The organism is Pseudooceanicola nanhaiensis DSM 18065, assembly GCF_000688295.1.
Classification (GTDB): domain Bacteria; phylum Pseudomonadota; class Alphaproteobacteria; order Rhodobacterales; family Rhodobacteraceae; genus Pseudooceanicola; species Pseudooceanicola nanhaiensis.
Map to the genome: position 1 here is coordinate 1010416 of NZ_JHZF01000013.1, position 55017 is coordinate 1065432.

The 55017-nt window shown below is 69.5% G+C and carries 52 protein-coding genes (2 of these 52 cut by a window edge); 34 read left to right on the forward strand and 18 right to left on the reverse strand.

The features are described from left to right. The 3 genes in view from Q344_RS0114975 to Q344_RS0114985 are tightly spaced (at most 58 nt apart) and all read left to right on the forward strand, a layout consistent with a single transcriptional unit that may run on beyond the window. Positions 1 to 694, forward strand: the 3' portion of a protein-coding gene (locus Q344_RS0114975) for an SDR family NAD(P)-dependent oxidoreductase (protein WP_028287456.1). It extends 38 nt beyond the left edge of the window; the window shows 694 of its 732 coding nt (coding positions 39-732); its start codon lies beyond the left edge, outside the window; the stop codon is at positions 692 to 694. Between the two features lie 58 nt (positions 695 to 752). Beyond that, positions 753 to 1079 carry a DUF3775 domain-containing protein gene (locus Q344_RS0114980; RefSeq protein ID WP_028287457.1) on the forward strand — a complete coding sequence of 109 codons (327 nt, stop codon included), beginning with the start codon at positions 753 to 755 and terminating at the stop codon, positions 1077 to 1079. 58 nt (positions 1080 to 1137) lie between these two features. Then, on the forward strand, positions 1138 to 1458 hold the full coding sequence (locus Q344_RS0114985; protein WP_028287458.1) for a GNAT family N-acetyltransferase: 321 nt from the start codon (positions 1138 to 1140) through the stop codon (positions 1456 to 1458). Between the two features lie 185 nt (positions 1459 to 1643). Here the strand turns inward: Q344_RS0114985 and Q344_RS0114990 are convergent, their stop codons facing one another. Next, positions 1644 to 3611 carry a bifunctional 2',3'-cyclic-nucleotide 2'-phosphodiesterase/3'-nucleotidase gene (locus Q344_RS0114990; RefSeq protein WP_028287459.1) on the reverse strand — a complete coding sequence of 656 codons (1968 nt, stop codon included), beginning with the start codon at positions 3609 to 3611 and terminating at the stop codon, positions 1644 to 1646. Positions 3612 to 3840: 229 nt separating this feature from the next. On the opposite strand from Q344_RS0114990, the gene nudC reads away from it, so the two are divergent. Together nudC and Q344_RS0115000 are read left to right on the forward strand one after the other, a co-directional pair. Continuing rightward, complete coding sequence (gene nudC / locus Q344_RS0114995) at positions 3841 to 4815, forward strand: NAD(+) diphosphatase (RefSeq protein ID WP_028287460.1); 975 nt, start codon at positions 3841 to 3843, stop codon at positions 4813 to 4815. Between the two features lie 51 nt (positions 4816 to 4866). Then, a complete protein-coding gene (locus Q344_RS0115000) occupies positions 4867 to 5334 on the forward strand; it encodes an SRPBCC family protein (RefSeq protein WP_028287461.1) in 468 nt (155 codons plus the stop codon). Position 5335: 1 nt separating this feature from the next. Here the strand turns inward: Q344_RS0115000 and Q344_RS0115005 are convergent, their stop codons facing one another. Beyond that, the gene (locus Q344_RS0115005) at positions 5336 to 6169 is read right to left on the reverse strand and encodes a prephenate dehydratase (RefSeq protein ID WP_028287462.1); all 834 of its coding nucleotides are present in this window, start codon (positions 6167 to 6169) and stop codon (positions 5336 to 5338) included. A 130-nt stretch (positions 6170 to 6299) separates the two neighbouring features. Between Q344_RS0115005 and Q344_RS0115010 the strand changes: the two genes are divergently transcribed. Beyond that, positions 6300 to 6815, forward strand: coding sequence for a c-type cytochrome (locus Q344_RS0115010; RefSeq protein ID WP_028287463.1), 516 nt, complete (start codon positions 6300 to 6302; stop codon positions 6813 to 6815). Between the two features lie 79 nt (positions 6816 to 6894). Here the strand turns inward: Q344_RS0115010 and Q344_RS0115015 are convergent, their stop codons facing one another. Beyond that, complete coding sequence (locus tag Q344_RS0115015; RefSeq protein WP_028287464.1) at positions 6895 to 7911, reverse strand: LLM class flavin-dependent oxidoreductase; 1017 nt, start codon at positions 7909 to 7911, stop codon at positions 6895 to 6897. Between the two features lie 252 nt (positions 7912 to 8163). On the opposite strand from Q344_RS0115015, the gene Q344_RS0115020 reads away from it, so the two are divergent. The 4 genes from Q344_RS0115020 to Q344_RS0115035 are packed head-to-tail and all read left to right on the forward strand — an operon-like array spanning position 8164 to position 13998. Then, positions 8164 to 10092: an extracellular solute-binding protein gene (locus tag Q344_RS0115020; RefSeq protein WP_028287465.1), complete on the forward strand. Its 1929-nt coding sequence runs from the start codon at positions 8164 to 8166 to the stop codon at positions 10090 to 10092. A 9-nt stretch (positions 10093 to 10101) separates the two neighbouring features. After that, positions 10102 to 11208: a microcin C ABC transporter permease YejB gene (locus Q344_RS0115025; RefSeq protein WP_028287466.1), complete on the forward strand. Its 1107-nt coding sequence runs from the start codon at positions 10102 to 10104 to the stop codon at positions 11206 to 11208. A 55-nt stretch (positions 11209 to 11263) separates the two neighbouring features. Then, entirely contained in the window at positions 11264 to 12418 is a 1155-nt protein-coding gene (locus tag Q344_RS0115030; protein ID WP_051630758.1) for an ABC transporter permease, read from the forward strand. Continuing rightward, on the forward strand, positions 12415 to 13998 hold the full coding sequence (locus Q344_RS0115035) for an ABC transporter ATP-binding protein (RefSeq protein ID WP_028287468.1): 1584 nt from the start codon (positions 12415 to 12417) through the stop codon (positions 13996 to 13998). Before Q344_RS0115030 ends, Q344_RS0115035 begins: the two co-directional genes overlap by 4 nt. 69 nt (positions 13999 to 14067) lie before the next feature. Here the strand turns inward: Q344_RS0115035 and Q344_RS0115040 are convergent, their stop codons facing one another. The 6 genes from Q344_RS0115040 to Q344_RS0115065 all read right to left on the reverse strand — a co-directional run bounded on the left by Q344_RS0115040 (position 14068) and on the right by Q344_RS0115065 (position 22183). Next, a complete protein-coding gene (locus tag Q344_RS0115040) occupies positions 14068 to 14826 on the reverse strand; it encodes a PRC-barrel domain-containing protein (RefSeq protein WP_028287469.1) in 759 nt (252 codons plus the stop codon). 444 nt (positions 14827 to 15270) lie between these two features. After that, on the reverse strand, positions 15271 to 16311 hold the full coding sequence (locus Q344_RS0115045) for a serine protease (RefSeq protein ID WP_028287470.1): 1041 nt from the start codon (positions 16309 to 16311) through the stop codon (positions 15271 to 15273). Positions 16312 to 16381: 70 nt separating this feature from the next. Then, on the reverse strand, positions 16382 to 18430 hold the full coding sequence (locus Q344_RS0115050) for a caspase family protein (protein ID WP_084178428.1): 2049 nt from the start codon (positions 18428 to 18430) through the stop codon (positions 16382 to 16384). A gap of 234 nt (positions 18431 to 18664) precedes the next feature. Continuing rightward, the gene (locus Q344_RS24090) at positions 18665 to 20026 is read right to left on the reverse strand and encodes a sensor histidine kinase (RefSeq protein WP_156954715.1); all 1362 of its coding nucleotides are present in this window, start codon (positions 20024 to 20026) and stop codon (positions 18665 to 18667) included. An 82-nt stretch (positions 20027 to 20108) separates the two neighbouring features. Further along, complete coding sequence (locus Q344_RS0115060; protein ID WP_028287472.1) at positions 20109 to 20816, reverse strand: response regulator transcription factor; 708 nt, start codon at positions 20814 to 20816, stop codon at positions 20109 to 20111. 20 nt (positions 20817 to 20836) lie between these two features. Beyond that, the gene (locus Q344_RS0115065) at positions 20837 to 22183 is read right to left on the reverse strand and encodes a trypsin-like peptidase domain-containing protein (RefSeq protein ID WP_028287473.1); all 1347 of its coding nucleotides are present in this window, start codon (positions 22181 to 22183) and stop codon (positions 20837 to 20839) included. Between the two features lie 159 nt (positions 22184 to 22342). Here Q344_RS0115065 and Q344_RS0115070 point away from each other — a divergent pair, with 159 nt between their 5' ends. Together Q344_RS0115070 and Q344_RS0115075 are read left to right on the forward strand one after the other, a co-directional pair. Then, positions 22343 to 23008, forward strand: a complete 666-nt coding sequence (locus tag Q344_RS0115070) for a hypothetical protein (protein ID WP_028287474.1) — start codon at positions 22343 to 22345, stop codon at positions 23006 to 23008. Between the two features lie 16 nt (positions 23009 to 23024). Further along, positions 23025 to 25154 (forward strand): caspase family protein, encoded by a 2130-nt coding sequence (locus Q344_RS0115075; protein ID WP_028287475.1) that lies wholly within the window; start codon positions 23025 to 23027, stop codon positions 25152 to 25154. Positions 25155 to 25169: 15 nt separating this feature from the next. On the opposite strand, the gene Q344_RS0115080 is transcribed toward Q344_RS0115075, so the two are convergent. Continuing rightward, a complete protein-coding gene (locus Q344_RS0115080) occupies positions 25170 to 25784 on the reverse strand; it encodes a TetR/AcrR family transcriptional regulator (protein WP_028287476.1) in 615 nt (204 codons plus the stop codon). A gap of 681 nt (positions 25785 to 26465) precedes the next feature. Between Q344_RS0115080 and dctP the strand changes: the two genes are divergently transcribed. From dctP to Q344_RS0115115, 7 genes are all read left to right on the forward strand, one after another. Then, a complete protein-coding gene (gene dctP / locus Q344_RS0115085; protein WP_028287477.1) occupies positions 26466 to 27506 on the forward strand; it encodes a TRAP transporter substrate-binding protein DctP in 1041 nt (346 codons plus the stop codon). A gap of 131 nt (positions 27507 to 27637) precedes the next feature. Further along, positions 27638 to 28216, forward strand: coding sequence for a TRAP transporter small permease subunit (locus tag Q344_RS0115090; protein ID WP_028287478.1), 579 nt, complete (start codon positions 27638 to 27640; stop codon positions 28214 to 28216). Next, positions 28213 to 29526 (forward strand): TRAP transporter large permease, encoded by a 1314-nt coding sequence (locus tag Q344_RS0115095; RefSeq protein ID WP_028287479.1) that lies wholly within the window; start codon positions 28213 to 28215, stop codon positions 29524 to 29526. The genes Q344_RS0115090 and Q344_RS0115095 overlap by 4 nt, the downstream gene beginning before the upstream one ends. Before the next feature lie 328 nt (positions 29527 to 29854). Continuing rightward, positions 29855 to 30142: an Asp-tRNA(Asn)/Glu-tRNA(Gln) amidotransferase subunit GatC gene (gene gatC / locus Q344_RS0115100; protein ID WP_028287480.1), complete on the forward strand. Its 288-nt coding sequence runs from the start codon at positions 29855 to 29857 to the stop codon at positions 30140 to 30142. Then, the gene (gene gatA / locus Q344_RS0115105; protein WP_028287481.1) at positions 30142 to 31626 is read left to right on the forward strand and encodes an Asp-tRNA(Asn)/Glu-tRNA(Gln) amidotransferase subunit GatA; all 1485 of its coding nucleotides are present in this window, start codon (positions 30142 to 30144) and stop codon (positions 31624 to 31626) included. The genes gatC and gatA overlap by 1 nt, the downstream gene beginning before the upstream one ends. Positions 31627 to 31667: 41 nt before the next feature. Then, a complete protein-coding gene (locus Q344_RS0115110; RefSeq protein ID WP_028287482.1) occupies positions 31668 to 32447 on the forward strand; it encodes a hypothetical protein in 780 nt (259 codons plus the stop codon). Beyond that, positions 32437 to 33135, forward strand: coding sequence for an N-acetylmuramoyl-L-alanine amidase (locus Q344_RS0115115; RefSeq protein ID WP_063131887.1), 699 nt, complete (start codon positions 32437 to 32439; stop codon positions 33133 to 33135). The genes Q344_RS0115110 and Q344_RS0115115 overlap by 11 nt, the downstream gene beginning before the upstream one ends. On the opposite strand, the gene Q344_RS25180 is transcribed toward Q344_RS0115115, so the two are convergent. The 3 genes from Q344_RS25180 to Q344_RS0115130 form a co-directional block, all read right to left on the reverse strand. Next, the gene (locus Q344_RS25180; RefSeq protein WP_051630662.1) at positions 33132 to 34550 is read right to left on the reverse strand and encodes a carboxylesterase/lipase family protein; all 1419 of its coding nucleotides are present in this window, start codon (positions 34548 to 34550) and stop codon (positions 33132 to 33134) included. The two genes, Q344_RS0115115 and Q344_RS25180, sit on opposite strands and share 4 nt — an antisense overlap. A 397-nt stretch (positions 34551 to 34947) precedes the next feature. Then, complete coding sequence (gene hemE, locus Q344_RS0115125) at positions 34948 to 35979, reverse strand: uroporphyrinogen decarboxylase (RefSeq protein WP_028287484.1); 1032 nt, start codon at positions 35977 to 35979, stop codon at positions 34948 to 34950. A gap of 48 nt (positions 35980 to 36027) precedes the next feature. Next, positions 36028 to 36732 (reverse strand): helix-turn-helix transcriptional regulator, encoded by a 705-nt coding sequence (locus Q344_RS0115130; protein WP_028287485.1) that lies wholly within the window; start codon positions 36730 to 36732, stop codon positions 36028 to 36030. Between the two features lie 301 nt (positions 36733 to 37033). On the opposite strand from Q344_RS0115130, the gene hemC reads away from it, so the two are divergent. The 4 genes from hemC (at position 37034) to rpe (ending at position 40664) form a co-directional block, all read left to right on the forward strand. Beyond that, positions 37034 to 37978 (forward strand): hydroxymethylbilane synthase, encoded by a 945-nt coding sequence (gene hemC, locus Q344_RS0115135; RefSeq protein ID WP_028287486.1) that lies wholly within the window; start codon positions 37034 to 37036, stop codon positions 37976 to 37978. Next, positions 37975 to 38820: an aminoglycoside phosphotransferase family protein gene (locus tag Q344_RS24100; RefSeq protein ID WP_051630665.1), complete on the forward strand. Its 846-nt coding sequence runs from the start codon at positions 37975 to 37977 to the stop codon at positions 38818 to 38820. Before hemC ends, Q344_RS24100 begins: the two co-directional genes overlap by 4 nt. Positions 38821 to 38970: 150 nt before the next feature. Further along, the gene (locus Q344_RS0115145) at positions 38971 to 39909 is read left to right on the forward strand and encodes a class 1 fructose-bisphosphatase (protein ID WP_036539294.1); all 939 of its coding nucleotides are present in this window, start codon (positions 38971 to 38973) and stop codon (positions 39907 to 39909) included. 68 nt (positions 39910 to 39977) lie between these two features. Further along, positions 39978 to 40664, forward strand: coding sequence for a ribulose-phosphate 3-epimerase (gene rpe, locus Q344_RS0115150; RefSeq protein ID WP_028287488.1), 687 nt, complete (start codon positions 39978 to 39980; stop codon positions 40662 to 40664). Positions 40665 to 40903: 239 nt separating this feature from the next. Here the strand turns inward: rpe and Q344_RS0115155 are convergent, their stop codons facing one another. Then, positions 40904 to 42274, reverse strand: a complete 1371-nt coding sequence (locus Q344_RS0115155; RefSeq protein ID WP_028287489.1) for an L-serine ammonia-lyase — start codon at positions 42272 to 42274, stop codon at positions 40904 to 40906. Between the two features lie 220 nt (positions 42275 to 42494). Here Q344_RS0115155 and Q344_RS0115160 point away from each other — a divergent pair, with 220 nt between their 5' ends. Both Q344_RS0115160 and Q344_RS0115165 read left to right on the forward strand, forming a co-directional pair. Beyond that, entirely contained in the window at positions 42495 to 43199 is a 705-nt protein-coding gene (locus Q344_RS0115160) for a response regulator (protein WP_028287490.1), read from the forward strand. Between the two features lie 412 nt (positions 43200 to 43611). Next, a complete protein-coding gene (locus tag Q344_RS0115165; protein WP_028287491.1) occupies positions 43612 to 43875 on the forward strand; it encodes a DUF167 domain-containing protein in 264 nt (87 codons plus the stop codon). 20 nt (positions 43876 to 43895) lie between these two features. On the opposite strand, the gene Q344_RS0115170 is transcribed toward Q344_RS0115165, so the two are convergent. Then, the gene (locus Q344_RS0115170; RefSeq protein WP_028287492.1) at positions 43896 to 44156 is read right to left on the reverse strand and encodes a hypothetical protein; all 261 of its coding nucleotides are present in this window, start codon (positions 44154 to 44156) and stop codon (positions 43896 to 43898) included. A gap of 137 nt (positions 44157 to 44293) precedes the next feature. On the opposite strand from Q344_RS0115170, the gene Q344_RS0115175 reads away from it, so the two are divergent. The 3 genes from Q344_RS0115175 (at position 44294) to Q344_RS0115185 (ending at position 45596) form a co-directional block, all read left to right on the forward strand. Beyond that, positions 44294 to 44998 (forward strand): M48 family metallopeptidase, encoded by a 705-nt coding sequence (locus Q344_RS0115175; RefSeq protein ID WP_028287493.1) that lies wholly within the window; start codon positions 44294 to 44296, stop codon positions 44996 to 44998. Positions 44999 to 45079: 81 nt separating this feature from the next. Beyond that, complete coding sequence (locus Q344_RS24105; protein WP_036539299.1) at positions 45080 to 45325, forward strand: DUF6455 family protein; 246 nt, start codon at positions 45080 to 45082, stop codon at positions 45323 to 45325. A 19-nt stretch (positions 45326 to 45344) separates the two neighbouring features. After that, complete coding sequence (locus Q344_RS0115185; protein ID WP_028287494.1) at positions 45345 to 45596, forward strand: DUF6455 family protein; 252 nt, start codon at positions 45345 to 45347, stop codon at positions 45594 to 45596. Positions 45597 to 45721: 125 nt separating this feature from the next. On the opposite strand, the gene rimO is transcribed toward Q344_RS0115185, so the two are convergent. Continuing rightward, complete coding sequence (rimO, locus tag Q344_RS0115190; protein WP_028287495.1) at positions 45722 to 47083, reverse strand: 30S ribosomal protein S12 methylthiotransferase RimO; 1362 nt, start codon at positions 47081 to 47083, stop codon at positions 45722 to 45724. 99 nt (positions 47084 to 47182) lie between these two features. Between rimO and Q344_RS0115195 the strand changes: the two genes are divergently transcribed. After that, positions 47183 to 49111 (forward strand): AsmA family protein, encoded by a 1929-nt coding sequence (locus tag Q344_RS0115195; protein ID WP_028287496.1) that lies wholly within the window; start codon positions 47183 to 47185, stop codon positions 49109 to 49111. 57 nt (positions 49112 to 49168) lie between these two features. Here the strand turns inward: Q344_RS0115195 and Q344_RS0115200 are convergent, their stop codons facing one another. Continuing rightward, on the reverse strand, positions 49169 to 49753 hold the full coding sequence (locus Q344_RS0115200; protein WP_028287497.1) for a GcrA family cell cycle regulator: 585 nt from the start codon (positions 49751 to 49753) through the stop codon (positions 49169 to 49171). 360 nt (positions 49754 to 50113) lie between these two features. Between Q344_RS0115200 and Q344_RS0115205 the strand changes: the two genes are divergently transcribed. The 4 genes from Q344_RS0115205 to Q344_RS24115 all read left to right on the forward strand — a co-directional run bounded on the left by Q344_RS0115205 (position 50114) and on the right by Q344_RS24115 (position 54059). Beyond that, on the forward strand, positions 50114 to 51349 hold the full coding sequence (locus Q344_RS0115205) for an MFS transporter (protein ID WP_028287498.1): 1236 nt from the start codon (positions 50114 to 50116) through the stop codon (positions 51347 to 51349). Beyond that, positions 51327 to 52721, forward strand: coding sequence for an MATE family efflux transporter (locus Q344_RS24110; RefSeq protein WP_051630666.1), 1395 nt, complete (start codon positions 51327 to 51329; stop codon positions 52719 to 52721). Before Q344_RS0115205 ends, Q344_RS24110 begins: the two co-directional genes overlap by 23 nt. Before the next feature lie 29 nt (positions 52722 to 52750). Beyond that, the gene (locus Q344_RS0115215) at positions 52751 to 53620 is read left to right on the forward strand and encodes a 50S ribosomal protein L11 methyltransferase (protein WP_028287499.1); all 870 of its coding nucleotides are present in this window, start codon (positions 52751 to 52753) and stop codon (positions 53618 to 53620) included. A gap of 88 nt (positions 53621 to 53708) precedes the next feature. After that, the gene (locus Q344_RS24115) at positions 53709 to 54059 is read left to right on the forward strand and encodes a hypothetical protein (RefSeq protein ID WP_028287500.1); all 351 of its coding nucleotides are present in this window, start codon (positions 53709 to 53711) and stop codon (positions 54057 to 54059) included. 108 nt (positions 54060 to 54167) lie between these two features. On the opposite strand, the gene Q344_RS0115225 is transcribed toward Q344_RS24115, so the two are convergent. Continuing rightward, positions 54168 to 54371 (reverse strand): DUF1127 domain-containing protein, encoded by a 204-nt coding sequence (locus tag Q344_RS0115225; RefSeq protein ID WP_028287501.1) that lies wholly within the window; start codon positions 54369 to 54371, stop codon positions 54168 to 54170. Between the two features lie 338 nt (positions 54372 to 54709). Here Q344_RS0115225 and ruvC point away from each other — a divergent pair, with 338 nt between their 5' ends. After that, positions 54710 to 55017: the 5' portion of a crossover junction endodeoxyribonuclease RuvC gene (gene ruvC / locus Q344_RS0115230; RefSeq protein WP_028287502.1), read on the forward strand. Its footprint extends 193 nt past the window's final position; only the first 308 of its 501 coding nucleotides appear in the window; it begins with the start codon at positions 54710 to 54712; its stop codon lies off the right edge, out of view.

Below are 55017 nucleotides of genomic sequence, written 5' to 3' on the forward strand. Positions count from 1 at the left end.
GGCAAGCGAGGGATTGGGCGCCGCACTGGCGGCCAAGCTGTCCGGCGTCGGGGCGGAGGTCATCCTGACCTCGCGCAGCGAGGAGAAGCTCAACGCCGTCGCCGCCGACCTTCCCGGCCGGACCCTCGTCGTGCCGGCCGATGTCACCTCCCGCGAGAGCCTCGAGCGGGCCGCCGCGCAGGCGGGCGACGTCGACGGCGTGGTCTGGCTGGCCGGCGCCTACTGGCCCTTCGGGGCGCATGGCTGGAACGCCGAACAGGCCGAGATCATGGCCGACACGAATTTCACCGGCGCGATGCGGCTTGCCGGCGTGGTCCTGCCGACGATGATCTCGCGCGATCGCGGGCACATCGTCTTCACCGGCTCGCTCACCGCCTATGGCGGGCTGCCGCGCTCGGCACCCTACACCGCCTCCAAGGCCGGGATCATGGCGCTGGCCGAAAGCCTCCACGCCGACCTGCGCAAGACCGGCGTGCATGTGCAGCTCGTCAACCCGGGCTTCATCCGCACCCGGCTGACCGACAAGAACGATTTCCGGATGCCCGCGATGATGGAGCCGGAAGAGGCCGCGCAGGAGATCTTCGAGCACATGAACTCGGAGGCCTTCTCGAAGCCCTTCCCGTTCTGGTTCGGCCTCGTCTTCCGGCTGGGCCGCTTCCTGCCGCCGTCGCTCTACTTCCGCCTGTTTGCGTGAGGTCAAATCCGGGGGCATCCTGATCCTGTATCCCCTCGGGGGAATCAGGAGGCATGACATGCTGGACATCTCGGAACGCAAGCTTGCGATCATCGTGCTCATGGCGCACGAGATCGGCCGCGCGGAAGCGGAGCTCAGGGCTTTCATCGAGACCTTGAACGAAGACGAGGCGGCGAGCCTCGTCGCGGTCTACTGGATCGGGCGCGGCACCTTCGAACCCGAGGAGCTGGCCGAGGCGATCCGCACCGCGCAGCAGGAGCGGAAGACGCCGACGGCGGATTACCTGCTGGGCTCGCCCCATTTCGCCGATCACATCGAGGCCGGGGCGGCCGCGCTCGACATTGAACTCTCCGACGACGAGGACGACCTGATGCGCGGCATCTGAGGATTGCCGCCGCCGCGCGCGGGGCTATCCTTGGCCGGCAACGACAGGAGGGCCGGGAATGACCGACAGCATCGACATCACCCTCGAGGAGTCGGAGACCGGCGGCCGCTATGTCCACCGCGGCGCCGACAGCACCGGGCCCGAGGCCGAGATGACCTTCTCGAAGGCCGGGGCGAAGATGATCATCATCGACCACACCGGCGTGCCCGACGCCTACAAGGGGCAGGGCGTGGGCCTCGCGCTGGTCGAACGCGCCGTGGCCGATGCAAGGGCGGAAGGAAAGACCATCGTGCCCCTCTGTCCCTTCGCCGCCGCCATGTTCCGCAAGCATCCGGACTGGTCCGACGTGCTCGAACGGCACGCGAAACCCGAGGCCTGACGGCCCCGCCGCGCGCGCCCCGCTCTTCATCTTTCCGGAAATACTCCCGCCGGAGGCAAGACCGCGATTTGCCCCGCAAATCGCAAAGCATCGCGTGCGCGGGCTTGCCCGCGCGCCGTCAGGTCCCGCCCCCGCCACGAGAAACGGCCGCCGGAGGTTCCTCCGACGGCCGCCAGACGCGATGCTCAAAGCGTGATGCGGAACCGCGCGAAGCCGTCCGGCCCGTCGCCCGCGGGCTCGATCGTCACGCCCTGCACCGCGTCGGTGTAGTCCGCCGCCTTCGGCCCGGTGTCGAAGAGCACCGTGGTCCCCTCCATCGGCGCGAAGCTCCAGTTGGCATCGGCCGAGGGGCTGATCGTGCCCTGGTCCACGATGTAGCGCACGATCACGTCCCGGTTGGTGTCCGGCCCTTCGAAGACGATCGTGTCGCCCATGGCGCCCGGGAAACCGCCGCCGCCCGAGGCGCGGTAGTTGTTGGTGGCGACGATGAATTCCTGCTCGTCCGTCACCGGCGCGCCGTCATGGGACAGGTTCACGATCCGGCTGGCATCGGGATTGATCACCTCGCCCTTCGCGTCGAACCGCGAGGGCTGGCTCAGGTCGATCTGGTAGGTCACCCCGTCGATCACGTCGAAATTGTAGCTCGGGAAATCGGGGTTCAGGAGCGGCGCATCGGTCGCCCCCGGCGCCACCTGGTTGAAGGCGCCCGCCGAGCGTTCCAGCCAGCCCTTGAGCTGCGCGCCGGTCACCTTCACCGCCCGGATCGTGTTCGGGTAGAGATAGAGGTCGGCGACGTTCTTGATCGCCACGTCGCCCGCGGGAACGTCCGTGTAGTAATCCGGCCCGCCCCGCCCCCCGGCCTTGAAGGGCGCGGCGGCCGAGAGGATCGGCAGCCCCTCGTTCTCCGTCCCCTTCATCATCTCGGTGATGTACCAGAGCTGCGCGATCGAGACGATCTGGACCGACGGATCGTCCGCCACCAGCGCGAAGTAGGAATAGAGCGGCGCGTCGGTCTTGCCGACGGGCGTCCGGACATAGGCCAGCGTCGCCTCGTGCTCTTCCTGCACCGCGGCCTCGACCTCGGGCTTGCTCTCGACCAGCGCGGTGATCGACCGGTCCTCGCCGCGTTCATAGATCGGCCGGGTGGTGACCTCGTGGGTGACGACGCGCCACTCGTTGCCGTCCTTCTCGAGCATCAGGTCGATGAGCCCCATGTGCGAGCCCCAGAACCCGCCCATGGTGGCCGGCTTGTCGTGGATCGTGCCCTTGGCGGCATCCACCGCGGCATAGCCCTCATAGGTCGGCGAGGGGAAGACGAGGTGCGAGTGCCCGGTCAGCACCGCGTCGATGCCGTCCACCGCCGCGAGCGGCACGGAGGCGTTCTCCATCCCCTCGGTGTGCTCCGCCGGGCCGATGCCCGAATGGCTGAGCGCGATGACGATGTCGGCGCCCTCTTCCTTCATCTGCGGCAGGTAGGCCCTGGCGGTCTCCACGATGTCGCGGGCGTTTACCTTGCCCTCGAGGTGCTTGCGGTCCCAGTTCATGATCTGCGGCGGCACGAAGCCGATCAGCCCGACCTTGATCCGGTGCTCTTCGCCCGCGCCGTCGGTCACCGTGTGATCGAGGATGACGTAGGGTTTCACGAAGGTCGTGTCCTGCGTCGGGCTGGCGCCCATTTCCTTGACCACGTTGGCCGAGACGATCGGGAAATCCGCACCGGCGACGGCCTTGCCGAGGAAGTCGAGCCCGTAGTTGAATTCGTGGTTCCCGAGCGTGGAGGCATCGAAGCCCAGCGTGTTCATCGCCTTGATGACCGGGTGGACGTCGCCGTCCTTCAGGCCCCGTTCATAGGCCATGTAATCGCCCATCGGGTTGCCCTGCAGGAAATCGCCGTTGTCGATCAGCAGCGCGTTGGTCGCCTCGGCCCGGATCGCGTCGATATGGGCGGCGGTGCGGGCAAGGCCCACCGTGTCGTCCGGCTTGTCGGCGTAGTAATTGTAGGGGAAGACATGCACGTGCAGGTCTGTCGTCTCCATGATCCGGAGATGGGCCTGTCGGGACGCCGCCCGGGCCGAGAATGGGTGCAGCGTGATCAATCCGGCACCGGCTATTGTACCGGAAAGAAACGTCCGGCGTGTCATGGCGTTCTTCATCGTGCGTGTCATCGCGACCTCCTGATTCCGTCTCGTGGAATGGTGCGCTCGATCGTGACAGGCCGGTGAAGCTTTTTGTCGTTGACGCGAATATTCGCAAATATCGGCCGGGCTGTATATGTAAATCGAGACGCAGCCGCAGGTTTCGCCGTCGCCCGCCCGCGGTCAATGTGATTGCCATTCCACTGCCTTCACGTCACCTTGGCGCCGCATGAAAAGGAGGCAGGGCATGCGGATAGCGGAAGAGGTGACCTTCGGGGGATCCGGGCTCGACCGGGCGGCGGAGCTGCGCGGCAACGAGGATGTCCTGCGCTTCGCGCGCGGTGCCGGAACCTCGCGCTGCATCGCGCTCTGGCGCGGCAATCCGCTGCTCGACGGGGCCGAGTCCCCGGCGCTGGCGCGGCTGCCGATGGATCATCCGCTGCTCGCCATCGGGGAGGAGGCGCCGATGCTCCTGGGCCGCGACGGCGAGGGGCTGGTCTTCGCGCAGGACATCTCGGGCTGGCGTCCCGAGGGGGCGCCGATCCACGATGCGGGGCCGGGACGGCGGCACGATGCGCCGATGCCCGTCCACCCCGAACAGGACGAGACGCATGTCTTCGTCGAACTGCGTCAGGTCATGGCCCGGCTCACCCCGCGCGACGCCGAGCTCGCCGGCACCGCCAAGGCGATCTACAACTGGCATGACAGCCACCGGTTCTGCGCCCGCTGCGGCCAGCCCAGCCGGGTGATCATGGCGGGCTGGCAGCGCTGCTGCGACGCCTGCGGCGGTCAGCACTTCCCGCGCACCGACCCGGTGGTGATCATGCTGATCACCCATGGCAACGACGTGCTCATGGGCCGGTCCCCGGGCTGGCCGGGGGGGATGTATTCGCTGCTCGCGGGCTTCGTCGAACCGGGCGAGCCGATCGAGGCCGCGGTGCGCCGCGAGGTGATGGAGGAGACCCGCGTTCCGGTGGGCCGCGTCACCTACCTCTCGTCGCAGCCCTGGGCCTTCCCGACCTCGCTGATGATCGGCTGCCGGGGCGAGGCGACGGGCCGCGAGATCGAGGTCGACCCGGTCGAGCTGGAGCACGCGATCTGGATCCCGCGCGAGGAGATGGCCGAGATCTTCGCCGGGCAGCACCCTGTGATCCGGGCGCCGCGCCGCGGGGCGATTGCGGAGTTCCTGCTGCGCAACTGGCTTGCGGACCGGCTCGATTGACGGGACAGTGACCGCCAAAGCGCACAAGAAACGGAACGGGCAGGCACATTCATGAAATTCGTGGCCAAGGACGACATCGAGGCACCGATCGACTTCGTCTTCGCGGAGGTGTCGGATTTCGACGCCTTCGAGCGCGCGGCGACAAGGCGCGGCGCGCGCGTGCGCCGCGAGGATGACCTGGCCGCTCCGGGCCCCGGCATGTGCTGGTCGGGCGATTTCGAGCTGCGCGGCCGCCGGCGCGAGGTGAAGATCACGCTGGCCGAATACGACCCGCCGAACGGCATGCGGCTCGAGGCGGAGAGCGCCGGGCTCCACAGCGACTGCCGGGTCGAGCTGATCGCGCTCTCGCCGCAGCGCACCCGGCTGAAGCTGCACCTCGAACTGAAGCCGCAGACCCTTTCGGCGCGCCTCTTGGTGCAGTCGCTGAAGCTGGCCAAGGGCAACATGACCAAGCGGATGAACCTGAAGGTGGCCGACTGGGGCGCGGGCGTCGCGCAGAAGGCGCGGCGGCGGGCCTGACTCAGCGCCGCCGGGCGTCGGCCGGATAGACGCCGAGAATTTCCAGGTAGGACGTGAAGTAGCGCAGCTCTTCCAGCGCGCGGGCCACGGGCGGATCCTCGGGGTGGCCCTCGATATCGGCGTAGAACTGGGTCGCCGTGAAGGACCCGTTCGTCATGTAGCTTTCCAGCTTCGTCATGTTCACGCCGTTGGTCGCGAAACCGCCCATGGCCTTGTAGAGCGCCGCCGGGATGTTGCGGACCTCGAACACGAAGGTGGTGATCATGCCGTGCTCGCCGCGCCGGCTCTCGTCGAGCTCGGGCGACATCAGCAGGAAGCGCGTCGTGTTGTGGCCATGGTCCTCGATATCCGAGGCGAGGATGTCCAGCCCGTAGATCTGCGCCGCGAGGCTCGAGGCCAGCACCCCGGTGCTGCGCGGCCCGCCATTGGCCAGCTCCGCCGCGGCGCCCGCGCTGTCGGCAGCGCTCTCGGCGCGGATGCCGTGCTTTTTCAGGAAGGTCTTCGCCTGCGGCAGCAGCACCAGATGCGCACGCACCTTCTCGATCTCGTCGAGCGCCACGCCGGGCAGGGCCATCAGGCTGATCCGCACGCGGACGAAGGCTTCCTCGATGATGTGAAGGCCGGACTTCGGCAGCAGCGAATGGATGTCCGCGACGCGGCCGTAGGTGGAGTTTTCCACCGGCAGCATCGTCAGATCCGCCTCGCCCGAGCGCACCGCCTCGATGCAATCCTCGAAGGTCCGGCAGGGCACCGCCTCGGCGTCGGGACGCGCCGCGACGACCGCCTGGTGGGAATAGGCGCCCAGGTCTCCCTGGAAGGCGATGCGTTGTTTCATTGTCTTCAAACCCTTCTGCCACCGGGGGGCGGTCGATTGGTCGCGGTAACTACACCTTGCGCATGTGAAGGTGAAGCGGATACATACCGGCCAAAATATCCGGGACTCCAGCAAGAGGCGCGCGACTTCCATGTTCGATACGATGACTTTGACCAAGATTGTGGGCGGCTTCTGCGGTGCGCTTCTGGTCTTCCTGCTCGCCGGCTGGGCAGGCGAAATGCTCTATCACGTCGGCGGCGAAGGCCACGGCGAGGAAACGGCCCAGGCCTACATCATCGAGGTCGAGGAAACCGACGACGGCGGCGCGGAAGAGGAAGGCCCGGCCTTCGAGGAGCTCTACGCCTCGGCCGACGCGGATGCCGGCGCCAAGGTCTTCGGCAAGTGCAAGGCCTGCCACAAGATCGACGGCTCGAACGCGACCGGCCCGCATCTCGACGGTGTGGTCGATCGTGCGGTCGATGCGGTGGACGGCTATTCCTACTCCGGCGCGCTCGAAGAGCATTTCGACGTCTGGACCCCCGCGAACCTGAACGTCTTCATCGAGGACCCGAAGGGCGCTGCGCCGGGCACCAAGATGACCTTCGCCGGCATCAAGAAGGCGCAGGACCGCGCGGACCTGATCGCCTACCTCGCCACGCTCAACTGAGCGCTGCGCATCCGGACAGAAAAAGGGCCGCCGACCTTGCCGGGTCGGCGGCCCTTCCGTTTGGCGCGCTGCTTCAGCGTCAGCGCCAGCCGAGGGCCGGGGCCACGTGGGTCAGGATGCTCTCGATGACATGGGCGTTGTAGTCCACGCCCAGCATGTTCGGCACCGTCAGAAGCAGCGTGTCCGCCTCGGCGATCCCCTCGTCCTTCTTCAGCTCCTCGATCAGCCGGTCCGGCTCGTCCGCGTAGCCGCGCCCGAAGATCGAACGCTGCTGTTCGATGAAGCCGACCTGGTCCCGTTCCTTGCCGCGGCCGAAATACATCCGGTCCGTGTCGTTCATCAGCGCAAAGATCGACCGGCTGACCGAGACGCGCGGCGTCCGCTCGTGCCCCATCTCGGCCCACCTGGCCCGGTAGGCGCGGATCTGCTTGGCCTGCTGGATGTGGAACGGCTCGCCCGTCTCGTCGTCCTTGAGCGTCGAGCTCTGCAGGTTCATCCCCATTTCGGCGGCCCATTCCGCCGTCGCGTTCGACCCGGCGCCCCACCAGATGCGGTCCTTCAGCCCCGGCGCGTGCGGCTCCAGCCGCAAAAGGCCCGGCGGGTTCGGGAACATCGGGTTCGGATTCGGCGCGGCGAAACCCTTGCCCTCGAGCTGCTGCAGGAAGATCGCGGCGTGACGGCGGGCCATGTCGGCGGGGCTTTCGCCTTCGGCGGGCGCGTAGCCGAAATGCTTCCAGCCATCGACGACCTGCTCGGGCGAGCCGCGGCTGATGCCGAGTTGCAGGCGCCCCCCTGCGATCAGGTCGGCGGCGCCCGCGTCCTCGACCATGTACATCGGGTTCTCGTAGCGCATGTCGATCACGCCGGTCCCGATCTCGATCTTCGAGGTCCGCGCGCCGACGGCGGCCAGCAGCGGGAAGGGCGAGGCGAGCTGCCGCGCGTAATGGTGGACACGGTAATAGGCCCCGTCGAGGCCGAGCTCCTCGGCCGCCACGGCCAGGTCTATGGATTGCAGCAGCACGTCCGAGGCGCTCCTGACCTGCGAACCGCGTTCGGGCGACCAGTGGCCGAAGGACAGAAAGCCGAGAGACTTCATCGGGGACTCCAGTTCTTTGCGCGCGTCATGCGCCTTTCCGCGGTATCTAGGGATCGCGGCCCCCGCGCGGCAAGCGGGCGGGCGGTGCCCCGGGGCACAGTGGCTGTGCGGCGCCGCGGTTCCCCCTGCGTCGCCCCGCCAATCACGCCCCTCTCACGCAATCTCAACTTGAACGTGGCAGAGGGGCTCCTTTAGCTTATCTGCCAAGGGACAGGGCGGCTCACGCCCGTGCCCCCCCAACCGGAGGACCATATGCAGCCGAAGCCGTCCCGCGCCCGCAGCGCCACCAAAGCCCGCCCCCTGCCCTGGCGCGATCTCGCGCTGGCCGTGGGTGTCGCCGGGGCCCTGATCCTGGGCAGCCAGGTCCGCGCGCAGGAGGGGGAGGGGGACATCATCAAGTCCCACGGCTACAACTACTTCGGCGAGCTGAAGTATCCGGCCGATTACAGCCATTTCGACTACGTGAACCCGGACGCGCCGAAGGGCGGCGAGATCGCCATCGCCGCGCAGGGCACCTTCGACAGCCTCAACCCCTACACCCGCAAGGGCCGGGCGGCGGCGCTCTCCTCGGTGATGTACGAAAGCCTGATGGACGAGAGCGCGCCGGCGGACGAATACGGCTCGCAATATTGCCTGCTGTGCGAGAGCCTCGAATACGACGAGGGCAAGACCTACGTCATCTTCCACATGCGCAAGGACGCCAAATTCTCGGACGGCACGCCCGTCACGGCGCATGACATCGTCTTCACGCACAACCTCTTCCTCGAACAGGGGCTGCCCTCCTACGCCATCGCGGTGAAGAAGCGGATCACCGGGGCCGAGGCGCTGGACGATTACACCGTGCGCTTCGACTTCGCCGACGAGATCTCGCGCCGCTCGCTGATCGACCAGGTGGGGTCCGTCCCCGCCTTCTCGAAGAAATGGTTCGAGGAGACGGGCGCGCGGCTCGACGAGCCGCGGCTGGAAACCTCGCCGGGCTCGGGCCCCTACATGATCGAGGATTTCGAGGTCAATCGCCGCATCGTCTACAAGCGGAACCCGGACTATTGGGGCGAAGAGCTGCCTGTGAACGTCGGGCGGCACAACTTCGACCGCATCCGGATCGAGTATTTCGCGGACGAGACCGCCGCCTTCGAGGCGTTCAAGGCGGGCGAATACACCTTCCGCGAGGAAGGGAACTCCAAGCTCTGGGCCACCTCCTACGACTTCCCCGCCGCGCAGCGCGGGCAGGTGGTCAAGGAAGAGATCCCCGATGGCGCGCCGCCGTCGAACTCGGGCTTCGTCTTCAACCTGGCCCGCGAACCGCTGAAGGACCGCAAGGTGCGCGAGGCGCTGGCGCTGGCCTACAATTTCGAATGGACCAACGAGAGCCTGCAATACGGCCTCTTCAGCCAGCGCAACTCCTTCATCCAGGACACCCCGCTGGAGGCCAAGGGAACGCCGTCGCCCGAGGAGGTCGCCTTCATGGAAGCGCTGCCGGTCGAGGTGCCCGAAGAGGTGATGTCGGGCGAGGTGCGGATGGCGCACAGCTCGAACTCGGACAAGCTGAACGACCGGCGCAACCTGCGCACCGCGATGAAGCTGCTGGACGAGGCCGGCTGGACGGTCGGCAGCGACGGTCTGCGCCGCAACGCGGCCGGCGAGGTGCTGAAGATCGAGATCCCCGTGAACTCGGCCGGCGCGGCCGTGCTCGAGGCGGTGATCGGCTCCTTCGTGCAGAACCTCCAGCTCATGGGGGTCGACGCGAAGATGGAGAAGGTCGATCCCTCGCAATACACCAACCGCCGTCGCGACCGTGACTACGACATCATCTTCGATGCCTACCGGGTCTTCCTTGGCGTCGGCACGGGGCTGAACCAGGTCTTCGGCTCGTCCGAGGCCGAATTCAGCCTCTTCAACCCCGCGGGCCTCGCCTCGCCGCTGGTCGACGCGATCATCGAGGCGGCGCTGCAGACCGGCTCCCAGGCCGAGCAGGACACCGCGCTGCGGGTGCTCGACCGGGCGTTGCGCTACGAATTCTTCATCGTGCCGGCGTATTACAAGGCCGATCACTGGGTCGCCTACTGGGATGTCTACGGCCACCCCGAGACGATCCCGCCCTACGACCTCGGCTACCTCGATTTCTGGTGGTACGACGCCGAGAAGGGCGAGCAGATGCGGGCGTCGGGCGCGCTGAGGTAAGCCCGGACCATGGGAGCATACATTCTCCGCAGGTTGCTGCTGGTGATCCCGACCCTGTTCGGGATCATGGTCATCAACTTCACCCTCACGCAGTTCGTCCCCGGCGGCCCGATCGAGCAGATCATCGCGCAGGTCCAGGGCGAGGGCGACGTGTTCCAGGGCATCTCGGGCTCGGGCAACGACGCCGGGGCCATCGGCCCGGGCGAGGGCATCGGCGCGCTCGGGTCGGACAGCAAATACGAGGGCGCGCGGGGTCTGCCGCCCGAGTTCATCGAACAGCTCGAGAAGGAATTCGGCTTCGACAAGCCGCCGCTCGAACGCTTCCTCAACATGATGTGGAACTACATGCGGCTCGACTTCGGCGAGAGCTACTTCTCGAAACAGGGCGTGATGGAGCTGGTGATCGACAAGCTTCCGGTCTCGATCTCGCTCGGCCTCTGGTCGACGCTGATCGCCTATCTCGTCTCGATTCCCCTCGGGATCCGCAAGGCGGTGCGCGACGGCACCCGCTTCGACACCTGGACGAGCGGGATCATCATCGCGGCCTACGCGATCCCGGGCTTCCTGTTCGCGATCCTGCTGCTCGTCCTCTTCGCGGGCGGCAGCTACTGGCAGATCTTCCCGCTGCGCGGCCTGACCTCGGACAATTGGGCCGAGCTGCCGTGGTACGGCAAGATCCTCGACTACTTCTGGCACATCACCCTGCCGGTGATCGCCACCACCATCGCCAGTTTCGCGACGCTGACGCTGCTGACGAAGAACTCCTTCCTCGACGAGATCAAGAAGCACTACGTCATCACCGCCCGCGCCAAGGGCCTGTCGGAGAGCCGGGTGCTCTACGGCCACGTCTTCCGCAACGCGATGCTGATCGTGATCGCGGGCTTCCCGGCGGTGTTCGTCTCTGTCTTCTTCGGCGCCTCCATCATCATCGAGACGCTGTTCTCGCTCGACGGTCTCGGCCGGCTCGGCTTCGAGGCCACGGTCGCGCGCGACTACCCGGTGATCTTCGGGACGCTCTTCGTCTTCTCGCTGCTGGGCCTCGTCGTGGGGATCCTGTCGGACCTGATGTACGTCTTCGTCGATCCCCGTATCGACTTCGAGAAGCGGGAGGGCTGATCCGATGGCGCAGCCGCACACCCCGCTCACCGACGAGAAGCTCCAGCCCCAGCCGATGGGCTATGACGCGCCGCCGCCCGAGGCGCCCAAGCCCAAGCGGCAGCGCCTGTCGCCGCTGAACCAGCGCCGCTGGCGCAACTTCCGCCGCAACGGGCGGGCGTTCTGGTCGCTGATCGTCTTCTCGATCCTGTTCGGCCTGTCGCTGTTCGCCGAGTTCATCGCGAACGACAAGCCGATCCTGGTGAATTACCGCGGCGACTTCTACATGCCGATCTTCCGGTTCTACCCCGAGACGGCCTTCGGCGGCGATTTCCAGACCGAGGCGATCTATACCGACCCCGAGGTCCAGTGCCTGATCGCCACCGGCGGGCTCGACACCTGTTTCGACGATCCCGAGGGGGTCATCGTCGACGCCGCGGCCGACGGGATCGTGGACGGTGAAGAGCTCGAGACCGGGTGGTCGATCTGGCCGATCATCCCCTATTCCTTCAACACGCCCGTCGACCGCGCCGGGGCGGCGCCGCTGCCGCCCAACCGGCAGAACTGGCTGGGCACCGACGACCGCAAGCGCGACGTGCTGGCGCGGGTGATCTACGGCTTCCGCCTGTCGATCATGTTCACCATCATCGTGACGCTCTTCGCCTCGATCGTCGGCATTGTCGCAGGGGCTGTGCAGGGCTTCTTCGGCGGCTGGCTCGACCTGACGTTCCAGAGGGTCATCGAGATATGGCAGGGCATCCCGATGCTCTACATCATCATCATCCTCTTCGCGATCCTCGGCCGAAGTTTCTGGCTGCTGGTCTTCCTGATGATCCTGTTCGGCTGGCCCGCCCTTGTCGGCGTGGTCCGGGCCGAGTTCCTGCGGGCGCGGAACCTCGAATACGTGCGCGCGGCCCGGGCGCTCGGCGTGTCGAACTGGACGATCATGTTCCGCCACATGCTCCCGAACGCCATGGTCGCGACGCTGACCATGCTGCCCTTCATCGTGACCGGCACCATCGGCTCGCTCGCCACGCTCGACTTCCTCGGCTACGGGCTGCCGTCCTCGGCCCCGTCGCTGGGCGAGATGACCCTTCAGGCCAAGCAGAACCTGCAGGCGCCGTGGCTGGGCTTCACCGCCTTCTTCACCTTCGCGATCATGCTGTCCCTCCTCGTCTTCATCTTCGAGGGTGTGCGTGACGCCTTCGACCCGAGAAAGACCTTCCAATGAGCCTGCTCGAGGTCAAGGACCTGCGCGTCGCCTTCCGGCAGGACGGGCAGCTGATCGAGGCGGTCCGTGGCGTCTCGTTCGACGTGAACAAGGGCGAGACGGTGGCCATCGTGGGGGAATCGGGCTCGGGCAAGTCCGTCTCGGCGCTCTCCACCGTGTCGCTTCTGGGCGACAACGCGGTGACGAGCGGGTCGGTCACCTTCGAGGGCAAGCAGATGGTCGGCGCCTCGGACGACCTGCTGAGAGAGGTGCGCGGCAACGACATCTCCTTCATCTTCCAGGAGCCGATGACCTCGCTCAACCCGCTGCACACGATCGAGAAGCAGATGGCGGAATCGCTGGCGCTCCACCAGGGGCTGTCCGGCGACAAGGCACGCGAGCGGATCCTCTACCTTCTGGACCGCGTCGGGATCCGGGACGCCGAAAGCCGTCTGGGCGCCTATCCGCACCAGCTCTCCGGCGGGCAGCGGCAGCGGGTGATGATCGCTATGGCGCTGGCCAACAAGCCGCTGCTGCTGGTGGCGGACGAACCGACCACCGCGCTCGACGTGACGATCCAGGCGCAGATCCTCGAACTCCTGGCCGAGCTGAAGGCGGACGAGGGGATGGGCCTGCTGTTCATCACCCACGACCTGTCGATCGTGCGGCGGATCGCGGACCGGGTCTTCGTCATGAAGAACGGCGAAGTGGTCGAGAGCGGGCCGACCGAGGCGCTGTTTGCGGACCCGCAGCACCCCTACACCCGGATGCTGCTGGCGGCCGAGGCCACCGGTTCGCCGCTTCCGGTGCCGGAGGGCACCGAGGAGCTGGTCGCGACCGACAATCTGCGCGTCTGGTTCCCGATCCAGCGCGGGCTCTTCCGCAAGACGGTCGGGCATGTGAAGGCGGTGAACGAGGCCTCGATCCACGTCCGCGCGGGCGAGACGCTGGGCATCGTGGGCGAAAGCGGTTCGGGAAAGACGACGCTGGCGCTGGCCGTCATGCGCCTGATCTCCTCCGAGGGGCGCATCACCTTCGACGGACAGGACGTGCGCGGCTGGTCCACGCAGGACCTGCGCCGGGCGCGGGCCGACATGCAGATCGTCTTCCAGGATCCGTTCGGCAGCCTTTCGCCCCGGATGACCGCCGAGCAGATCATCGCGGAGGGGCTGACCGTCCACAAGATCGCCAGCGACAGGCCGCGCCGCGAACTGGTGGCCGAGGTCATGGTCGAAGTCGGGCTCGACCCGGCCACCATGGACCGCTACCCGCATGAATTCTCGGGCGGGCAGCGCCAGCGGATCGCCATCGCGCGGGCGATGATCCTGCGGCCGAAGCTCGTGGTGCTGGACGAGCCGACCTCGGCGCTCGACATGACGGTGCAGGTGCAGATCGTGGAACTGCTGCGAAACCTGCAGCAGAAATACGGGCTGGCCTACCTCTTCATCTCGCATGACCTGAAGGTGGTGCGCGCGATGTCGCACCGGGTGATGGTGATGAAGCAGGGGGATATCGTGGAAAGCGGCTCGGCCGAGGCGATCTTCGACGCCCCGCGCGAGCCCTATACGCAGCAGCTTCTCGCCGCGGCGCTGGCCCGCTGAACCGGCGCCGGATCGGCAAACGGCGCCGCTCGGAAGCGGCGCCGTCCGACTGAACCCGGGGAGGTCGGGTCAGTTGAGCTGGGTCGTACCCGAGCCCATGCCGGTGCCCGTGGAGGTGCCCATGCCGGTCCCGGTGTCCATCGCGGGTGCGGGCGGCTGCTCCTGGTCACGGAAGGCGTATTCCGGCGCCGCCTCGGCTTCTTCCCGCGTCAGGTTCGAGGTCAGGGTATTGGCGTCGTTGTCGATCGTGATCTGATCCCAGTCCACGGCGATCTGCTTGGAGCCGATGCCGAGGAACCCGCCGACGGACAGGATGGCGGCCGTCAACTCGCCCGTCTCGCCGTCGAAGATCACGTCGTTCACGTCGCCGATGGTCTCACCGTCCGGCGACACGACCGTCGCGCCGTTGATCCAGTCAAGCCGCAGTTCGTTCTGCGACTGTTCCCGGACCACACCTTCGGCAGAGGCGACCTCCTCGGTGCCTTCTTCGTCCATGGCTTCGCCCGCGGCGGCGGTGTCGGTGGTCATCTCCTCCGTTGCCGTGTCGCTCTCGGCGGTGTCGGTCGCGGTCATGTCGCCCGTCGCCGCGTCGTCCGTGGCTGCCGTCTCGGTGTCGGCATCCGGGTTCAGATCGTCCGAGGACTCGTCCGACGCTGCGGTGTCGGTGCTCTCCATCTGGTCGGTGGAGGTGGCGTCTTCGCTGGCCGCCGGAGCGGTTTGCTGCAGGGTCGGATCAGCGCTCGTGTCGGTCTGCGGCGCATCCTGTGCGAGGACGCCGCCTGCGGCGAGAGAGCAGATGATGGTGGTACTTGCGAGCAGATTACGCATGACATTTTCTCCTTTTCAACGAGCCGGGGGCGGCCCGTTCCGGTGATGTTGACGGGAGGGCAACGGCGCCGGGGGGCGGCAGTTCCGGCCGGCTGGCGCCGATCGGCGGCAGGCCGCGCGAATCCGCCGCCGTCGGCAAGGGCTGGCTCATTGCATTCTGATTTCGTTGACCTATTCCGCCTCGGAGGGACGCGCCTGCGCGTCTTCCCGGCCGATGGTCGATGCCCATCCGGCGCGATTGCGAAGGTCGATGGCGCCCGGGGCGGGCGAGGGCGAGGTTGTCCCGAAGCCGCTGGACCATGCCGTCGGCCGTCAGCTCCGGCGCGCGGACCCCGGGGGCGGTCTCCTGCCTGGGGCCGCCGCCCGGACAGGAGCGCCGCGCTCAGGCACCGCGCGGCAAGGGTGCGACGGGGCCGGAGGGCCCCGCCGGGTGACGGAGGCCCGTCAGTTCCGGGCGATCACCTGCTCCATCCACGGCACGAAGTTCGAGACTTTCGTGTAGGCCGAGAACAGCGCCGTCTCGACGCAGGTCATCGTCTGGCTGTCCGCGAAGCCCCAGGACACGACGCCCGCCTGGATGTAGGAGCCGTCCGCCAGCGGCACGACCAGCGGGCCGCCCGAGTCGCCCTGGCACGAGGTCTTGCCGCCCTCGTAGGTGCCCGAACACAGCATGTTGTCGGTCAGCGGCGCCTTGGCGCGCGAGATCAGCGCGGTCCATGCGGCCTGCGCGTCATCGCCCTTCACGTCGAGGATCTCGAGCGCCGCGATGAACGGATCGGCCGCGGCCTGGGCGCGGGCGTCCATGATGGCGCCGTTGCACTGGTCGCGGCCGAGGATCTGGATCTCGGCCTGGTACATGTCCGCGGGGTGCCGGCCGCCGTTGATCAGGCCCCAGCCGGTCACCACGGTCGGCACGCCGGTCACGTCGATCTGTTCGCCGAAGGTCCGGTCGGGCACGGTGATCGTCCTGTAGGGGACGTTCGGTTTCCGGGCGAGCTTGATCAGGGCGATGTCGCTGTCGAAGCCGTCGGGATTGTAGTTCTGGTTGCGGAAGATCCCTGCGACCGGAACCATGTCGCCCATGCCGGGCGCGATCCTGTTGGTGCCGACGAGGATGTTGATCTGCTCGGGCTGCAGGTCGAAATAGCCCTGCTGGTCCTGCATGTAGACGCAATGCGCCGCGGTCAGGACCCATTGGTCGAGGATCAGAGAGCCGCCGCAGAAATGGTTGTCGGGGCTGACCGGACGCCCGGCGATCATCAGGCCGACCTGCCAGGGCCATGCGCCGTTCCGCGCGACCTGGCCGCCGATCACCTTGGAGCCCGAGGCCTCGGCCTCCTTGCGCGCGGTCTCGGCCTGCTCGGCCATCCTGCCGCTTTCGGCGAAGGCGAAGGGAGAGGAGACCTGCGGGTCCGTCTCGGGCTTCACGTCAAGGTTTTGGGACAATGCGGCGGTGGCCATCGCCATGGCGGCGACGGTGGGCAAGGCCAGTCTCTTCAGAAAAGTCATTTGGGTCTATCTCTCTCTCGCGCTTCGCTGGTGAGGTGGTGGGTGGTTATCGGGTGCCGGTCGGGACCAGCGTGATGCGGAAGCGCGTGACCTCGAGAGCGGGCAGCGCGCCGCGGAAACTGAAGTTGCGCATGCGGATTTCCGGATCGGCCGCGGCGAAGAGCCATTGCTCCAGTGCGGGCATGTCCGGTGCGCCCTCGCGCAGGTCGCGCATCTGCACCGGATCGGCGAGCGCGGTCAGCACGGTCCGGGGCGCGCCCTGCGCGGCGGGGGCCGAGAGGACGACGAGCTCCTCCTGACCCGGCACCTCGGCACGGTTGGTGATGAGCACGCCGATCTCCTCGGTCTCGCCGAAGGTCAGCCGGTTGGAGAGCGCGGCATCCGGGTAGATCGCCGTCACCCCGAAATCCCGGTCGATATAGAGCACGGTGATGTCGCGGGCTGTCTTCGAATTGTTGGCGACGCTCAGCCAGAGCTGATCGCAGGCGCTGGCCCGGGCCTCTCCGGCGACCGTCGTTTCGGCGCCCGGGGTGCCGCAGGCCGCGTCGCCGCCCGGCACGTCGACATGGGTCAGCCCGACCTTCAGCGCGGTGCCGGGCAGGGCGAAGGCGGCCTGTCCGCCGCCCTCGGCCGCGGCCAGCGCCCGGCGCAGGCGGTGCGTGCGGACCGCGCGGTCGAGGAAGGCCGCCATCTCGGGCCGTCCGGCGTCGGGTGCGAGCCGCGGGGAACTGCCCGCGCCCAGCCCGTCGAGCACGCCGTCCCGCCCGGCAAGCGCCAGGGTGGTTCCGGTGAAGACCGGCACGAGGTCCGGCGCGCCGTCGCCCGCGGGGGTGATGCCGTCAAGCCCGGCGGTCAGCTCTTCCAGGAGCGCGGGCAGGTCGCCCGGCCGTGCGCCCTCCGCCATCGCCGGCGCGCCAAGGCGCAGGGGCGCGGGCAGCGCCGGGCGGTGGAGCTTCGCGTAGCCGCTGGCGGGCAGGCCGGGCGTGCGGGCGAGCGTGGCGCTGGCCGCCTTCGCCTCGGTCACCTCGGCCAGCACGGGGTCGCCCTTGGCCGCGGCATCGGCATGGACCGCGACCTCCGCGCCCGCCGCGATCCCGTTCAGCAGGCCCGCCCGCAGCGTCGCGCCCTCGGTCGGCCAGACGGGGGCCGGGGGCGCGGCCGCGCCGAAGACCGCCTCTTCCAGCAGCGGGCCCTCGGCGTCGGGTGTCTGTGCCGCGGGTCCGTCCTTTGCCATGCCGTCCACCGCGGCCATCAGCGCCTGCGACCAGCTCAGCCCCGGGGCGCCGCCGAGCACCGGCATCAGCGCCCGGGTGAAATCGCCGTACCAGCTGTGCGGATCGGCCGGGTCGCCCAGGGGGTATTCGAAGCTGCGCTGGTCGCTCTGGGACGAATAGAGAAAGACGAAGCGCCCCTCGAGCGGCGGGGCGATCCGGCCCGGCTCGCTGTCGCCCGCGACCGCCCCCGGCACGCCGAGCGCCGCCGGGTCGATGTAGCGCGCGGCCGAGACCGCGGGATCGTTCAGCGCCCGGAATCCGGTCGCCGAATGGCAGGCGTCGAGGATCGCGACCAGCTCGGCCCCGGTGTCGAGGATCGCCTGCATCTTCAGGGCCAGCTCGTCGTCGATCAGCGCATTCTCGACCCCGCCGATCGCGCCTTTCCAGTTCTTCGCGTCAGACGGCAGGAGGATCTCGTCATAGCCGCCCGCCTCGTCGCCGCTGGCATCGGGCATCTGGGACCCGTGGCCCGAGAAGTAGAACACCACGGTGTCTTCGGCCGTCACTTCTGCCGCCAGCCGGTCGAGCGCGGCCAGGATCGCGGCCCGGCGCGGCGCCTCGGCAACCGTCAGGCCTTCGGCCAGGCGCACGTCCGGCGCGGCGAGGATCGTCAGGGAGGCAGGCGTCGCGCCGCGGGCCAGCAGCATGGAAGAGACCAGTCCGACGTCATTGGCGGGCCCGCGCAGATCCGCGTCGAGGTATTCGTAATCCGAGACGCCGATCACCAGGCCGCGCACCTCGGCCGGGGCGGCGAGGGCGGTGAGGCAAAGGCATGCGGCCGCGGACAGACGCCGGGCCAGAATGGGCAGCAGCAATGACATCGGGGCTCCAGGGCTCCTTCTTGCGGCAAGAGTTGCAGGGGATTGGACGGTCGATCAAGAAAAACGAGAATGTGACTTGAATTGTCATGAAGGCGCTCCAAAGCGCGCGCCCGGTGCGGGCCGTCGCATGGACGCGTCTGCACGCACCACCTGTGCGCGACACGGCTCTGGCGCGGCTCCCCCTCGGATTGCGCGGCGCAGCTGCGGAGGCGTGCCGCCGATCTCAAGGCCGTTTCAGGGGCGGGGCAGGGACGGCCAGGCGATCTCGATCCGGAAGCCCCTGGGCGCGGCTGGCAGGGAAAGCTTCGCCCCGTGCCGCGCGGCGATGGCCTGCACCAGCGCAAGGCCCAGCCCGTGCCCCGCGACCGCGCGGTCCCTCTCGCCACGGGTGAAGCGGTCGAAGACGGTGGCGCGGATGTCGTCGGGCACGCCGGGGCCGGTGTCGGCGACGGTCAGCATGTGGCGTTCGCCGGCCGTGACACTGAGCGTCACGCCGTCGCCCGGGCCGGTGAACTTGATCGCGTTGTCGAGCAGGTTCGACACCAGCTGCGCGATCAGGTTGCGCTCGCCCAGGACCCAGGCGCCGGGCTCGATCCGTGCTTCGGGGATGAGGCCGCGGTCCTCGGCCAGCGGTTCGTACAGCTCGTAGACCTCGGCCGCGATGGCCGACAGGTCCACCGGCACCAGCCCCGGGCGCTGGCCCGAGGCGGCCTCGGCGCTCGAGATGTCGAGCAGGCTGTCGAAGATGCGCACGGTGCCGGCCATGTCCTCGCGGATCGCGGCGACGTCCTCGTCCTGGCCCTCCAGCCGGTCGAGCCGCTGGCGGATGCGGTTCAGCGGCGTCCGCAGCTCGTGCGCGATGGCGTCCGACAGCCGGTGCGTCGCGCGGTTCAGGGCCTCGATCCGGTCGAGCATCTGGTTGACGTGCCGCTCGAGCGCGCCGAATTCGTCGGCGGATTGCGGCCCTGGCAGGCGCGCCGAGAGGTCGCCCCCCGCCACGCGGTCGGCCAGCGCGTTGATCCGTCCGATCCGGCCCACCACCGCCCGCGCGACCAGCCAGCCCGCCAGAAGCGCCAGCGTCGAGAGGCCCGCGGCCACCCAGAGGATCGTGCCGCGCAGCTCGTCCAGCGTCCCGGTCACCGGGGTCCAGGCGCGGGCGGCGAGGAAGGGAAAGCCGCCGGGCAGCTCGCGCGCGACGCCAAGGTATTCGGTGCCGTCGATGGCGATCTCGCTCAGGGGGGCGGGGGCGAAGAGCGCGCCCTCGGGCGCGAGGGCGCCGGGCCAGCGGTCGATATTGCCGGCCAGCGTCGTGCCATTGCGGTCCTGCAAGAGATAGAGCCCTTCGTCCGGCGTGGTGAGCGCGGCCCGCGCCGCGATCGCCTCGCGCAGGCCGGGGATGCGGCGCTGTTCGTAGAACTGGGCGAAGCCCGACAGCTCGGCCGAGAGAAGCTCGGCCTGGCGGGTTTCGAGCGCCGTGGCCGTGATCCGGTACTGCAGCGCCATGGCCGAGAGCGACAGCACGATGATCCCCGCCGCCACGATGAGCGTGACGCGGAGCGAGGCGGAACTGGCGAGGGACCGTCGGGGTGGGCTCAAGCGGGACACCCGGGATGGGGCCGCGGGCCCGGGGTGCGCGGCGCCGCGCCGCCCGAACGGAGACGCCCTCCGCCCGAAGACATCACCCGACCGGGTCCTTCTGCGGGTCGAAGACATAGCCCACGCCGCGGTCGGTGTGGATCACCGGGTGCCCGGCGGCCTGTTCCAGCTTCCGCCGCAGTCGGCCGACATGCACGTCCACGACATTGGTCTGCGGGTCGAAATGCAGGTTCCAGACGTTCTCGAGCAATTGCATCCGCGTCACCACCTCGCCGGCGTTGCGGGCGAAATAGGCGATCAGCTCGAACTCCTTCGGGCTGACCGGGACATGGGCGTTCTTCACATGCACCGTCCGCGCCTTCATGCGGATCTGCAGATCGCCGAAGGTCACGAGGTCGTTGTCCATCACGACCATCTCCTGCCGCCTGAGGAGTGCCCGCAGCCGCGCCCGGAGCTCGTCGGCGTCGAAGGGCTTGGCAAGGTAATCGTCCGCGCCCTTCTCGAGCCCCTCGATCTTGTTCGCCGCCCGCCCGAGCGCCGAGACCACGAGCACCAGCGCGGTCGAACCGGCCGCGCGGATCTTCGCGATCGCGTCGATCCCGTCGCCGCCCGGCAACATCCGGTCGAAGACGATCACCCGGAACTCGGCCAGCCCGGCGGCCCTGAGCCCGTCCTCGTAGCTCTGCATGACCACCGGCTCGCAGCCCAGGTCACGCACGGCGGCGGACAGGGCGGCGGCGGCCTCGGCATCGTCCTCGACGATGAGAATGCGGGCGGTCTGGGTCGTCATGGCGGCTCCTCGGGTCCAGATCAGAACACCACCACCGCAGGGTCAAGCGCATTCGCGCCGCTCCGGGGCACATCGGGCCGGCGCGTGGCCCAGGGGTCGACCATCACGTGCAGGCGGCGCCCGTGCCGCAGGACCCGCAGCAGGCGGGGCCCGTCGATCCGTTCCGCGGCAAGCGACAGGGCGGTGACCTCGGTGCCGTTCACCGCCTCGATCTCGTCGCCCTCGGCAAGGCCCGCGGCCCAGGCCGGGCTGGTCTGCGTCAGGGCCGCAACCCGCCGCGTGCCCGGCGCCAGCGTCACGCCGAGCCCGGCCCAGCCGTAGCTCTGCACCCGCTGAAGTCCCGCGGGCGCCGCGCCGAGCGCGCCTGTCTCCGCCGGACGGGGGTCGAGGTCGAGCGGCACCGCGATCTCGCTGCCCGCGCGCCAGATCACCAGCCGGGCCGTGCCGCCGGTCACCTCGCCCAGGATCATGCCCAGATCGCCCGGCGTCATGATCGGCCGCCCGGCGAGCGACAGCAGCACGTCGCCCGCGGCCACCCCGGCGCGCCAGCCCCGGCCACGGCTTTCGACGTGGTCGACCAGCACGCCGCGGGGCGTCTCCAGCCCGATCAGCCGGGCGATCCGCCCGGTCACGGGGCGCAGCGCGAGCCCGAGGTCGGGCACCGGGGAGAGCTTGCCCGCCACCATCCCGGACAGCGCAGCCACGGGGATCGCATAGCCGATCCCGGCGAAGAGCCGGGTGCCGTCGGCGATCCGCGTGTTGATCCCCACGAGCCGCCCGTCCGCGCCGATCAGCGGCCCGCCGGACGACCCGGGATTGATCGCGGCATCGTGCTGGATCAGCCGCAGGGGGACGTTGGGCTCCACCTGCCGGGCCGGGACCGAGACGATGCCGCGGGTCACCGTGCCCGCCGCCTGCAGCGGGGCGCCGAGCGCAAAGACCTCGTCCCCGGTCAGCGCGCCGCCGGAACCGGGCACGAGCCCCGGTCCGAACATCGTCGTGGCGAGCGCAAGGACCGAGATGTCCCGGCGGGGATCGCTGGCGATCACCTGCGCCGGGGCGCTCCGGCCATGCCGGTCCTCGACGATCACGCTCCGGCGGTCCTTCACGACATGCGCGGCGGTGACCACGCGGTCGCCGTCGCCCCAGAGCGTGGCCGAGCCGAGGAACCCGCGCCCCTCGTCGTCCTCGCGCAGCACCAGCGTCGCGTCGAGCGCGTGGTCGAAGCCCGAGGCGGCGGTATTCCCCGCCCGGCCGGGACCGCCGCCGCCCAGTGTCATCACGGCCAGCAGAGCGAGCAGCGGAACGATCAGCAGCAGCGGTGTCCGGCGCAGACGGCGCAGGCTCCGTGTCTTCATCTGGGGCATGGCGTGCCTCCCGGCCTGTTGATGCGGCCAAGGTAGGCGCGGGCCGGTGACGGCGCACATGACAAGTTCGTTCATCGGCCGGATCGGCGGAAAAACCTTTTGAACGGGGAGGGACTCCGTCTCATTATCCGGGCGACCGGACTGGAAAGGCCTGATCCCATGCGCAAATTCGCCACGCCCCTCCTTGCCGCCGCACTCGGCCTCGGGCCGCTGGCCGCCGTCGCCGAGCCCGTGTCGACCGACGGGGACCATGCCGCGATGAGCCCGCTCCGCCGCGCCGCGGTCTCGGCCGAGCTCTTCGAGCAGGCGCTGGCCGAACGCGATCCGCTCCTGGCGCTGGCGGCGGCCAGCCTGCGCCGGACGGTCTTCGGCACCGAGGTCGCGCGCGAGCCGGAACGCGACGGACCCGTGCCCGCGGGCGCGGCGGAGCCTCCGGTCGGCTGGGAGGACATGCTCGATACCGCGGTGGCGCTGGCGCCGGGCGATCCGACGATCGAGGGGCTGGCCGACGACATGCGGATGGCGCGGACCAAGGGGGTCGTGTCGGGCAAGGTCTATTCGATCAGCCAGATCGGGGCGGGCGGAGAGGACACCTATCGCCCGCTGGAATACGAGGGCAACGCCTATGCCGAGGTCTATGTCGAGGGCCGCGGGCCCGCCGACATCAACGTGGAGGTCTTCGACAGCGCCGGGAAACTGGTCTGTTCGGACACCGACATCAGCTCCATCGCCTATTGCGGCTGGCGCCCGATCGTCAACGACACCTTCGCCGTCGTCGTCATGAACGGCGGTGAGGAGACCTCCTACACCCTTATCACCAACTGATCATTGGATTGATCCCATGCGACACCTGATCCGTGCCGGCCTCGTCTCGGCCCTTGCCCTCGCCGCGGCCCTCCCGGCGCTCGCCGACTCCCGCGCGCTGCTGATCGGGGCCTCGAAATACGACAACCTCGACGAATCCGCCTGGCTCTACGGTCCGACGAACGACGTGGAACTGGTGAAGGGGTATCTGACCTCGAACCCCGTGATGCGCTTCGCGCCCGCCAACGTGACCGTTCTGGCCGACGGGGTGGAGGGGGCCGCGCCCGCCACGCTGGCCGCGATCCGGGCAGAGATGGCGGCGCTGGCCGAGGCCTCGGCGCCGGGCGATTTCGTCTATCTGCATTTCTCCGGCCACGGCACGCAGGCCCCGGCGGCCGATCCGGCGACCGAGCTCGACGGTCTGGACGAGCTGTTCCTGCCGGTCGACATCGGCCCGTGGAACGATACCGTCGGCACGGTCGAGAACGCGCTGGTCGATGACGAGATCGGCGCGATGATCGACGCGATCCGCGCGAAGGGCGCGGATGTCTGGGTGGTCTTCGACAGCTGCCATTCCGGCACCGCCACCCGCGCCGCGCCCGCCGAGGCGGACGAGGTGCGGCAGCGCCAGCTCAGGCCCGAGGATCTGGGCATCCCCGCGGCCGCGCTCGCCGCCGCCGAGGGACGGAGCCGCGGCGTACCATCGGACGATCCGCGCGCGCGTCCCGAGGCCTCGGTCGAGGCAGCGGCCGGAGCGGAGGCCGAAGGGCAGGGGCGGCTCGTCGCCTTCTTCGCCGCCCAGACGACCGAGACGACGCCCGAGAAGAACATGCCGCGCGGCCAGCCCGGGCGGAAGCCGCAGGGGGTCTTCACCTACACGCTGTTCGAGACGATGGCCGAGCGGCCGGGGATCACCTATCGCCAGCTCGCGCAGGAAGTGCTGCGGAAGTATTCGGTGCTGAACCTCGCCCGGTCCACGCCGCTGTTCGAGGGCGATCTCGACCAGCCGGTCTTCGGCGAAGGCGGGGCGGGCCTGATCCAGCAATGGACGGCCACGCAGGACGGTGCGGCGCTGAAGGTGCCCGCGGGCACGCTGCACGGGCTGGTGCCGGGCACCGGACTTCTGATGCTGGCCTCTCCGGCCGACCCGGACGAGGCCGCGCTGGCGCGCTACACGATCGCAGACGCCTCGACCTTCTCGGCCTCGGCCCGGCCCGAGGGCGCCGCCCCGAACGAGGTGCCGCCGGGCGCGGTGCTGCGCAAGGTGGCGCAGGAGCTGGACTTCACCCTGACCGTCGCCCTGCCGCCCGAGGGCTCCGCCCCGGCCGGGGCGATGGCCGCGGCGGTCGAGGAGATGATGGCCGAACCCGCCCTCGCGGCGCGGGTGCGGTTCGTGCCCGCGGGCACCGAGGGGGCGGAGCTGCGGCTGGCCGTGCTGCCCGAGAGCCCGCGCCCCGACGCGCTCTGGTTGCTGCCGGCCACCGGGCTGGTCGCCGAAGAGGACCTGCCCCGCACCCCGTCGATCTCGACCGCGGACAAGACCCCGGCCCAGCTTTCGGCGGTGCTCGCCGACAGTTTCGCGACCGTCGCCAAGGCGCTGAACCTGATGAAGGTGGGCGCGGCCACCGCCAGCGCGCCGCTGCCGGTCGAGGCACGGCTGATCACCGGCCGGTTCGACCCGCAGACCGGCACGGTGGTCGAGGGCAGCCGGGCCATGCTGGAAGAGGCGGTCGTGCCCCGCATGGTGCCCGACGACACGATCGGGCTGCGGCTCACCAACAGCGGCGAGACGCCGGTCGATTACAACCTGCTCTACGTCGGGGTGGATTACGGGATCACCTTCATGGGCAACGGGCGGATGCAGCCGGGCGCCACGCTCGACGACGATTTCGTGCTGATCACCGACGAAAACTTCGGCCGCGACCGGCTGATCGTGATCCTCTCGCCCGTCTCGGGGCAGACCGCGACCGAGGATCTGTCGTTTCTCGAGCAGGATCCGCTGAACATGGCGCGCAAGGCGATGACCGGGGGCGTGCGCGGCCTGCTCGACATGGCGGGCTTCGGGCAGACCACCCGCGGCGGGATCACCCTGTCCAGCCGGGCCAGGACGCCCGAGCCGGTGCCGGTCTTCCTGCAATACGAGATCGAGACGGTGCCGGGCGACTAGGGATGCGGCGCCGCCTCAGCGCTTCGGGTTGACGATGCCGTTCATGAAGAGGTCGAGGAAATGGTCCGCGACCACCTCGGGGCTCATCGCGTCGTCCTCGGTGTGCCAGCGCAGGATCCAGTTCACCGCGCCGAGGAAGAAGTTCGAGGTCACCCGCACATTGACCGGCCGCAGCGCGCCTTCCTCGATGGCCTTCTCGATCAGCATCCGCGAATAGCGATCCAGCTGCCGCCGCCGTTCCAGGAGCTCTTCCTGCTGGGCCTCGGGCAGGGCGCGGATATTGGCCATCGTCGTGTAGGCGCCACGCTCGACCATCAGGTTCTCCATGAACCGGCGGTAGAGCAGCTGCAGCTTCTCGAAGGCGGTGCCGTCGGTCTTCTCGGCCTCGAGCCGGGCGTTCTGACCGCAATTGTAGGTCAGCCGAAGGCAATCGTAGAGCAGCTGCTCCTTGTTCTTGAAGTAATAATAGAGAGCGGTCTTGGTGACGCCGATCTCGTCGGCGATCTCGTCGAGAGAGGTGGCGTGATAGCCCTTCTCGTTGAAGATCCGCGCGGCGACCCGCAGGGCGGCCCGGCGCTTCAGTTCCCGGATTTCCTCACGCGACGCGACCGCGCCATTCCAGTTTGCCATGCGACTTCCATTCCTGACGGCGGCGCGGTCCGGCGCGGCGCTGGACTGTCCGGAGCGACAATCGGCCGGCGATACCTGACGCCACGGTAACATCTTATTCCAATCGGTCTGGTCAAAAAACCTTTAGGCACGCGGAATTCGCGCTGCATAGCACAATCCGGAACGGATTGTGAATTCCCTGACGTCATCCGGGTGGTTTTGCCCGGATCGCTGGCGAAATCGCCGCGCTCGATGACGTGGCGTCGCAAGAATCGCTGGCATTCCCCCGCAAATTGCGGAATAAAATTCCGCAATGGTGTGACGGCCCCCGTGCCGACGCCCGCGAGAACGGTCGGGCACGCGCGGACGAGGCGCTGCCCGGACGGTGAATTCGGACCCTTGCCGCCGCCGCGGCACCGGTCCGCAAGAGGGAGGGGAACGGCGGTCGATTGGGTCCGGAGCAGGGGAGATTGCGCCCGCGGTCCAAACATTTGCTTGAAATGTCGATTTGGCTGCGGCGCTTCACCCGGACCCGGGAAAGCCGCGCCCTGTCGATGGCTCAGCGCCCCCGCCTCGATGAAGGATGGCCGTCTGCCCGGTCCGGGCTGTCGGCGACGTGACCACTCTGTCCGGCAATAGATCTTGCCAGCTGGGTGTCTGACAGGAAACACTCGATCCCGAGGTCATATCAGGGAGGAAAACATGACCAAATCACCGAACATGAACCGCCGCGCCATGCTGCGCGGAGCTGCCGTCGCCACCGTCGCCACCCCGGCGCTGATCGGCAAGGGTATTGCGCAGGGCCAGGTCACCTGGCGGGTGCAGTCGCACTGGCCGAAAGCCTCGAGCTCGTTCGACGACAGCCTCGGCGTGCTGGCGACGATGCTGGAAGAGCGCACCGAGGGCGCGTTCAAGCTCGAGCTCTTCGGCGACGGCGAATTCGCCAAGGGCCCGGACATCTACAACCTCGTGCGCAAGGGCGTGGTCCCGATGGGCACGATCAGCCCGTCCTACATCCTCGACAACGCGCAGGCCGCGGGCTTCCTCTACGGCATCCCCGGCACGCTTCGCGAGAACTGGGAGCCGCAGCAGGCCGCCAAGAACCTCGGCATCGAGGACATGGTCAACGAGGAGCTGATCCCCGACGGCGTCCGCCTGATGTCCGAGAAGTCCTACCCGACCGAGATGGTCTGCTCGAAGAAGATCGAGAGCGCCGCGGACTTCAACGGCCTCAAGATCCGCTCCTCGGGCACGATGCTCGACTACCTCGCGGCCGCGGGCGCCGCGCCGCAGTACATCCCGGGTGCGGAGCTCTACCAGTCGCTGTCGTCCGGCGTGGTCGACGGCGCGCATTGGGGCGCGGCCATCGGCGCGCAGTCGATGTCGCTCTGGGAGGTCTGCAAGTACCACTACAAGCCGGCCCTCGGCTTCACCATCGACGCGTTCATCATGAACGAGCAGCAGCTTCAGGACCTGCCGGACGACCTGCGCCTGGCGATCATGGACCTGATGGAGATCCGCTTCTTCCAGCGCTCGGCCGAGTACATGCACAAGGAGGCCATCGCGCTCTCCGACGGCGTGAACAACCAGGGCGTCGAAGTGGTGCAACTGCCGGACGACGTGCTCGAACTCTTCGCGAAGGCCTCGGCCGATATCCTCGAGACCGAGAAGGCGAAGGGCGAGATCGCGGCACGCGCGCATGAAGCCTACACCGGCCTCATGAAGGACCTCGGCTACGTCTGAGCCTTCCCGCCGGGGCGTGCGTGAACCGCGCGCCCCGGCCTCAACGCAAAACGAAGGCAGACCGGAGACATCCCGGCGCGACCCCCGAGGCCGCGCCAGCCGGATCTGCCCGCAATCACAAGGTTAGGGACATGTTGCAGGTTGCCCGTGCGATCACGCACCTCAACCGCTGGATCGGCAGGTGGGCCTGCCTCGCCGTCCTCATCATCTTCGCCCTGCTGCTGGCGGACGTGGTGATGCGCTACCTCGTCGGTAGCCCGGCGGTCTGGACGGCCGAAATGGCGACGCTGATCTTCGGCGTCTACGCGATCATCGGCGGCGGTTTCCTCATGGCCGAACGCGGCCACGTCAACGTCGACATCATCTACGGCACCTTCAGCCGGCGGAAGAAGGCGATCGTGGACATCATCACATGGCCGCTCTTCGCGCTCTTCGTGCTGGTGCTGCTCTGGCAGGGCTGGGACCTCGCCTCCGAGGCGATCGCGGACAACGAGCGGTCGAACTCGATCTGGAAACCCTACCTCTGGCCGACCAAGGCCTTCATCCCGGTGGCCGCCATCCTGCTGTTCCTGCAGGGGCTGGTGCGGCTCTGGTCGGACATCCGCGTGGTGCGCGGCCTGCCGATCCCCGACGACATCTTCGGTGCGCCCGCGGCCACCGAATCCGAGGCGCACGCCGCCGCAGGCCAATCCGGGGAGATCCAGGAATGAGCGTTGAACTCCTGACCCTCCTGTTCTTCGGGTCGCTTCTCGTCTTCGTCATGCTCGGGACGCCGCTGGCCTTCGTGCTGGGCGGGATCTCGGTCGTGTTCCTCTATTTCGAGATGGGGCCCATCGGGTTCTATCTGCTCGCCTCCAAGATGTGGGAGTCAATGTCGAACCCGACATTGATGGCGATACCTCTCTTCGTCTTCATGGCGATCCTGCTGGAGAAGTCAGGCGTCGCGAACGACCTCTACGAGATGATGCACGTCTGGTTCGGCGGCCTGCGCGGCGGCCTCGCCATCGGCACGGTGCTGATCTGCGTGATCTTCGCGGCGATGTCCGGCATCTCGGGCGCCGCGGTGGTTACCATGGGCACGATCGCGCTGCCGAAGATGCTCGAGAGGGGGTACGACAAGAAGATGGCGCTCGGGGCCATCAACGCGGGCGGCGGCTGGGGCATCCTGATCCCGCCGTCGATCCTGATGGTGCTCTATTCGCTCCTGACCGAGGTCTCGGTCGGCCGTCTCTTCGCAGCCGGCATCGGGCCGGGGCTGACGCTCTTCGTGCTGGTGTCGATCTACATCGGCGGGCGCTGCTGGCTCCAGCCCCACATGGGCCCGGCGCTGCCGAAGGAGGAACGCGCGGGCTGGGGGCCGAAGCTGCGCTCGCTCAAGGCGGTGATCCTGCCGATCATGATCGTGACGATCGTGCTGGGTGCGATCTTCGGCGGCTTCGCAACGCCCACCGAGGCCGCGGCCATCGGCGTCTTCGGTGCGCTCGTCGCCACGACGATCAACCGCCAGCTCAACTGGCGCGTGATCCATGACGCCTCCATCGCGACGCTGAAGCTGACCGCGCTGATCATGTGGATCCTCTTCGCGGCGCATGCCTTCTCGACGGCCTACACGGCGCTCGGGGCGCAGAGCCTGATCCAGAACCTGATGACCTACATCCCCGGCGGGAAATGGGGGGCGCTGACCTTCATGCTGCTGGTGCTGTTCATCTTCGGGATGGTGCTGGACCCGGTCGGGATCATGCTGATCACGCTGCCGGTGTTCCTGCCGGTGGTGACGGCGGCCGGGTTCGATCCGATCTGGTTCGGCATCCTCTTCATCATCATGATGGAGGTCGGCTACATGACGCCACCCTTCGGGTTCAACCTGTTCTACCTCAAGGGCGTGGCGCCTCCGGGGGTGACGATGGGCGACATCTACACCTCGGTCGTCCCCTACGTGATCGTCACGCTGATCGGGGTGCTGCTGATCATCCTGTTCCCGGGGATCGCGCTCTACCTGCCGACGCTGTTCTACGGGTAAGGCCCTTCCGCGCCCCGGGGCACGCCCGGGGCGCGGACCGGCAGGGTCGGGTTGCAGCCCACCCTGCCGCTCACCCTCCCGCGCAAGCCGTGCAAGCGCCGGCCCCTCGGGATGGCGCCCGCAACCTCCGAACCTCTTGTTTCATCCCGGCCGTGGCAGCGCCCACGCGGCGCAGCCTTGCACGGCGCCCTTCGGGCTTCTTCCGTGCTGGGCGAGGGTTCAACCCGCGCGCCGCGCCACACCCACGCATCCTTGACCCAGCCCCGACTTGCGGCCATTCCCCCGCGGCGATAAACCACCGCAAACCCGGAATCCCGCGAGAGGCCGCATGTCCATCGACACAGAAACCGCCGCCCGCGTGGCGAAGCTCGCCCGCATCAAGGTCGAAGACGACGCGCTGCCCGCGCTCGCCTCCGAGTTCAACACCATCCTCGGCTTCATCGAGCAGCTGAACGAGGTGGATGTGGAGGGCGTCGAACCCATGGTTTCGGTCGAGCCGATGCGCCTGAAGCGCCGCGAGGACGTGGTGACCGACGGCAACCAGCCCGAGAAGGTGCTGAAGAACGCGCCCGATGCCCGCGAGGGCTTCTTCGCCGTGCCGAAGGTGGTGGAATAATGACCGAGCTGAACACCCTGAAGATCCACGAGGCGCGCGACGCGCTGCGCAAGGGCGAGCTGACCTCGGTCGAGATCACCGAGGCCTGCCTGAAGCAGATCGAGGGAGCGAAGGCCCTGAACGCCTTCGTCCACGACACGCCCGAGATCGCGCTGGAGCAGGCCAAGGCCGCCGACGCCCGCCGCGGTGCCGACGCCCCCTCGCTGAACGGCATCCCGCTGGGGATCAAGGACCTCTTCTGCACAAAGGGCGTGCCGAGCCAGGCCGCCTCGAAGATCCTCGAAGGCTTCCGCCCCGAATACGAGTCGACCGTCACGCAGAACCTCTTCGACGCGGGCGCGGTCATGCTGGGCAAGCTCAACATGGACGAATTCGCTATGGGCTCGTCGAACGAGACCTCGACCTACGGCAACGCGGTGAACCCCTGGCGGCGCGGCAATGACGAGACCGCGCTGACCCCCGGCGGCTCCTCCGGCGGCTCCGCCTCGGCAGTTTCCGCCGATCTCTGCCTCGGTGCCACCGGCACCGACACCGGCGGCTCGATCCGCCAGCCGGCGGCCTTCGTCGGCATCACCGGCATCAAGCCGACCTACGGCCGCTGCTCCCGCTGGGGCATCATCGCCTTCGCCTCGTCCCTCGACCAGGCGGGCCCGATGACCAAGGACGTGCGCGACGCGGCGATCATGCTGCAGGCGATGTGCTCGCACGATCCGAAGGATTCGACCTCGACCGCGACCCCGGTCCCGGATTTCGAGGCCGCCCTGACCGGCGACATCCGCGGCAAGACCATCGGCATTCCCCGGGAATACCGCATGGACGGGATGCCGGACGAGATCGACCAGCTCTGGACCCGCGGCAAGGAGATGCTGCAGGACGCAGGCGCGAAGATCGTCGACATCTCGCTGCCGCACACGAAATACGCGCTGCCCGCCTATTACGTGATCGCCCCGGCCGAGGCGTCCTCGAACCTCGCCCGCTATGACGGGGTGCGCTACGGCCACCGCGCCAAGCTGGCGCAGGGCGACGGCATCACCGAGATGTACGAGAAGACCCGCGCCGAGGGCTTCGGCGCCGAGGTGCAGCGCCGGGTGATGGTGGGGACCTACGTGCTCTCCGCCGGCTTCTACGACGCCTACTACAACCGCGCCCGCAAGGTCCGGACCCTGATCAAGAAGGACTTCGAGGACGCCTTCGCCGACGGCGTCGATGCGATCCTCACCCCCGCCACCCCGTCGGCCGCCTTCGGCCTGGGCGAGATGGCCGAGGCCGATCCGGTCCAGATGTATCTCAACGACGTCTTCACGGTGACGGTGAACCTCGCCGGGCTGCCGGGCATCGCGGTGCCCGCCGGAACCGACCGGCAGGGCCTGCCGTTGGGTCTCCAGCTGATCGGGAAACCCTGGGCCGAGGACGAGCTGCTGAACACCGCCTACGCGCTGGAACAGGCCGCGGGCTTTGTGGCGAAACCGGCAAGATGGTGGTAAGCAGCCGAGAGGGCAGGACCATGACCGCACAGGTGACATTCATGCGCAAGACCGTTCTGGCCCTGGCCGCCACCGCCGCGCTGACCGCCTGCGCGTCCCGTCAGATCCCCGACAGCGGTGCCGGCGTGGGCTTCGGCGATTACGACAGCTACGCGGCTGAGCGCGACGCCGCGCTCGCGGGCCAGACGGGCCAGTCGATGACCCTGCCGCCCGCCGAGGCGGTCTCGAGCCAGCCGCTCGGCGGACCCGGGCAGCCGATGTCGGGCACCCGCGTCTCGGGCGGCACCGACTCGCCCTCCGACATCGCGGCCGAAGCCGAGGCCGCGCTGCGGGCATCGTCGCAGACCGGTGCCCCGCCGCTCGAGCCGGCCTCCGCCACGCCGCCGCTGCAGGCCAGCCCCGGCAACCCGGCGCCCGAGGCGGTCAACACCTTCGGGATCTCGAACGAGAACGACTTCTCCGCCGTGGACCAGCAGCGCACGATCCAGGACGACAAGGCGCGGCTCGCGCAGGTCCGCTCGCAATACCAGCAGGTCCAGCCGACCGCGCTGCCCTCTCGCACCGGCTCGGGGCCGAACATCGTCGCCTACGCGCTGGAATCGACCAACCAGCCGGGACAGCCGCTCTATTCGCGCGGCATGTTCTCCTCGGAAAACCGCGCCGCGCGGAACTGCGCCAAATACGCCTCTCCGGACCTCGCGCAGGCCGACTTCCTGCGCAGCGGTGGCCCGGAGCGGGACCGCAACGGGCTCGATCCCGATGGTGACGGCTTCGCCTGCTCCTGGGATCCGCGCCCCTTCCGGGCTGCCCGTGGCGGCTGACGGCGGCGCCGGGTCCGGGGGGGCGATCTGGCATCCCTCGCCGAACTTCGGGGCGCGTCGCCATGGCGGCGCGCCCTCTCTCGTCGTGCTGCACTACACCGCGATGGCGAGCGCCGAGGCCGCGCTGGCGCGGCTCTGCGATCCCGAGCCGCCCGCCGGGCTGGGCCCGGTCTCGGCGCATTACCTCATCTCGGAACGCGGGCGCGTCTGGCAGATGGTGCGCGAGGAAGACCGGGCCTGGCACGCGGGCGCGGGCAACTGGCGCGGCTGCGAGGACGTGAATTCCCATTCCATCGGGATCGAGCTTGCCAATGACGGCACGACGCCCTTTCCCGAACCGCAGATGGCAGCGCTGGAGCGGCTCCTGCCCCCGGTCCTCCACCGCTGGGACATCGGCCCCGAAGGGGTGATCGGCCATTCCGACATGGCCCCGGGGCGCAAGGTCGACCCCGGCCCGCGCTTCGACTGGCGGCGGCTGGCGCTGCGGGGGCTGGCGCTCTGGCCGGGCGTCGCCGGGCCCGGCGCCTTCGACGAGGACCTCGCCGCCATCGGCTACCGCCTGCCCGAGGGGGCCGAGGCCGGGCTGCTCCTCGCGGCCTTCCGGATGCGTTTCCGGCCCTGGGCCCGCGGCCCGCTCTCCGAGGCGGACCGGCAGGCCGCCCGGGCGCTGGCGGCGCGTGTCGGCTAGGCGAAGACCTTCGGGTCCGCCTCCCAGCCCGGATCGCCCTCGCGCATCAGGTTGACGAGCGCGCGCTCCATTTCGGCCGCGACACGGGCCGCGCCGTCGGGATCGGTCTGCGCCACCGGCACCCGCTCGGGCCGGTGCAGGCCGTAGACGAAGGCCTCGTCGAACCCGTGGGCCGCGCCCAGCCAGGCGTGCGGGCCCTTCGGCTCCCAGGCGAATTCGTAGGTCCAGGCCCGCCCGCCGCCCTGCCGCTGCGCCTCGGCGTTCGAGGCGGTGGCCTGGCGGTAGATCCGGTCGGTGAGGTACGCCTCCTCCTTCGCGGCCCAGCTCGCCCCGGGCATCGCCTCGTTCCATTGCGCGAGCAGGGGGTCCACCGCCGCGTCGCCCTCGAACCGGGCGAGCGTGGCCCGGAAACGCGCCTCGTCGACCTCGCCCATGCGGCCGGTGGCATACCAGAGCCGCGCCTCGTGACGGGTGCGGCCGATGACCAGCGGAATGTGCCGCGTGGCGCCCTGCCGCATCGCCAGCTCGGGATGGCGGTCGAGCGAGGTGCCGTCGAGCACGATGCCGAGGGTCCGCCCGCCGGGCGAGGAGCGCTCGGCGAGGTTCACCGCGACGACCTCGGCCTGGAGGCGGAGGATGTCCTCCACGGAAAGCGCCTCGAGCGCGGTCATGTCTCCGGGCGCGATCCCGGCGCGGCCCAGGAAATCCTCGGTGATCCGGCGCGCCTGTTCGGGCGGCAGGATGCGCGTGGCATAGCCGCTCATCAGCCAGCATTTGTCGAAGAGCGCGGGGCCGTCCCGGGTCCCGAAGAGCGCGGCCGCCGTGAAGGCGCCGGAGGAGAGGCCGGCGAGGGTGATGTTGTCCGGATCGCCGCCGAAGGCCGCCACGTTCTCGCGCGTCCAGCGCAGCGCCGCGGCCAGGTCGAGCATCGAGCGGTTGGTCTGGTCCAGTTCGGGGAAGTGATCGGCGAGGTGCAGGAAGCCGAGCGCCCCGGTGCGGACGTTCGGGCGGATCAGGACGACGTCGTTGGCCGCCGCGAAGGCCGCACCGTCGAGGTGGCCGACATTGGCCGACCCGTAGCCGAAGCCGCCGCCGAAGAGATGGACGACGACCGGGCGCCGGGCCGTGTCGGCGGCCGGGGTCCAGAGATTCAGGTTGAGGCAGTCCTCGCCGTAGCTCTGCTCTTCCCGGAGGATCGAGAAGGAGGTTTCGGGCGGCGGTGTCTGGACGGGTGCGTGGCCGAAGCGGGTCGCGTCGACCACGCCCCCCCGCGGGGCCGGTTGCGGCGGGCGGAAGCGCAGCGGCCCGAGCGGGGGCGCGGCATAGGGGATGCCCAGGAAGGCGCGGGCCGCGCCATCGGCGCGGCCGCGGTAGGTGGCCTGCGGCGCGCGGACGTCGGTGGCGGTGTCTGGCATGGTCTGGTCCTCCCCCGGCGAGACTAGCGCGCGGGCGGGACGGGGTGAACGTCGGAGCGGTTCACGCATGTGAAATGGTGGCGCCGCCTGCCGGCGTCGCGCGGGGAACGACCGGGGCGGGCATCGAGCCCGCCCCGGTCGTGGCCTCCGGCGGGGATATTTTCGGCAAGAGGAAGAACCGAATCTTAACCCTTCTGCCGGAGAGTGATGTCACGGTACAGGCGGGGACGCCGATGGCCGCGCAAGGGGAAGGCCCTCTGCCACTGCGCAGGGGGCCCAACCTTTTGACGGCTCCCATCTTCCTCTTGCCGGAAATATCCCGGGGGGAGTCGGCGCCTTGCGCCGACGGGGGGCTGGCCCCCCGCCCAGCGTCGGTCCGGGCGCCAGCGCCGGGGGATCAGTCGCCGCGCACCGTGTCGATCATCAGCTGCACGTTCGCCGGATCGGCGTCCGGGGTGATCCCGTGGCCAAGGTTGAAGATATGCGGCCCGCCCGACAGGGCCTTCACGATGCGCTTCGTGTCCGCGACCAGATCCGCGCCGCCGGTCACCATGTGGCGCGAGGCGAGGTTGCCCTGCACGCAGGCGTGGGGCTGGACGTGCTCGGCCGCCCAGGCCGCCTCGACGCTGTCGTCGATCGCGACGCAATCCGCGCCTGTGGCCTGGGCGAAGCCGATGTAATGCTCGCGCGCCTCGCGCGGGAAGGCGATGACGGGCAGGCCCGGGTGGCGGGCCTTCAGCTCGGCGATGATCCTGCGGGCGGGCTCGAGCGCGTAGGCATCGAAATCCGCGCCGTGCAGCGAGCCGGCCCAGCTGTCGAAGAGCTTCACGCATTCCGCCCCGGCCTCGACCTGGGCCGAGAGGTATTCGATCGTCGCCGCGGTGATCCGGTCGAGCAGCGCCTCGAAGAGCGGACGGTTCTCGGCCTTCAGCGCATGGGCCGGGCCCTGGTCGGGGGTGCCGCGCCCGGCGATCATGTAGGTGGCGACCGTCCAGGGCGCGCCGGCGAAGCCGATGAGCGTGGTCTCGGAGGGCAGCGCGCGCGACAGGATCCGCACCGTCTCGTAGATCGGCGAGAGCGTCTCGTGCACATCCGCGGCCGGGCCGAGCTTGTCGAAATCCTCCTGCCGGGTCACGGTCGAGAGCCGCGGCCCTTCGCCGGTCACGAACCAGAGGTCGGCGCCGAGCGCCTGCGGCACCAGCAGGATGTCGGCGAACAGGATCGCCCCGTCGAAGCCGAAGCGGCGGATCGGCTGGAGCGTCACCTCGGCGGCCAGTTCCGGGTTGTAGCAGAGCGACAGGAAGTCCCCGGCCTTCTCGCGCGTGGCGCGGTATTCCGGCAGGTAGCGGCCGGCCTGGCGCATCATCCAGATCGGCGGCGTCGGCAGGCGCTCCCCGGCCAGGGCCCGGAGGATGGTCTTCTCGCTCATGTCATGCTCCTTCATCGGCGTCACTGCTCGCCGCCGCGGGACGGGATGTCAAGCCGCGCCGCCCGCCTCGGGCGGTTCCGCCGCAGCGGCCTCGCGCTCGGCCCAGAGCGCGCGGAGGGTCTCGCCCTGGGCCGCGAAGCTCTCGTCCAGCAGGGTCCAGCCGTAGATCCGGTCGGTCCGGAAGTGCCGCAGGTCGTGGCGCAGCTCGCACCAGGCGGCGAGCATGGTGACCTCGACGTGATAGATCACCACCAGGGGCCGGATGGTGCGGAGGGTCCGCTCCCCGTCCGGGGTGCGGTAGTCGATGCGGAGCTTCCGCTCCTCGCGGATCGCCTGCCGGAGGAGCGATTTCGGCACGCAGCCTTTCGCCGGATCGTCGAGCGCGGAGCCCCAGGGCGCAACGTGCAGCCAGGTCGACGGCCCGTGCAGCGCCTCGATCTTCGCGCTGATGCGCTGGCCCGCCCGCATCAGCGCCCCGTCCCCGGTGCGGGCGAGGAGCGACAGGGCGACGCGCAGCGCCTCGGATTCCTCGGTGTCGAAGTTGAGCGGCGGCAGGTCGTAGCCGCTGCGCAGGACATAGCCCAGCCCCGCCGCGCCCTCGACCGGGACCCGCATCGCCTGCAGCGCCGCCATGTCGCGGTAGATCGTGCGGACCGAGACCTCGAGCGCCTCGCCGAGCGCCTCTGCGGTCATCGGGGCCCTTGCGGCGCGCAGGGTCTGGATCAGTTCGAAAAGGCGGTCGGGGCGGGACATGGGGCTTTCTCTCGGAGCTTCGGGTGGCAGCGGCAGGCGGCGTCTCCTGACATCCTAGCACCTTCTCCTGACAGCAGCATGGCAGGAGCGTTCTGTTTTGTCGGGTCCGAAAGGAGACCCCGGACATGCCGTTCTACGATTACATCGTCACCATCACACTCGGGCTCGACCGGTGGGACCAGCGCGGGCCGCGGCGTCCGCCCCCGCCGCTGCGGCTGCGGGCCGCCCGACCCGCGCCACCTGTCAGGCGCGGCATTCGGGCCCGCTTGCAAGCCATTCGTGCCGCGCTTAACAGGAGGGCATGACCCTAGACCTGCCCACCCCCTCCGCGCCCCTGCGCATCGGCACCCGCGGCTCTCCGCTGGCGCTGGCGCAGGCCCACGAGACCCGCAACCGGCTGATGACCGCCTTCGACCTGCCGCGCGAGGCCTTCGAGGTGCAGGTGATCCAGACCACCGGCGACCGGGTGCAGGACCGCGAGCTGAAGGAGCTGGGCGGCAAGGGGCTCTTCACGCGCGAGATCGAGCTGGCGATGATCCAGGAGGGGATCGACATCGCGGTCCACTCGATGAAGGACATGCCGGTGCTGCAGCCGGGCGGGCTGGTGCTGGATTGCTACCTCCCGCGCGAGGATGTGCGGGACGCCTTCGTGTCTTTCCACGACGGCGGGATCGACGGGATCCCCGCGGGGGCCAGGGTCGGGACCTCCTCGCTCCGGCGCGGTGCGCAGATGCGCCTCAGGCGTCCGGATGTCGAGATCGTGGGGTTCCGCGGCAACGTGCAGACCCGGCTCAGGAAACTGACCGAGGGGGTCGCGCATTGCACCTTCCTCGCCCAGGCCGGGTTGAACCGGCTGGGGCGCAAGGACGTGCCCGCCCGCGTGCTGGAGCCCGAGGAGATGCTGCCCGCCATCGCGCAGGGCGCCATCGGGGTCGAGCGGCGGGCCGACGACATGCGGGCGGCCACCATGCTCGAGGCGATCCACGACGCGCCCACGGCCGAGCTGCTGGCCGCCGAACGCGCCTTCCTCGCCACGCTGGACGGTTCCTGCGAGACGCCGATCGCGGGGCTCGCGCAGGTGTCGGACGGCACCCTGCGGCTGCGCGGCCAGATCCTGCGGCCCGACGGCTCGGAGGCGCTGGAGGATGACGCCAGCGCGCCGGTCGAGGATGGCGCGGCGCTCGGCGAGGAGATGGCCCTGCGGCTGCTCGAACGCGCGGGCAACGGTTTCTTCGACTGGCGATGAGCAGCGCAGGCGAGCTCCCGGAGGCTCTGGCCCGCCGGTTCGGGATTGCCGCGGCCGGGCTTGTCGAGCGCACCGCGATTGCCGTGGTCTGGCGGGTGGAACTGGCGGGAGGCGGTGTCGCGGGGCTCAAGGTTTTCCATGAAGAGGGGCTCGCGAACGAGGGGCCGGGGCTCGCCTGGATGCGCGCCCGGGACGGTGCGGGCGTGGTCAGGCTGCTCGACCAGCAGGGCCGCGCGGTGTTGATGGAATGGCAGGAGGGCCCCTCCCTCGGCGATCTCGTCCGGCGCGGGGAGGATGCGCGCGCGGCGAGGGAGCTTCTTTCGGTCGCGCAGCGTCTGCATCAAGGCGCGGACACGGGCGCCGGCCTGTCGCTGCCGCCGCTCGATGCGTGGTTCGGCGCGCTTCGCGACGTGACCCTGGCCGCCGCTTGCCCGCCGGAGGCCGCCCGCGACATGCTGGCGGCGCGCGACATCGCCGAACGGCTGCTCGCCGCGCCGCGTGAGGTCCGGGGCCTGCACGGCGATCTGCACCACGACAACATCCGGGACGGCGCGCGGGGCTGGCTCGCCTTCGACGCAAAGGGCGTGCGGGGCGAACGCGCCTATGAGCTGGCCAACGCCTTCCGCAACCCGAAGGGGGCAGCGGCGCTGGTGGCGGACCCGGCGCGGATCGCTGCCCTTGCGGACCTCTGGTCGGAGGGGTTCGGTGTCGAGCGCACGCGGCTTCTCGACTGGGCGGCCGCGAAATGCGCGCTTTCCATCTGCTGGCGGGCGAAGGGGCCCGTGGGGGCGGATGCGGAGTTCGGTCTGCTGGCGCGGCTGATCGCGGCGCGCGGCGGCTGAGGGCCCGGCAGGGGGGCGCTGCCCCCCGTCGCGGCAGGCCGCGACTCCCCCCGGAGTATTTCGGGAAAGATGAAGCGGGGGCCGGGAAAGCCGTTGGTCCCGTCGCGCAGTTTGTGAAATAACCGCGGCATACGACCTTGGAGAACGGCCATGCCCGCGATTGCCCCCGACCACATTCCCGAACGGCTCTACCCGGTGATCGAGGCGCTCTGCGCCACCGGCGTCGACGTGGCGCGGACCATCGCGCGGGGACCGCTCGGGCAATCGCTCGCCGAGGGCGTGGGCGAGAACACCGGGGGCGACCAGCAGAAGGCGCTCGACGTGATGGCCGACGAGGCCTTCGAGAAGGCGCTCGGGCCGGCCGGGGTGAAGTTCTACGCCTCGGAGGAGCAGGAGGGGGTCCTGACGCTCGGCGACGGCGCCTTCGCGCTGGCGATCGACCCGCTCGACGGGTCGTCGAACATCGACGTGAACGTCTCGATCGGGACGATCTTCTCGATCTTCGAGGCGGAGGACGGGGCGGAAGAGAGCTTCCTGCGCCCCGCCTCCGAGCAGATCGCCGCGGGCTATATCATCTACGGGCCGCAGACCGGCATGGCGGTGAGCTTCGGGGACGGCACGCTGATGTTCGTCATGGACCCGGAGACCAGGGTCTTCGAACTGGCCGAGGCGCGGATGGCGATTCCGGCGGCGGCGAAGGAATATTCGATCAACGCGGGCTACCGGCGGCACTGGCCCGACTGGGTGAAGAGCTTCGTCGAGGAATGCGAGGCCGGCAAGGAGGGCCCGCGCGGCAAGGATTACTCCTTCCGCTGGGTCGCCTCGCTGGTGGCCGAGACGCACCGCATCCTGACCCGGGGCGGCACCTTCCTCTACACGGGCGACGCGCGGCCCGCCTATGCCGAAGGGCGGCTCCGGATGGTCTACGAGGTGGCGCCGATGGCGATGCTGATCGAGCAGGCGGGCGGCATGGCCACCGACGGCAAGCGGCCGATCCTGTCGCTGACGGCGGAGAAGCTGCACGGCAAGCAGCCCTTCGTCTTCGGCTGCCGGGACGAGGTCGAACGGGTCGCCGAACTGCACGGCTGAGTGATACGGGCTTGGCAGGGCCGGCCGGGCTTGCCATATGCAGGCCGACAGCCCAGAGGACCCTGCCCATGACCTTCGACCGCTCGCTCAAGATCGCCCCGTCGATCCTTTCCGCCGATTTCGCCGATTTCGGGCGCGAGATCCGGGCGGTGGAGGACCAGGGCGCCGACTGGATCCATGTCGACGTGATGGACGGGCATTTCGTGCCGAACCTGACCTTCGGCCCGCCCGCCGTGAAGGCCTTCCGGCGCCACGTGACGACCTTCATGGACGTGCACCTGATGATCTCGCCGGTGGATGCCTATATCGACGCCTATGCCGATGCCGGGGCCGACCTGCTGACCGCGCATGTCGAGGCCGGACCGCATATCCACCGGACGCTGCAGGCGATCCGGGGGGCGGGGATGAAGGCGGGGGTGGCGCTGAACCCCGGCACGCCCGCCGAGGCGGTCGAGCATGTGCTGGACATCTGCGACCTGGTCTGCGTGATGACGGTGAACCCCGGCTTCGGCGGGCAGAGCTTCATCGACATGACCGCGAAGGTCCGGAAGCTGCGCGGAATGATCGGCGACCGCCCGGTGCATATCGAGATCGACGGCGGCGTCACGCCCCGGACCGCGCCCCTGGTGCGCGAGGCCGGGGCCGACGTGCTGGTCGCGGGCTCGGCAGTGTTCAAGGGCGGCTCGGTGCAGGATCCGGCGCCCTATGGCGAGAACATCCGGGCGATCCGGGTGAGCTGCGACACGGCCGTCTGAGGCCGGCCCGTCCCGGTCTGATCCGAAGCGCAAGCTATCCGCCCTTGGCCCGATCCGGCAAAGCCGGATCGGATCGCGCGCGCCTCCGGGCGTCTGCAAGCCAATCGCCTGTCGGCGGCACATTGCATGGCAATCTGCGAGATCCCCCCCCCGGGGGCGGGCGCGCGGGACGCCGGGGCTCGCGTAGGGCGGGGTTCATCCTCCCGCCCCGGACGGCGCCCACCCCCGGCGCCTTCCCGTCAGCAGTTCGGCACGTTCACCGCCAGCCCGCCGAGCGCCGTCTCCTTGTATTTCTCGTGCATGTCGACACCGACCTGCCGCATCGTCTCGATCGCCGAATCGAGCGGCACGAAATGCGTCCCGTCCCCCCGGAGCGCGAGCGAGGCCGCCGAGACCGCCTTGACCGCGCCTAGGCCGTTGCGCTCGATGCAGGGGACCTGCACGAGCCCGCGGATCGGGTCGCAGGTCATCCCGAGGTGATGCTCCAGCGCGATCTCCGCCGCGTTCTCGATCTGCTCGGGCGTGCCGCCCATGACCGCGCAGAGCCCCGCGGCGGCCATGGCGGAGGCCGAGCCCACCTCGGCTTGGCAGCCCGCCTCGGCGCCCGAGATCGAGGCGTTGAACTTCACCAGCCCGCCGATCGCCGCCGCGGTCAGGAAGAAGTCCGTCAGCCGCGCCTCGGAGGCGCCGGGCACGTGGCCCAGCCAGTAGCGGATCACCGCGGGCACGACGCCGGCCGCGCCGTTGGTGGGGGCCGTGACGACCTGCCCGCCGGCCGCGTTCTCCTCGTTCACGGCCATGGCATAGGCCGAGATCCAGTCGTTGACGACGTGCGGCGGGGCAAGGTTCTTGCCCCGCTCGGCCTGCAACGCCTCATGGATCGCGCCCGCGCGGCGCTTCACCCTCAGCCCGCCCGGCAGCTCGCCATGGCCGGTGAGCCCCCGGTCGATGCAGTCGGACATCACCTGCCATATCCGCATGATGCCGGGCTTCACGTCCGCGGTGCCGCGCGCGGCCTCGTTCCGGGCCTTCATCTGCGCGATCGTCAGCCCCGAAGCGGCGGCCATCTCGAGCATCTCGGCGGCGGTCTTGAACGGGTAGGGGATCGCCGGGCCCTCGTCGGTGGCCTTGCCGGCGGCCAGCTCGGCGGCGGTGACGACGAAGCCGCCGCCGATCGAGTAATAGGTCTCCTGCCGGATCGTGTCGCCCTGTGCATCCCGCGCAGCCAGGACGAGCCCGTTCGCATGGCCCGGCAGCGGGGCGCTGCGGTCGAAGACCAGATCGCGCTCGGGGTCGAAGGCGAGCGGGGCGAGGCCCTCGGGCGTCACGCGCTTCTCCGCGTGGATGGCCGCCAGCGCCGCCTCGGCCTCCTCGGCGTCGTAATCGGCGGGACGGAAGCCCGCGAAGCCGAGGATCACCGCCCGGTCGGTGGCATGGCCCACCCCGGTGAAGGCGAGCGAGCCGTGCAGCGTGGCCCGCAGGCCGTGGGCGCGGAACGGCGCCTCGCGCAGACCGTCGAGGAAGCGGGCGGCGGCGACCATCGGGCCCATCGTATGCGAGGACGAGGGGCCGACGCCGATCTTGAAGACGTCGAATACGGACAGGAACACGTGGGGCGGCCTCCTTGGAACTGCGCCCATAGAGCGGTGGCGGGCGCGGGCGCGCATGCTGCGGCGCGACACTTCGCGCGCCGCCTGCGGCTCGGAGACAGAGTGGGGGGCCGCGGCCGGGGATGCAACCGGACGGCGGGGCGCGTGGATTAACGTGCCGTTAGCCATGCGGGTCTAGCCTCGGAGTCGAAACGGGATTCGCTGCAAGGAGAGACGGAACATGGAGGACCCCAAACTACCCGCACCGACCCCGGGACGCCCGCTCCTGGGCCTCACCGTCCTGGTGGTCGAGGACAGCCGCTTCGCATGCGAGGCGATGCGCCTGCTCTGCCTGCGCTCCGGCGCGCGGATCAGGCGGGCGGATTGCATCCGCTCCGCACGGCGCCATCTGCAGGTCTACCGGCCCTCGGTCGCGCTGGTGGACCTCGGCCTGCCGGACGGATCGGGGCTGGAACTGATCTCGGACCTGGCGCAGGGCGTGCCGCGGATCGGCGTGATCATCGGCATCAGCGGCGACGATGCCGGGGCGGAGGCGGCGATCGCGGCGGGGGCGGACGACTTTCTCGCCAAGCCGGTGGACCGGCTCGGGGCCTTCCAGTCGGCGATCAGCCGTCACCTGCCGCCGGAACGCCGCGTGCGTGGCCCGCATCCCGTCAGCGGAGAGGTGGTCCACCCCGACCGGCTCGCCTTCCGCGAGGATATGGCGCATCTCGATGCGGTGATGCGGGGCCCGGCAGAGGGGCGGGATCTCGACTACGTGGCGCAATTCCTGCGCGGGATCGCGCGCAGCGCGGGCGACCGCCCGCTGGAGGAAGCGGCCCATGCCCTCGCCCGCTCCCGGCGCGAGGGGCGGACCACCCGCCCGGACGAGGCGCGGATCGCGGGTCTGGTGCGCGAGCGGTTGGCGGAAACGGAGGTGATCTGAAGGGACGCGACCCGGGACGGGCCCGAGCGGCCGGCGGGCAGTCCGGAGGTCTGGAGGCGTGCTCTCAAGGACGGGCCCGTGCGGCTGGCGAAGGCTCTCTTCAACAGAAGGAGCGCCAACGGTGAGGGGCATCTGTGGCTGGCGGAGAGATCGGCGGTTCGAAGGCGTGCGGGTCGTGACCCAAGGGGCGCTGCTCTGGGGCCGGGCTGTCGCCTCCGCCCTGTCGCCTCCGCCCTGTGGCCTCTCCCGGTCGCGGCCGCCACGCGGGCCGGGCTCGGGGGGGCGGTCCTTCGGCGATTCCCCTTCGGCGGCCGTTGGGCTAGGCTCGCCCCCGGATCGCGGCCCGACGGCGCGCGACGCGGCGCGCCCCCGGGCCGGAGCGCTCCCGCACGAATGCCGAGGAGAGAGGCTCATGGCCAAGCCACCCGACCTGTCCGATCTCGCCCGCGACGGGGCCGAGATCCCGGTCCGGGTCACGCCGCGCGCCTCCCGGGAAGAGGTCCGGCGCGAGGGCGATGCGATACAGGTCCGGGTCACCGCCCCGCCCGAGGACGGCAAGGCGAACGCGGTGGTGCGCAAGCTGCTGGCCAAGGCGCTCGGCGTGCCGCCGACGCGGCTGGTGCTGATCCGCGGCCGGACGGCGCGGGACAAGACCTTCCGGATCGACCCTGCCTAGCGCCCGCCCCGTGCGTCCGCCTAGCGCACCGGCCGCGGCGTCCCGTCCGGGTTCTTGGGGATGAAATAGCTCCCCTCCGGCAGGTTCAGCGCGGCGGCGAGGTCGCGGATCTGGGCGGTCGAGAGGGTGACCTTCTGCACGGTGTCCGTCCGGGCGTCGTATTGTTCGACCGTGACGCATTCCGCGAAGGCGTTGATCGCCACGTCTTCCTGAAGCGGTGCCTGCCCGTCATCGACGAGGGTCACCACGGTGCAGTCGAATTCGTGCTCTATCGTGAACATGGGTCCTTGATAGAGACCCGGCCGCGCAAAGCAAGCGATCATATCGGCGGGCCGGCGCAATCACATTTGCGCCGGTCGGGGTGGCAAGCCCGTGACCGGGTGATATGAGGGAAAGGCAGGCACGAAGGAACTTCCCGATGCGCGTCAGAGGACTTGCGGCACTTCTATTGGCGATGGCGCTCGGCGCCTGTTCCGTGCCGGTCGCGCAGGGTCCGGACATGGGCCTGCCCTCGGGACCCCGCCCGCAGGCCGAGGTCGCGGCCCAGCGTTTCGTCAACGTGGTGAAGGTCGTGAAACCGGTGGCCGAGCGCGAATGCCGCCAGCACGGCAACCGGCGGAACTGCAACTTCATCATCGCCGTGGACGACCGGCCCGAACAACCCGTGAACGCCTTCCAGTCGATCGACGCAAGCGGCCGCCCGGTGATCGTCTTCACGCTGTCGCTGATCGCCGACGTGGCGAACGAGGACGAGCTGGCCTTCATCATGAGCCACGAGGCCGCGCATCACATTCTCGACCACCTGAGCCGCCAGCAGGTCAATGCCGAGGCGGGGGCGGTGATCCTCGGCAGCCTCGCACGCGCCTCGGGCGCCGACATCACGAGCGTGGAGCTTGCGACCCGGATCGGTGCCACCGTGGGGGCGCGGAACTATTCAAAGGATTACGAGCTCGAGGCCGACGCGCTTGGCGCGCAGATTGCGCAGCGGGCCGGGTTCGACGCGCTCCGCGGCGCGCTCTATTTCACCCGCATCCCCGATCCCGGAGACCGCTTCCTCGGGACGCATCCGCCGAATGCCAGCCGGATGGATGTCGTCCGCCGCTCGGTCGCGATCGGGTTCTGACCCCGCCTCTGCAGTTGATCGAAATCAAGGCACGGGGCCGTCCGCGCGGCTAGACTCCTCCTCGAACCTGTGGAGGTGCGGATGCGGACGCTCGGCGACACGAACACCCATGTCTTCCTGCTCAAGCGCATGGCGCGGGCGACCGGCGCCGATCTCTCCCCGATGGAGGAGGCGGCCTGGAGCGCGGCGGTCACGCGCTGCCGGAGCTGCGCCTGCCCCGGCCTCTGCGAGGCGAAGCTCGAAACCGCGGAACGCACCGGGGACGGCATGAGCGAGGCCCCCGGTTTCTGCGAGAACCGCGACCTGCTCAGATCGCTGCGGCCATGATCCTGCCAGGAGACATGTGATGGGACTTTTCACCAGACTCGACCGCGCGTCGGTGCTCTACAACGGGATGGCCGACAGGCTGGGCGTCGGCGAGACGCAGCGGATCGACCAGCCCGCAGGCGCGGCGGCCTACCGCTCCGCCCTGCTGCGCTGCTCGGCCTGCGCCGAGGCCGAGGCCTGTGCGGGCTGGCAGATGGAACATGCGCGCGCCGACGCCGCCCCGGGCTATTGCCGCAACCGTGGCGCCCTCGCGGCGCTGCGGGTGGAGTGAGGTTTCCCGGACGGTGATCCCGCGGGGCGCGGTGCCGGGGAGCCGCCGCGCCGAGAGGGTCGGCGGGACCCGTCCGGGTCAGAGCGCGCCGGTGCGGTGAGGAGACCGCGCCGGCGCCGATGTCTTCAGGCCAGCCGGCCCCAGAGGTCGTATTCGCCGGCCTCGTCCACCTCGATGGTGACGATCTGGCCGGGGCTCAGCGCCTCGAACCCCTCGTCGATGAAGAGGTTGCCGTCGATCTCGGGCGCGTCGGCCCTGGTGCGGCAGGTGGCGGCCTCGTCGTCGACCTCGTCCACGATGACCTCGATCCTCTGGCCGACCTTGGCCGCAAGCTTCGCCTCGGAGATCGCCTGCGCCTTCTCCATGAAGCGATGCCAGCGCTCGTCCTTCACCTCGTCCGGGACGTGGTCCGGCAGGGCGTTCGAGCGGGCGCCGTCGACGTTCTCGTAGCGGAAGCAGCCGACCCGGTCGAGCTGCGCCTCGTCGAGCCAGTCGAGCAGGGTCTGGAACTCGGCCTCGGTTTCGCCGGGATAGCCGACGATGAAGGTCGAACGCAGGACGATCTCGGGGCAGTCCCGGCGCCATGCGGCGATCTCGTCCAGGGTGCGGGCGGCGGCGGCGGGGCGGGCCATGCGCTTCAGCACCTCCGGGTGGGCGTGCTGGAAGGGGATGTCGAGGTAGGGCAGGATCAGCCCCTCGGCCATCATAGGGATCATCTCGCGCACATGCGGGTAGGGATAGACGTAGTGCATCCGCACCCAGGCGCCGAGTTGGCCGAGATCACGGGCCAGCGACAGGATCGGCGCCTTCTCGTCCCGGTCCTTCCAGTCGGTGCCATAGGCCGAGGTGTCCTGGCTGATGACGAGAAGTTCCTTCACCCCCGCCTCGACCAGCTTCTCGGCCTCGCGCAGCACCGCCCGGTGCGGACGCGATTGCAGCCGGCCGCGCATGTCGGGGATGATGCAGAACTTGCACTTGTGGTTACAGCCCTCGGAGATCTTCAGATAGCTGTAGTGCCGCGGGGTGAGCGTGACGCCGGTCGCGGGCAGCAGGTCCACGAAGGGATCGGGATCGGGCGGCACCGCGCCGTGCACGGCATCCAGAACCTGCTCGTATTGATGCGGGCCGGTCACGGCGAGCACCTTGGGATGCGCGCCTGTGATGAATTCGGGCTCGGCGCCGAGGCAGCCGGTGACGATCACCTTGCCGTTCGCCGAAAGCGCCTCGCCGATGGCGTCGAGGCTTTCCGCCTTGGCGCTGTCCAGGAAGCCGCAGGTGTTCACGATCACCGCGTCGGCGCCCGAATAATCGGGCGAGATCGCGTAGCCCTCGGCCCGCAGGCGCGTGAGGATGCGTTCGCTGTCGACCAGCGCCTTCGGGCAGCCGAGCGAGACCATGCCGATCGCGGGCTGACCGGGGCGGCGGGTGTCGCCAATGCGCGGCGCGGGGGCGATGTCCGGACGGAGATTCGGGGGGTTCTGGCTCATGGCGCGCCTATACCCCCATCGGGCCGGCTTGGGAACGCCCCGCTTGTGGCCGGCACGCGGTGCGGTATCCTCCGCGCGGGAACGTGAACGGAGGTGGGCATGCGGATCCTTGGCTGGCTGGTCCTTGTCGTCGTGGCTGTGGCCGCGGTCTTCGTGGGGGCACTCCTGTTCCTGCCGGGCGAGCGGATCGCCCGCATCGCGGCGGACCAGATCGAGGCGCAGACCGGGCGGGCGGTGACGCTCACCGGCGAGGCGGAGGTGACCTGGTATCCGGTGCTGGGCGTCACGACCGGGCCGATCGAGATGGCCAATGCCCCGTGGTCCGACAAGGGCCCGATGTTCCGGGCCGAGGGGCTGCGGATCGGGGTCGACGCGAAGACCGTCTTCAGCGACGAGATCCGGGTGACCGAACTGCGCGCGATCCGGCCGGAGATCCTGCTGGAGCGCAACGCCGAGGGCGCGGCGAACTGGGATTTCGGCGGGGCAGGGGGCTCCGGCGGGTCCGCCACCACAGCGCCGGCCGACACCAGCGGCCCCGGCCTGCACCTCGACCGGCTCGAGGTCACCAACGCCACCCTGCGGATGATCGCCCCGGGCGAGGAGACCGCCTATCGCGATGTCGATCTCACCATCGACTGGCCCGCCTCGGCGGGGCCTGTGGACGTGGCGATGACGCTTCGCCCCGCGGGCGAGCCGATCACGCTGACCACCCGCCTCGCGGCGCTGGAGCCGCTGCTGGCGGGCGAGACCGTGCCGCTCGAGTTCACCGCGACGGGCCCGGGCGGGACGATGACCTTCTCGGGCAAGGCAAGCTCGGCGCCCACGGCGGACGGCAGGATCGAGGCCGAGGTCGCCAACCTCGCCAGCTTCACGCAGGCGCTCGGCCTCGGCGCGGTCGAGATGCCGGCGGGCTTCGGCCCCTCGGCCGCCTTCACCGGGCAAATGGCGCTCGCGGGGGACAGCAGGCTCGCGCTGCGCGACGGCAACCTGCGGATGGGTGAGGCGCGGGCACAGGTCCGCGCGGACGTGGATTACGCGGCCAAGCCCCGGGTCAGCGCGGAGGTGACGATGGACCGGCTCGACCTCGCGCCGATGCTGGTCGGCCAGGGGACCGGCGCGGGCGGTGGCGGAGGCGGGGCGACCGGCTGGTCGCAGGCCCCGATCGACGTCTCGGCGCTGTCCGTCCTCGACGGCGAGATCGCCTTTGCCGCCAACACCGTCGATCTCGGCGACATCGAGCTCGGCCCGGTCCGCACCACCACCCGGATCGACAATGCCCGCGCGGTGACCGATCTGGCCCAGGTCGGCGCCTTCGGCGGCAGCCTCGGCGGCCAGTTCATCATCAACAACCGCAGCGGCCTGTCGATGGGCGGAGACCTCTCGGCCACCGGTGTCGACCTCAAGCGGATGCTGGGCGAGCTCGCCGACGTGCAGCGGATCACCGGCACCGGCGAGGCGCGGGTGACGTTCCTCACCTCGGGCAGCTCGATGCACGCGCTGATGAACGCGCTCTCGGGCGAGGGGCGCATCTCGACCGGGCGGGGGACCTTCGAGGGCATCGACCTCGACCGGCTGTTTCGGGCGGGCGACGCGACCGGCGGCACGACGATCTTCGACAGCATCGACGCCAGCTTCCGGATGGAGAAGGGGAGCCTCTTCAACGATGATCTGGCGCTTCAGCTCGCCTCGCTCCGGGCCGAGGGCAAGGGCCGGATCGGGCTTGGCCCGCGCGACATCGACTATCTCTTCACGCCGATCTCGCTCAAGGCCCGCGACGGGCGCGGCATCGCGATCCCGGTCCGGATCCGGGGGCCCTGGTCCGATCCCGCGATCCTGCCGGACCTCGAGGCGGCGGTGAAGCTGAACCTCGACGAGGAGCGACAGGCGCTGGAACAGCGGGCCGAGGACAAGGTGCTCGAGAAGCTGGGTGTCGAGAAGCAGGAGGGCGAACGCGCCGAGGACGCGGTGCGCCGGCGGCTCGAGGAAGAGGCGCTCAAGGGGCTGGGCAGGCTGCTCGGCGGGAACTGAGGGGCAGACACGGAAACGGCGCCCGCCGGGGGCGCCGTTCGCATCGGTCGGGACGTGTCAGCGCCGGCGGTCGCGGCGCGAGTACATCGGCTGGAAGGCCACGCCGACATGCGCCTCGCAATAGGGTTTGCCCGCTTGCACGGGCAGGCCGCAGAACCAGAAATCCTCGGTCGCCGGGTCGCCGACGGGCCATTTGCAGGTCCGCTCGGTCAGCTCCATCAGGGTCAGCTTCTTCGCCTTCTTCTCGATCTCGCTGACCTTGGCGAGCGCCTCGGGGCTGATCTCGTTGGCCGAAGGCTGCGGGGGCAGCGGCTGGCCCGCCGGGATGATCTGCTTGCGTGCCGGGGTGGCCGCGACGGTCGCCGGCGCGGGCTCTTCCTCTTCGGCGGGCTTGGCCGCGGGCGCGGGGTCGCGCTTGGCCGCGGGCTTGGGCGCCGGTTTCGCCGCCGGTTTCGGCTCGGGCTTCGGTGCCGGGGCCGCGGGGGCCGCGCCGCCCGACCGGTTCGAAAGACCCAGCCTGTGCACCTTGCCGATCACCGCATTCCGGGTGACACCGCCAAGCTCCTTGGCGATCTGCGAGGCGGACTGGCCCTCGCTCCACATCTTCTTCAGCAGTTCGACGCGTTCATCGGTCCACGACATGAGCATTCTTCCGGCTTGGATCGGTCCGGCGCGGGCTGACGGTCAGCCCGGGCCTCGGTGAAGGGCAGATACTAGGCATTTTGGTCCGGGATACAAGGGAACGAATCATTCCCCCGGCGCGTGTCCGCGCGGCTCGGGCACGGGGGGCACGGGGCCACGGCGCATCCCCCCGCACCGATCCGCGAGACCGCGTCGGGCACCACCCCGAAGGCGGCGGCGGCGCCGAGCGCGGCATGGAGCAGCGTGGGACAGGAGAAAGGCCCGGTGACGCCGCCTGCAGGAGGCTCTGTGCGCAAATGCATATGCGGTGCTGATACGGTTCCTCTCGCCAATGTGAGGGAGCGGCGCTAATGCGGCAGGATGACGACCACGACTCGCCTCGCCGACGCCGGGGCCCTGCCATTCTGGCGGCGGCCGCAGGCGCTTCTGTTCCTGATGGCCGCGGCCATGCCGGTGGCCTTCGCGACCTGGTCGGCGCTGCTGAACAACTTCGTCATCGAGGTGGCGAACTTCGACGGCCACGACATCGGCTGGCTGCACACGGTGCGCGAGATCCCGGGCTTCCTCGCCATCGGTGTGATCATCGTCATCCGCTACATGCACGAACAGGTGCTCGCGCTGTTGTCGCTGGCCCTTCTGGGGGTGGCGACGGCGGTGACGGCGTGGTTCCCGACGCTGGGCGGCATCATGGTCATCACGCTCCTCAGCTCGATCGGCTTCCATTACTACGAGACGGTCAACCAGTCGCTCCAGCTCCAGTGGTTCACCCGCGAGGAGGCGCCGCGCAAGCTGGGGCTGCTGCTGTCGGTGGGCTCGGCCGCGACGCTGGCCTCCTACGGGCTGATCGTCCTGCTGTGGGAGCCGCTGAGCCTGACCTACAACGCGGTCTACCTCGCTGCCGGCGGTTTCACGGCGCTGGTCGCGATCTTCGCCTTCTTCGCCTATCCGCGCTTCGAGGCGCCGAACCCGCAGCTCAAGAGCTTCGTCCTGCGGCGGCGCTACTGGCTCTATTACCTGCTCCAGTTCATGGCCGGGGCGCGGCGGCAGATCTTCGTCGTCTTCGCCGGCTTCATGATGGTCGAGCGCTTCGGCTACGATGTGCACCAGGTGACGGGCCTGTTCCTCGTCACGCTGCTCTGCAACATGATCTTCGCGCCGCTGATCGGGCGGGCCGTGCAGGTCTTCGGCGAGCGGCGGGCGCTCCTGTTCGAATATGCCGGGCTGGTGACCGTCTTCACGCTCTACGGCGGGATCTACTTCTTCTCGTGGGGCGTCGTGGTGGCCGCCACGCTCTACGTGATCGACAACCTGCTCTTCGCCATGGCGCTGGCGCTGAAGACCTATTTCCAGAAGATCGCCGATCCGGGCGACATCGCGCCGACCGCGGCGGTGGCCTTCACGATCAACCACATCGCGGCGGTCTTCCTGCCTGCGGCGCTCGGCTATCTCTGGCTGGTCTCGCCGGCGATGGTCTTCGTCCTGGCGGCGGGCATGGCCTCGGGTTCGTTCCTGCTGGCGCTGCTGATCCCGCGCCACCCGGAGCCCGGCCATGAAACGATCTTCGCGAAGCTGAATGCAGCGGCCCCCGCCGAGTGACACCCCCGGGCCCGTGCCCCAGGCGCGGTTCCTGACGGGATCGACGCTGCGGCACGTCGTGGTCATGTCGATCGCCGGGTCGCTGGGCCTGTCCTTCCTCTTCCTGATCGACTTCCTCGCGATGTTCTGGGTCGGGCAATACGACGACGCGAGCATGGTCGCCGCGGTCGGTTTCGCCTTCTCGATCCAGTTCTTCCCGGCCTCCATGAACGTCGGCATGATGATCGCGACCGTCGCGCTCTTCGCCCGCGCCCTGGGCGGCGGGCACCTCGACCGGGCGCGCCGGATCGCGACGCTCGGGATCCTGGCCGGAACACTGGTGCAGATCGCCTTCTCGGGGCTTCTATGGGTCTTCCGCGAAGAGCTTCTCGCCGTCTCGGGCGCCTCCGGGGCCACGCTCGGGATGGCGTCGGATTTCCTTGCGGTCTCGCTCTGCGGCATGCCGCTGATGGTGGCGGGGATGACGATGGCCGCGGTGGTGCGGGCGACCGGAGACGCCGTGCGTTCGACCCTGGTGACCGGCCTCGCGGCGGCGGTGGCGCTGGTGGTCGATCCGTTCAACATCCTCTATCTCGGGCTTGGCGTGACCGGGGCCGGGCTGTCGGTGGTCATCACCCGCAGCGTGATGGTGCTGCTCGGCTGCTACTTCCTGCTTGTCACCCACAGGATGGCGGCGCGGCCGCGGCTCGAGGACCTCGCGACGCACCTGGGACCGTGGGTGCTGATCGCGATCCCCTCGGTTCTGACGCAATGCTCCACCCCCTTCGGAAACTGGGTGCTGATGCGCGCCATGGCCCAATATGGCGACGAGGCGACAGCCGGCCTTTCGGTCGTGCTGCGGCTGATCGTGCTGGTCTTCGCGGGCATCTTCGCGCTTTCGGGGGCGATCGGCGGCATCCTCGGGCAGAACTTCGGCGGCGGACGGCTCGACCGGGTGGCGATGGCCTATCGCGACGCGGTGATCTACTGCATCGCCTACACCGTCATCGCCTGGGTCTGCCTGATGCTGGGGTCGGACGCGCTTTCGCGCGGCTTCGGCCTGTCCGGCGAAGGGGTCGAGGTCATGCGGGCCTTCAGCCTCTACGTCACGCCCTGCCTCGTCTTCACCGGCGCGCTCTACGTGGCGAATGCGGCCTTCAACAACCTCGGCCGTCCGATCTATGCCACGCTCGCGAACTGGGTCCGCGACGGGCTGTTCACCTATCCGCTGGCCTTGGCCTTCGGCACGATCTGGGGCGCGACCGGGGTGATGCTGGGATATGCGGCGGCGGCGGTGCTGGCAGGCAGCGTCGGCGCCTGGCTCGGATGGCGCTACGTCTGCGGGCTGCGGGACCGGGCCCGCCCGCTTGACGCGGCACCTCCGGCCCCCTAAGCGCGGGGCGATCCTTCAGGAGAAGCCCCATGCCCACCTACACCGCCCTCACCACCCTGCCGGGCAAGGCCCCGGCCGAGGCGCTCGGAGAGGCGCTCGAGAGCCTGAGCCCGGAACCGACCGGCGTCGGCGTCTTCGAGATCGAGGACGATTCGGGCCTCTGGGAGGTCGGCGCCTATTTCACCGAAGCCCCCGACGAGGCCGGCCTCGCGCTGCTCGCGACGATCCACGGGGCAAAGGACTTCACCGTCTCCGAACTGCCCGAGACCGACTGGGTCGCCCATGTGAAGCGCGAACTCGCGCCCGTGGTGGCGGGGCGGTTCTTCGTCTACGGCTCGCACGACGCCGACAAGGTGCCCGCCGACAAGGTGCCGCTGCTGATCGAGGCGGCGATGGCCTTCGGCACCGGGCACCATGGCACGACGCAGGGCTGCCTGCGCGCCATCGACCGGCTCGCGGGCGAGGGGGTCGCGCCGGGGTCGGTCGCGGACATCGGCTGCGGCACCGCGGTGCTCGCCATGGCGGCCGCCCGGATCTGGCCGGTGACGCCGGTGGCGGGCGACATCGACCCGGTCGCGGTCGAGGTGGCCGAGGCGAACCTCGCCGCGAACGACATGGCCGGCCGGGTGCAATGTGTGGAGGCGACGGGCTACGACCATCCGGCGCTCGCCGCGGCCGCGCCCTATGACCTGATCCTCGCCAACATCCTGAAGGGGCCGCTCGTGGATCTCGCGCCCGACACGGCGCGGCATCTCGCCCCGGGCGGGCATGTGATCCTCTCGGGTCTGCTGAACGACCAGGCCGCCGAGGTCACCGCCGCCTACGAGGCCGAGGGCCTGACCCTCGGCCATGCGGAGCAGATCGGCGACTGGACCACGCTCACGCTGAAGCGCCCGTAAAGACAGGGCTTTCCGCGATTTCGTCACGAAAACGCCCGGTTCCGCCTGTATCCGGCGCGGCAGGACCGGAAGGGAAACGAGGCGAGAGATGAACGCGCAGCAAAAGGAATTCAGCGCCCGCGTGGGCCGGATCGAGCGCAAGGCCCGGGCGATGGAGCACGGCAGCGAGGCGCGTCTGCGCAAGGACGGGCTGATCGAGATACGGCCCGCCCGCAAGCCGCTCCGCCGCTTCGTGCCGGTGAAGCTGATCCTCCTGCTCGTGGTGCTCGGCCTGGGCTACAAGGTCTTCCTGCTCGGCAGCCTCGGAGAGAGCGCCTATGAAGCGCGCCTCGCCGCGCTGGAGGACGGCTCGACCGCGGCCCGCGTCGGCTCCGCCCTGATGCAGGTCGACCCGGTCACGCGTGCCCTGGCCGGTCTCGTCGCGCCCTACCTGGGCTGAGGCCCGGCCGTCCCGCCCGGACCCCGGACAAAGAAAAAGCCGCGTCCCGTGCCGGGCGCGGCTTTTAACCTTGGACCCACTGTGAGGCGGTCCCGACCTCGACGGCGCTCAAAGGCGTCCGACGCTGTCGATATCGCCCCGGCAGAGGCCGATGTCTTCCAGCTCGCGGTCGGTGAGCTTGGAGAGGGCGTTGCGGGTGACGCGGTTGTCGTTCCATGCGGAAACGCCGTCGATCATCGCGACGATGAAACGGCCGAGGTGGCCGAAGAGGATGGAGCCGTTGCGGGACCCCTGCATGAAGAGAGCGGCCATGAGAATGTTCCTTGTATTCGCGCTTGCAGTCTCGTTACGAGCCGCAGCTATTCTCAAGGCGCACAAGAAACAAGCAGCAGAAAACGCATGGGTCGCATGCAGTGGCTGCATAGGCAGAATGTTTCATAAATATCTGTTTTTCTGACACAAATCTGTCAACAAAAAAAGTCGACCCAGGGGCAGGGAACGTCGTTTTCCGGCCGCGGATGTCGCGTTCAGGCGCGGTGATGTCGCGAAACGACATCGTTGCGCGACCCGCGCTCGGCTCTTGGCGGATGTTCTCGTTTCGTGCTAGCGTCTCACAAAAGCGACAGAGGCAGGTCAGAAGGGAGCGCTCGATGCGCGTTTTGGGGATCGACCCGGGGTTGCGGAACCTCGGCTGGGGCGCGATTCGCGTCGAGGGCAGCCGGATCACCCACCTCGGCAACGGGGTCTGCCATTCCGAGGGGACCGATCTGGCCCAGCGTCTGCTGTCGCTGCACCGCCAGCTGACCCGGGTGGTCGAGGCGTTCCAGCCCGATGCCGCCGCGGTGGAGCAGGTCTTCGTCAACCGCGACGGGGTCGGCACGCTGAAGCTCGGACAGGCGCGGGGGATCGCGCTGCTGGTGCCCGCGGCGGCCGGGATCCCGGTCGGGGAATACGCCCC

What these genes read in the sequence shown, in the direction of transcription:
- Q344_RS0114980 (WP_028287457.1), top strand. Translation starts at nt 753, where the DNA reads ATGCTGGACATCTCGGAACGCAAGCTTGCGATCATCGTGCTCATGGCG.
- Q344_RS0115225 (WP_028287501.1), bottom strand. Translation starts at nt 54,371, where the DNA reads ATGGCCGCTCTCTTCATGCAGGGGTCCCGCAACGGCTCCATCCTCTTC.
- Q344_RS0115010 (WP_028287463.1), top strand. Translation starts at nt 6,300, where the DNA reads ATGTTCGATACGATGACTTTGACCAAGATTGTGGGCGGCTTCTGCGGT.
- rpe (WP_028287488.1), top strand. Translation starts at nt 39,978, where the DNA reads ATGACCTTCGACCGCTCGCTCAAGATCGCCCCGTCGATCCTTTCCGCC.
- Q344_RS0115165 (WP_028287491.1), top strand. Translation starts at nt 43,612, where the DNA reads ATGGCCAAGCCACCCGACCTGTCCGATCTCGCCCGCGACGGGGCCGAG.
- Q344_RS24110 (WP_051630666.1), top strand. Translation starts at nt 51,327, where the DNA reads ATGCAGCGGCCCCCGCCGAGTGACACCCCCGGGCCCGTGCCCCAGGCG.
- Q344_RS0115205 (WP_028287498.1), top strand. Translation starts at nt 50,114, where the DNA reads ATGACGACCACGACTCGCCTCGCCGACGCCGGGGCCCTGCCATTCTGG.
- hemC (WP_028287486.1), top strand. Translation starts at nt 37,034, where the DNA reads ATGACCCTAGACCTGCCCACCCCCTCCGCGCCCCTGCGCATCGGCACC.
- Q344_RS0115185 (WP_028287494.1), top strand. Translation starts at nt 45,345, where the DNA reads ATGGGACTTTTCACCAGACTCGACCGCGCGTCGGTGCTCTACAACGGG.
- Q344_RS24100 (WP_051630665.1), top strand. Translation starts at nt 37,975, where the DNA reads ATGAGCAGCGCAGGCGAGCTCCCGGAGGCTCTGGCCCGCCGGTTCGGG.
- Q344_RS0115040 (WP_028287469.1), bottom strand. Translation starts at nt 14,826, where the DNA reads ATGCGTAATCTGCTCGCAAGTACCACCATCATCTGCTCTCTCGCCGCA.
- hemE (WP_028287484.1), bottom strand. Translation starts at nt 35,979, where the DNA reads ATGAGCGAGAAGACCATCCTCCGGGCCCTGGCCGGGGAGCGCCTGCCG.
- Q344_RS0115175 (WP_028287493.1), top strand. Translation starts at nt 44,294, where the DNA reads ATGCGCGTCAGAGGACTTGCGGCACTTCTATTGGCGATGGCGCTCGGC.
- Q344_RS0115095 (WP_028287479.1), top strand. Translation starts at nt 28,213, where the DNA reads ATGAGCGTTGAACTCCTGACCCTCCTGTTCTTCGGGTCGCTTCTCGTC.
- Q344_RS0115130 (WP_028287485.1), bottom strand. Translation starts at nt 36,732, where the DNA reads ATGTCCCGCCCCGACCGCCTTTTCGAACTGATCCAGACCCTGCGCGCC.
- Q344_RS0115160 (WP_028287490.1), top strand. Translation starts at nt 42,495, where the DNA reads ATGGAGGACCCCAAACTACCCGCACCGACCCCGGGACGCCCGCTCCTG.
- Q344_RS0115025 (WP_028287466.1), top strand. Translation starts at nt 10,102, where the DNA reads ATGGGAGCATACATTCTCCGCAGGTTGCTGCTGGTGATCCCGACCCTG.
- Q344_RS0115005 (WP_028287462.1), bottom strand. Translation starts at nt 6,169, where the DNA reads ATGAAACAACGCATCGCCTTCCAGGGAGACCTGGGCGCCTATTCCCAC.
- Q344_RS0115065 (WP_028287473.1), bottom strand. Translation starts at nt 22,183, where the DNA reads ATGCCCCAGATGAAGACACGGAGCCTGCGCCGTCTGCGCCGGACACCG.
- Q344_RS0115215 (WP_028287499.1), top strand. Translation starts at nt 52,751, where the DNA reads ATGCCCACCTACACCGCCCTCACCACCCTGCCGGGCAAGGCCCCGGCC.
- Q344_RS0115200 (WP_028287497.1), bottom strand. Translation starts at nt 49,753, where the DNA reads ATGTCGTGGACCGATGAACGCGTCGAACTGCTGAAGAAGATGTGGAGC.
- Q344_RS0114990 (WP_028287459.1), bottom strand. Translation starts at nt 3,611, where the DNA reads ATGAAGAACGCCATGACACGCCGGACGTTTCTTTCCGGTACAATAGCC.
- Q344_RS0114985 (WP_028287458.1), top strand. Translation starts at nt 1,138, where the DNA reads ATGACCGACAGCATCGACATCACCCTCGAGGAGTCGGAGACCGGCGGC.
- gatC (WP_028287480.1), top strand. Translation starts at nt 29,855, where the DNA reads ATGTCCATCGACACAGAAACCGCCGCCCGCGTGGCGAAGCTCGCCCGC.
- Q344_RS0115070 (WP_028287474.1), top strand. Translation starts at nt 22,343, where the DNA reads ATGCGCAAATTCGCCACGCCCCTCCTTGCCGCCGCACTCGGCCTCGGG.
- Q344_RS0115145 (WP_036539294.1), top strand. Translation starts at nt 38,971, where the DNA reads ATGCCCGCGATTGCCCCCGACCACATTCCCGAACGGCTCTACCCGGTG.
- Q344_RS0115020 (WP_028287465.1), top strand. Translation starts at nt 8,164, where the DNA reads ATGCAGCCGAAGCCGTCCCGCGCCCGCAGCGCCACCAAAGCCCGCCCC.
- dctP (WP_028287477.1), top strand. Translation starts at nt 26,466, where the DNA reads ATGACCAAATCACCGAACATGAACCGCCGCGCCATGCTGCGCGGAGCT.
- nudC (WP_028287460.1), top strand. Translation starts at nt 3,841, where the DNA reads ATGCGGATAGCGGAAGAGGTGACCTTCGGGGGATCCGGGCTCGACCGG.
- Q344_RS0115195 (WP_028287496.1), top strand. Translation starts at nt 47,183, where the DNA reads ATGCGGATCCTTGGCTGGCTGGTCCTTGTCGTCGTGGCTGTGGCCGCG.
- Q344_RS0115075 (WP_028287475.1), top strand. Translation starts at nt 23,025, where the DNA reads ATGCGACACCTGATCCGTGCCGGCCTCGTCTCGGCCCTTGCCCTCGCC.
- Q344_RS0115030 (WP_051630758.1), top strand. Translation starts at nt 11,264, where the DNA reads ATGGGCTATGACGCGCCGCCGCCCGAGGCGCCCAAGCCCAAGCGGCAG.
- Q344_RS0115090 (WP_028287478.1), top strand. Translation starts at nt 27,638, where the DNA reads ATGTTGCAGGTTGCCCGTGCGATCACGCACCTCAACCGCTGGATCGGC.
- Q344_RS0115110 (WP_028287482.1), top strand. Translation starts at nt 31,668, where the DNA reads ATGCGCAAGACCGTTCTGGCCCTGGCCGCCACCGCCGCGCTGACCGCC.
- Q344_RS0115080 (WP_028287476.1), bottom strand. Translation starts at nt 25,784, where the DNA reads ATGGCAAACTGGAATGGCGCGGTCGCGTCGCGTGAGGAAATCCGGGAA.
- Q344_RS25180 (WP_051630662.1), bottom strand. Translation starts at nt 34,550, where the DNA reads ATGCCAGACACCGCCACCGACGTCCGCGCGCCGCAGGCCACCTACCGC.
- Q344_RS0115015 (WP_028287464.1), bottom strand. Translation starts at nt 7,911, where the DNA reads ATGAAGTCTCTCGGCTTTCTGTCCTTCGGCCACTGGTCGCCCGAACGC.
- Q344_RS24115 (WP_028287500.1), top strand. Translation starts at nt 53,709, where the DNA reads ATGAACGCGCAGCAAAAGGAATTCAGCGCCCGCGTGGGCCGGATCGAG.
- Q344_RS0115035 (WP_028287468.1), top strand. Translation starts at nt 12,415, where the DNA reads ATGAGCCTGCTCGAGGTCAAGGACCTGCGCGTCGCCTTCCGGCAGGAC.
- Q344_RS0115060 (WP_028287472.1), bottom strand. Translation starts at nt 20,816, where the DNA reads ATGACGACCCAGACCGCCCGCATTCTCATCGTCGAGGACGATGCCGAG.
- Q344_RS0115170 (WP_028287492.1), bottom strand. Translation starts at nt 44,156, where the DNA reads ATGTTCACGATAGAGCACGAATTCGACTGCACCGTGGTGACCCTCGTC.
- rimO (WP_028287495.1), bottom strand. Translation starts at nt 47,083, where the DNA reads ATGAGCCAGAACCCCCCGAATCTCCGTCCGGACATCGCCCCCGCGCCG.
- Q344_RS0115050 (WP_084178428.1), bottom strand. Translation starts at nt 18,430, where the DNA reads ATGTCATTGCTGCTGCCCATTCTGGCCCGGCGTCTGTCCGCGGCCGCA.
- gatA (WP_028287481.1), top strand. Translation starts at nt 30,142, where the DNA reads ATGACCGAGCTGAACACCCTGAAGATCCACGAGGCGCGCGACGCGCTG.
- Q344_RS24105 (WP_036539299.1), top strand. Translation starts at nt 45,080, where the DNA reads ATGCGGACGCTCGGCGACACGAACACCCATGTCTTCCTGCTCAAGCGC.
- Q344_RS0115000 (WP_028287461.1), top strand. Translation starts at nt 4,867, where the DNA reads ATGAAATTCGTGGCCAAGGACGACATCGAGGCACCGATCGACTTCGTC.